46 protein-coding genes (1 of these 46 running past the window's edge) are annotated in these 57,671 nt (G+C 68.8%); 28 read left to right on the forward strand and 18 right to left on the reverse strand.

Features of this window, described 5'->3' with window-relative positions:
• Positions 1–200 precede the first annotated feature (200 nt).
• Together QHF84_RS41720 and QHF84_RS41725 are read left to right on the forward strand one after the other, a co-directional pair.
• Positions 201–770: a four helix bundle protein gene (locus QHF84_RS41720; RefSeq protein ID WP_281319143.1), complete on the forward strand. Its 570-nt coding sequence runs from the start codon at positions 201–203 to the stop codon at positions 768–770.
• Between the two features lie 311 nt (positions 771–1,081).
• Positions 1,082–1,708 (forward strand): RNA polymerase sigma factor, encoded by a 627-nt coding sequence (locus QHF84_RS41725; RefSeq protein WP_281319144.1) that lies wholly within the window; start codon positions 1,082–1,084, stop codon positions 1,706–1,708.
• Here the strand turns inward: QHF84_RS41725 and QHF84_RS41730 are convergent.
• Complete coding sequence (locus QHF84_RS41730) at positions 1,620–4,439, reverse strand: pentapeptide repeat-containing protein (protein WP_281319145.1); 2,820 nt, start codon at positions 4,437–4,439, stop codon at positions 1,620–1,622. The two genes, QHF84_RS41725 and QHF84_RS41730, sit on opposite strands and share 89 nt — an antisense overlap.
• A 472-nt stretch (positions 4,440–4,911) precedes the next feature.
• Here QHF84_RS41730 and QHF84_RS41735 point away from each other — a divergent pair, with 472 nt between their 5' ends.
• Positions 4,912–5,616, forward strand: coding sequence for a hypothetical protein (locus QHF84_RS41735; RefSeq protein ID WP_281319146.1), 705 nt, complete (start codon positions 4,912–4,914; stop codon positions 5,614–5,616).
• Positions 5,617–5,677: 61 nt separating this feature from the next.
• On the opposite strand, the gene QHF84_RS41740 is transcribed toward QHF84_RS41735, so the two are convergent.
• Both QHF84_RS41740 and QHF84_RS41745 read right to left on the reverse strand, forming a co-directional pair.
• A complete protein-coding gene (locus tag QHF84_RS41740; protein WP_281319147.1) occupies positions 5,678–6,571 on the reverse strand; it encodes an SDR family oxidoreductase in 894 nt (297 codons plus the stop codon).
• An 87-nt stretch (positions 6,572–6,658) separates the two neighbouring features.
• A complete protein-coding gene (locus tag QHF84_RS41745) occupies positions 6,659–7,582 on the reverse strand; it encodes a LysR family transcriptional regulator (RefSeq protein WP_281319148.1) in 924 nt (307 codons plus the stop codon).
• A gap of 231 nt (positions 7,583–7,813) precedes the next feature.
• Here QHF84_RS41745 and QHF84_RS41750 point away from each other — a divergent pair, with 231 nt between their 5' ends.
• From QHF84_RS41750 to QHF84_RS41775, 6 genes are all read left to right on the forward strand, one after another.
• The gene (locus QHF84_RS41750) at positions 7,814–8,662 is read left to right on the forward strand and encodes a hypothetical protein (RefSeq protein WP_281319149.1); all 849 of its coding nucleotides are present in this window, start codon (positions 7,814–7,816) and stop codon (positions 8,660–8,662) included.
• Between the two features lie 74 nt (positions 8,663–8,736).
• The gene (locus QHF84_RS41755; RefSeq protein WP_281319150.1) at positions 8,737–8,922 is read left to right on the forward strand and encodes a hypothetical protein; all 186 of its coding nucleotides are present in this window, start codon (positions 8,737–8,739) and stop codon (positions 8,920–8,922) included.
• A gap of 2 nt (positions 8,923–8,924) precedes the next feature.
• Positions 8,925–9,980 (forward strand): radical SAM protein, encoded by a 1,056-nt coding sequence (locus tag QHF84_RS41760; RefSeq protein WP_281319151.1) that lies wholly within the window; start codon positions 8,925–8,927, stop codon positions 9,978–9,980.
• Between the two features lie 20 nt (positions 9,981–10,000).
• The gene (locus tag QHF84_RS41765) at positions 10,001–10,465 is read left to right on the forward strand and encodes a lasso peptide biosynthesis B2 protein (protein WP_281319152.1); all 465 of its coding nucleotides are present in this window, start codon (positions 10,001–10,003) and stop codon (positions 10,463–10,465) included.
• Entirely contained in the window at positions 10,462–10,740 is a 279-nt protein-coding gene (locus QHF84_RS41770) for a PqqD family protein (RefSeq protein ID WP_281319153.1), read from the forward strand. The genes QHF84_RS41765 and QHF84_RS41770 overlap by 4 nt, the downstream gene beginning before the upstream one ends.
• 5 nt (positions 10,741–10,745) lie before the next feature.
• Positions 10,746–11,729, forward strand: a complete 984-nt coding sequence (locus QHF84_RS41775; protein WP_281319154.1) for a hypothetical protein — start codon at positions 10,746–10,748, stop codon at positions 11,727–11,729.
• Here the strand turns inward: QHF84_RS41775 and QHF84_RS41780 are convergent.
• Positions 11,726–12,364: a hypothetical protein gene (locus tag QHF84_RS41780; RefSeq protein WP_281319155.1), complete on the reverse strand. Its 639-nt coding sequence runs from the start codon at positions 12,362–12,364 to the stop codon at positions 11,726–11,728. The two genes, QHF84_RS41775 and QHF84_RS41780, sit on opposite strands and share 4 nt — an antisense overlap.
• 128 nt (positions 12,365–12,492) lie before the next feature.
• Between QHF84_RS41780 and QHF84_RS41785 the strand changes: the two genes are divergently transcribed.
• On the forward strand, positions 12,493–13,305 hold the full coding sequence (locus tag QHF84_RS41785; protein WP_281319156.1) for an SUMF1/EgtB/PvdO family nonheme iron enzyme: 813 nt from the start codon (positions 12,493–12,495) through the stop codon (positions 13,303–13,305).
• Here the strand turns inward: QHF84_RS41785 and QHF84_RS41790 are convergent.
• The 3 genes from QHF84_RS41790 to miaB form a co-directional block, all read right to left on the reverse strand.
• A complete protein-coding gene (locus QHF84_RS41790; RefSeq protein ID WP_281319157.1) occupies positions 13,244–14,692 on the reverse strand; it encodes a VanW family protein in 1,449 nt (482 codons plus the stop codon). The two genes, QHF84_RS41785 and QHF84_RS41790, sit on opposite strands and share 62 nt — an antisense overlap.
• 144 nt (positions 14,693–14,836) lie before the next feature.
• Positions 14,837–15,382: a gamma carbonic anhydrase family protein gene (locus QHF84_RS41795; RefSeq protein WP_281319212.1), complete on the reverse strand. Its 546-nt coding sequence runs from the start codon at positions 15,380–15,382 to the stop codon at positions 14,837–14,839.
• Positions 15,383–15,395: 13 nt separating this feature from the next.
• Complete coding sequence (gene miaB / locus QHF84_RS41800; protein ID WP_281319158.1) at positions 15,396–16,868, reverse strand: tRNA (N6-isopentenyl adenosine(37)-C2)-methylthiotransferase MiaB; 1,473 nt, start codon at positions 16,866–16,868, stop codon at positions 15,396–15,398.
• A gap of 217 nt (positions 16,869–17,085) precedes the next feature.
• Between miaB and QHF84_RS41805 the strand changes: the two genes are divergently transcribed.
• The 4 genes from QHF84_RS41805 (at position 17,086) to QHF84_RS41820 (ending at position 25,896) form a co-directional block, all read left to right on the forward strand.
• The gene (locus QHF84_RS41805; protein WP_281319159.1) at positions 17,086–18,903 is read left to right on the forward strand and encodes a long-chain fatty acid--CoA ligase; all 1,818 of its coding nucleotides are present in this window, start codon (positions 17,086–17,088) and stop codon (positions 18,901–18,903) included.
• A 57-nt stretch (positions 18,904–18,960) separates the two neighbouring features.
• Complete coding sequence (locus tag QHF84_RS41810; protein ID WP_281319160.1) at positions 18,961–19,710, forward strand: AgmX/PglI C-terminal domain-containing protein; 750 nt, start codon at positions 18,961–18,963, stop codon at positions 19,708–19,710.
• Between the two features lie 458 nt (positions 19,711–20,168).
• Positions 20,169–22,460 carry a sodium/proton-translocating pyrophosphatase gene (locus tag QHF84_RS41815; protein WP_281319161.1) on the forward strand — a complete coding sequence of 764 codons (2,292 nt, stop codon included), beginning with the start codon at positions 20,169–20,171 and terminating at the stop codon, positions 22,458–22,460.
• A 106-nt stretch (positions 22,461–22,566) separates the two neighbouring features.
• Complete coding sequence (locus QHF84_RS41820; RefSeq protein ID WP_281319162.1) at positions 22,567–25,896, forward strand: SNF2-related protein; 3,330 nt, start codon at positions 22,567–22,569, stop codon at positions 25,894–25,896.
• A gap of 62 nt (positions 25,897–25,958) precedes the next feature.
• On the opposite strand, the gene QHF84_RS41825 is transcribed toward QHF84_RS41820, so the two are convergent.
• Genes QHF84_RS41825 through QHF84_RS41835 form a run of 3 tightly spaced genes read right to left on the reverse strand, consistent with a single transcriptional unit; the run spans position 25,959 to position 27,857 of the window.
• The gene (locus QHF84_RS41825; protein ID WP_281319163.1) at positions 25,959–26,630 is read right to left on the reverse strand and encodes a biopolymer transporter ExbD; all 672 of its coding nucleotides are present in this window, start codon (positions 26,628–26,630) and stop codon (positions 25,959–25,961) included.
• Positions 26,627–27,190, reverse strand: coding sequence for a biopolymer transporter ExbD (locus QHF84_RS41830; RefSeq protein ID WP_281319164.1), 564 nt, complete (start codon positions 27,188–27,190; stop codon positions 26,627–26,629). Before QHF84_RS41830 ends, QHF84_RS41825 begins: the two co-directional genes overlap by 4 nt.
• Positions 27,191–27,200: 10 nt before the next feature.
• The gene (locus QHF84_RS41835; protein ID WP_281319165.1) at positions 27,201–27,857 is read right to left on the reverse strand and encodes a MotA/TolQ/ExbB proton channel family protein; all 657 of its coding nucleotides are present in this window, start codon (positions 27,855–27,857) and stop codon (positions 27,201–27,203) included.
• 781 nt (positions 27,858–28,638) lie between these two features.
• On the opposite strand from QHF84_RS41835, the gene QHF84_RS41840 reads away from it, so the two are divergent.
• From QHF84_RS41840 to QHF84_RS41855, 4 genes are all read left to right on the forward strand, one after another.
• Entirely contained in the window at positions 28,639–29,301 is a 663-nt protein-coding gene (locus QHF84_RS41840; protein WP_281319166.1) for a MotA/TolQ/ExbB proton channel family protein, read from the forward strand.
• A gap of 289 nt (positions 29,302–29,590) precedes the next feature.
• A complete protein-coding gene (locus tag QHF84_RS41845) occupies positions 29,591–30,148 on the forward strand; it encodes a biopolymer transporter ExbD (protein WP_281319167.1) in 558 nt (185 codons plus the stop codon).
• Positions 30,149–30,164: 16 nt separating this feature from the next.
• Positions 30,165–30,752 carry a biopolymer transporter ExbD gene (locus QHF84_RS41850; RefSeq protein ID WP_281319168.1) on the forward strand — a complete coding sequence of 196 codons (588 nt, stop codon included), beginning with the start codon at positions 30,165–30,167 and terminating at the stop codon, positions 30,750–30,752.
• An 89-nt stretch (positions 30,753–30,841) separates the two neighbouring features.
• Entirely contained in the window at positions 30,842–31,795 is a 954-nt protein-coding gene (locus QHF84_RS41855; RefSeq protein ID WP_281319169.1) for a hypothetical protein, read from the forward strand.
• Positions 31,796–31,806: 11 nt separating this feature from the next.
• Here the strand turns inward: QHF84_RS41855 and QHF84_RS41860 are convergent, their stop codons facing one another.
• The 3 genes from QHF84_RS41860 to QHF84_RS41870 are packed head-to-tail and all read right to left on the reverse strand — an operon-like array spanning position 31,807 to position 35,059.
• Positions 31,807–33,069 carry a DUF4147 domain-containing protein gene (locus tag QHF84_RS41860; protein ID WP_281319170.1) on the reverse strand — a complete coding sequence of 421 codons (1,263 nt, stop codon included), beginning with the start codon at positions 33,067–33,069 and terminating at the stop codon, positions 31,807–31,809.
• Complete coding sequence (locus QHF84_RS41865; protein ID WP_281319171.1) at positions 33,066–33,725, reverse strand: hypothetical protein; 660 nt, start codon at positions 33,723–33,725, stop codon at positions 33,066–33,068. Before QHF84_RS41865 ends, QHF84_RS41860 begins: the two co-directional genes overlap by 4 nt.
• Complete coding sequence (locus tag QHF84_RS41870) at positions 33,722–35,059, reverse strand: HD domain-containing protein (protein WP_281319172.1); 1,338 nt, start codon at positions 35,057–35,059, stop codon at positions 33,722–33,724. Before QHF84_RS41870 ends, QHF84_RS41865 begins: the two co-directional genes overlap by 4 nt.
• Positions 35,060–35,457: 398 nt before the next feature.
• Between QHF84_RS41870 and QHF84_RS41875 the strand changes: the two genes are divergently transcribed.
• From QHF84_RS41875 to QHF84_RS41900, 6 genes are all read left to right on the forward strand, one after another.
• Entirely contained in the window at positions 35,458–37,581 is a 2,124-nt protein-coding gene (locus QHF84_RS41875) for a hypothetical protein (RefSeq protein ID WP_281319173.1), read from the forward strand.
• Between the two features lie 132 nt (positions 37,582–37,713).
• Entirely contained in the window at positions 37,714–39,033 is a 1,320-nt protein-coding gene (locus QHF84_RS41880) for a hypothetical protein (protein ID WP_281319174.1), read from the forward strand.
• Positions 39,030–40,400, forward strand: a complete 1,371-nt coding sequence (locus QHF84_RS41885; RefSeq protein WP_281319175.1) for a cation:proton antiporter — start codon at positions 39,030–39,032, stop codon at positions 40,398–40,400. The genes QHF84_RS41880 and QHF84_RS41885 overlap by 4 nt, the downstream gene beginning before the upstream one ends.
• A 66-nt stretch (positions 40,401–40,466) precedes the next feature.
• Entirely contained in the window at positions 40,467–41,642 is a 1,176-nt protein-coding gene (locus tag QHF84_RS41890) for a hypothetical protein (protein ID WP_281319176.1), read from the forward strand.
• A 71-nt stretch (positions 41,643–41,713) separates the two neighbouring features.
• Positions 41,714–43,132: a pitrilysin family protein gene (locus tag QHF84_RS41895; protein WP_281319177.1), complete on the forward strand. Its 1,419-nt coding sequence runs from the start codon at positions 41,714–41,716 to the stop codon at positions 43,130–43,132.
• Positions 43,129–44,733, forward strand: coding sequence for a pitrilysin family protein (locus tag QHF84_RS41900; RefSeq protein WP_281319178.1), 1,605 nt, complete (start codon positions 43,129–43,131; stop codon positions 44,731–44,733). The genes QHF84_RS41895 and QHF84_RS41900 overlap by 4 nt, the downstream gene beginning before the upstream one ends.
• A gap of 61 nt (positions 44,734–44,794) precedes the next feature.
• Here the strand turns inward: QHF84_RS41900 and QHF84_RS41905 are convergent, their stop codons facing one another.
• Both QHF84_RS41905 and QHF84_RS41910 read right to left on the reverse strand, forming a co-directional pair.
• Positions 44,795–45,367: a hypothetical protein gene (locus QHF84_RS41905; RefSeq protein ID WP_281319179.1), complete on the reverse strand. Its 573-nt coding sequence runs from the start codon at positions 45,365–45,367 to the stop codon at positions 44,795–44,797.
• Positions 45,368–45,461: 94 nt separating this feature from the next.
• Positions 45,462–46,712, reverse strand: a complete 1,251-nt coding sequence (locus QHF84_RS41910) for a DUF6600 domain-containing protein (RefSeq protein ID WP_281319180.1) — start codon at positions 46,710–46,712, stop codon at positions 45,462–45,464.
• Positions 46,713–47,079: 367 nt separating this feature from the next.
• On the opposite strand from QHF84_RS41910, the gene QHF84_RS41915 reads away from it, so the two are divergent.
• The gene (locus QHF84_RS41915) at positions 47,080–48,651 is read left to right on the forward strand and encodes a thrombospondin type 3 repeat-containing protein (protein WP_281319181.1); all 1,572 of its coding nucleotides are present in this window, start codon (positions 47,080–47,082) and stop codon (positions 48,649–48,651) included.
• Between the two features lie 4 nt (positions 48,652–48,655).
• On the forward strand, positions 48,656–50,362 hold the full coding sequence (locus QHF84_RS41920) for a tetratricopeptide repeat protein (RefSeq protein WP_281319182.1): 1,707 nt from the start codon (positions 48,656–48,658) through the stop codon (positions 50,360–50,362).
• 4 nt (positions 50,363–50,366) lie between these two features.
• Here the strand turns inward: QHF84_RS41920 and QHF84_RS41925 are convergent, their stop codons facing one another.
• Entirely contained in the window at positions 50,367–53,840 is a 3,474-nt protein-coding gene (locus tag QHF84_RS41925) for an Npt1/Npt2 family nucleotide transporter (protein WP_281319183.1), read from the reverse strand.
• A gap of 218 nt (positions 53,841–54,058) precedes the next feature.
• A complete protein-coding gene (locus QHF84_RS41930; protein WP_281319184.1) occupies positions 54,059–54,958 on the reverse strand; it encodes a 1,4-dihydroxy-2-naphthoyl-CoA synthase in 900 nt (299 codons plus the stop codon).
• 196 nt (positions 54,959–55,154) lie between these two features.
• Between QHF84_RS41930 and QHF84_RS41935 the strand changes: the two genes are divergently transcribed.
• Together QHF84_RS41935 and QHF84_RS41940 are read left to right on the forward strand one after the other, a co-directional pair.
• Positions 55,155–56,354, forward strand: coding sequence for a hypothetical protein (locus QHF84_RS41935; protein WP_281319185.1), 1,200 nt, complete (start codon positions 55,155–55,157; stop codon positions 56,352–56,354).
• Entirely contained in the window at positions 56,354–57,163 is an 810-nt protein-coding gene (locus QHF84_RS41940) for an MXAN_2562 family outer membrane beta-barrel protein (RefSeq protein ID WP_281319213.1), read from the forward strand. The genes QHF84_RS41935 and QHF84_RS41940 overlap by 1 nt, the downstream gene beginning before the upstream one ends.
• Before the next feature lie 7 nt (positions 57,164–57,170).
• On the opposite strand, the gene QHF84_RS41945 is transcribed toward QHF84_RS41940, so the two are convergent.
• On the reverse strand, positions 57,171–57,671 hold the 3' portion of the coding sequence (locus QHF84_RS41945; RefSeq protein WP_281319186.1) for a hypothetical protein. It continues 312 nt past the right edge of the window; 501 of the gene's 813 nt are visible here — the last part of the coding sequence; its start codon lies off the right edge, out of view — the gene reads right to left on this strand; the stop codon is at positions 57,171–57,173.

Below are 57,671 nucleotides of genomic sequence, written 5' to 3' on the forward strand. Positions count from 1 at the left end.
AGGCAATCCGAGCCTCCGTGAACGGAGGAAGCGGGACGTGCAGGGCCTCGTGGATCAGCTCCGCCGCGAGGAGCGGCCGGTTGCGGAAGAGCTCGATAATCGCCTCGTGCAAGAGGGAAGGCACGAGCGCGCCTTACTGCGGGCGCGCGGCGAGCACAAGGGAAAGGTTCGTCGGGGAACGAATCGGTTTTACGGGAACGATGGTGCTGCTGCTGCTGCTGCTGCTGCTGCCGCTGCTGCCGCTGCTGCCGCTGCTGCTGCTGCTGCTGCTGCTGCTGCTGCTGCTGCTGCTGCTGCTGCTGCATTCTTTGTTCTCGTCCGGGGAGGGCGAGTGTGCCCGCGTGCTCGGAAGGCGAAAGGCCGAGCCGTGCTCGCCGTCCTCGCCGTGCTCGCTTCGCTGCGCGCGGCTCCGGGCGGCTGCGCGCGGTGCGAGGCTTCGCCTCGCAGCCTTTCGCCTTCCTCCGCGCGCGGGCCGGGGACGAGGGTCCCCGGTCGGGGATACGGAGGAAACGATGGTGCTCAGGATTTATGGCGTGGCGATCGAAATGCTCAGGCTGTTGCGGCCCGTGATCGATCGAATCGGGGCGAAGGATGCGAATCTGGGGGACCAATTGCGGCGGGCTGCAACGAGCGTTCCTTTGAATTTGAGCGAGGGTGCTTATTCGCAAGGAAGGAAGGAACGAACGGGCTCGGTGGCATACGGCCATGGGTTCGGCGGCAGAGGTCCGTGCTTGTCTGGATGTGGCCGAAGCGCTCGGGTACGTGGATAACGTGGACGAGGAACTACGCCTGAAGCTGGACCACATCATCGGCACCCTGTCCCGCCTGACCCGACGCTGAGACGCACGGCGGGCCGTCCTCCCCGGGCGGCCCGCCCGTTCGCCCTGGATCACAGCCCCCATTGCAAGGCCCCTCGCCCATTCCCTTTGGATCGTAGGCTCTCCCCGGACGAACCAATCTCCGCCTTTGGGGATTTCCTTCCGGCCCGACCTGTGAGATAAAACAAGCGACGCCAGCCGGCGCTTGCAACACCGACCGGCGTCTGACCCGCAAACCCCACGGTAACTGGAGTTCACGAGCTGTGATCAAGGTAGACGTCTGTCCTGAATCCGCCAAGAAACCTGCAACCCATCGCTCCCCGGAGGCCACCTTCGCGTGGTTTTACCGGGAATACCGGGGCTTCGTCCGTTCCGTCCTCTTGAAGCATGGCCGCGTGGAGGAGCGCGAGGTCGACGACCTCGTACAGGAGGTCTTCCTCATCGCCTGGCGCCGCCGGGACGGCCTCGTGTGGGGCGAGCAAGCGCGGCCCTGGCTCTACACGGTCGCGCTTTACATCGCGGCAAACCATCGCAAGCTTGCGCGAAATCGCGTCGAGGATCTCGCAGGCGAGGTACCGGAGCCAGTAGCGTTTCCACGGGTGACCGAGGCGATCGACGCGGCCCGCCTCCTCGCGAGAGCCCTGCGAAAGCTCGGCCGGAAGGTCGCGGCCGTGCTGATCGCCTACGAGATCGAGGGGCAATCCATGATGGAGATTGCCCGCAGACTGCGGATACGGTTGAAGACCGCCTACGCCCGCCTGCGGCTGGCGCGGGAGAGACTTGTCACGCTTGCGCCAGCCATCACTGAGTGTCGACCTCGCATGCACCTTGAGAGCTGGGGTCAAAGGCTATGGGCCATCGAGTACGTTGACTGTAAACGGCGCCTTTAAGGTTCACTCCGCTGAGGTCCGCGTTCGTAAAGTCCGCATCTATGAGCTTTGCGCCGCTGAGGTCCGCTCCGCTGAGGTCCGCTCCGCTGAGGTCCGCCTCGCTGAGGTCCGCCTCGCTGAGGTCCGCATCTCGGAGGTCCGCACCACTGAAAATTGTCCAACGGAGTTTCGCCCCGCGGAGGTCTGCCTCTATCAGGTTTGCATAACTGAGGTCAGCCTCGCTCAGGTCCGCCTCGCTAAGAATTGCGTCTCCCAGGTCCGCTTCATCGAGCTCCGCTCCGCTGAGGTCTGCTCTGCTGAGATCCGCCATGCTGAGATTTGCATGGGCCAGGATCGCGCCGCAGAGATTCGCCCCGCTGAGATTCGCTTCAAGCAAGTCTGTATGGCTGAGTCTCGCGTGCTTGAGGTTCGCGCTGCGGAGATCCGCTCCGGCGAGGTCAGCACGCGGTAGGGACATGCCTTCTGCACTTATTCCTGGAGCATACAATCGCACCCATGTGCCATGGCTCCAGAACCAACCCAGCATCGAACGCATCGGCGACGTCTTGGCCTTCAGTGGTTTCAGCCCATTTAGCGAACACCGAATCGCCAGCGCGGCATGCCGAAGCCGAACGCGTTGATCATCGCGCCAGAGCCGTGCTTCCTCATCTTTGTCGAATCCAGGCCGCTCATCAAGGAATGCGCGCTCCGCCCAACCCCCGATTTTCTTTCGCTCTTTCTCCTTCCACTGGACACCGTTCAGAATGGCCATCAAGAACTCGAAGCTACGATCGTCCTCTTGGAGCAATATCGCACCATAGAGATCGCGCTCCAGAGTCTTTTGCCTCGATTCTTCACGCTCCTGGATGATCGCTCCCAGTCGATCCGCCCACCAGCGAGCCGTCAAGAACTCTCTGAAGCTCTTGTGGCCGAACAAGATCGTGTGGTTCTGATCCCGTAGATCCGCCTGCAACACGAGCAGGGCGCCCATACGGATCATCTCTTGTGCCTGTGGATCTCCACGGAGGTCGAGCGCATCCCGGAGAAGATTGTTGACGTCCTGCAAATCGAGGTACTCGTCCCGCGCTTCACGCCTCCGGTGCTCCCACGCAATGCGCGACATGAGCAACAACATCGCCTCCTCCAGCGAGGCGTTTCTCCCGATATAGCCACGTTCGCGCAGCTTCTCCCGTAGTTTCTCTGACGCTTCCGCCACGCGAGGGTGCCGATCCCGATCGTGCTTGCACTTCCCAGCGGCAATCTGCTGGAAGAAGTGCTCGTAGATCGCCACCTGGCTCGTTTCGCCCAACTCGATCCGCGTGGAATTCCACGTTATGGCAATCATGAAGAGCAGGATGGGCGTCGTCGCCAGCTCCAGGAGCTTGGCCTTCTTCAGCTCTTCGACCGCGATGGGCTCGCGTCCACTGATCCGGTTCCAGCGATCGAGCCAAGCCCCGATCTGATCGTTCTCGCGGAAGGGCTGCACGTCGATGACAGGGATACCCTTGAGCTTTTCTTCCGCAGGCAAGGCGCCCTTTCGCGAGAACACCACCACCCGATGCCTCGTCGCCCCCTTCAGCTCCCGAAAGAGCTGCTCCACCTCCATATGCGACAAGGCAACCTCGTCCAGCCCATCCACGAGATATACGACCCGCATCGTGTCCGGCGGCATCGCCAGAGCCTCATCACTCCGACGCAGAGAGATCCCGATCCCCTCGGCCTGGTTGCGGAGCGCCTCCCGGACCGTCGCTTCGAAGGATTGGCGCTGGAAATCACGCGCGCATTTGATGAAGACCGGAAGCACGAGCTCGGTCGACGTCTTGTCCACGGCCCGCATGTACTGCTCAGCCCATCCCTTCGCGAGCATCCGCGCAGTGAGGGACTTCCCCATGCCGAAATCACCACGTACGAGAACGATGCGATGCGTCCCAAGCAAGTCGCCGATGAGCCCGCGGAGCGGCTTGCGCATCTGTCCCCAAAGGCCATCCGGCTCCACATACATGAACCCGAGCGGCATCATCGGCACGCCGGGCGTGGTCGTCCCGAAGACGTGCCGCCTGTCCGAGATCGACCAATCCTCCATCAATCGTCGCCGGAGCTGCCGCGGCCGATCCTCGTCGACCGCCAGCAAAAACCGCCCCAGCTCCTGCCCGGCCGTCGTCACCAGCAGCTCGGCATACGCCATCTGAAACGCGCCCTCGAACTGGAGCCGCGCCCCCTCCCGCCGCATGTCGAGCAGCGCCGTGCCCTCGCTCCCCTCGAATCGCTCATCCGCGAACGCCGTGTACAGCGCCTGATAGATCGGCGTGGCCATCGGATCGGGATGCAGCGCATGCATCGCCGAGAGCCGCTCCGCCGCGGCATGCTTCTCGAACTCCGGCAGAAGCCACCCCAGGGCGACCTTGAGCCGCGTCTGGATCTCCTTTTCCCGCGCGGCTTGGTCACCCGATCGGAGGACCCGATGCACCCAGGACTTCTCCTTGAGTCCCGGGGCCATCCGCTCGTCCCCTGCCCAGTGCTCGGCAAATGCCATGCCGAACGCCTGGAGCACGAGCGCCGTATGCACCGCCGTCATCCGCGTCGGCTTCTTCGCGGTCGTGAGCCCGTGCACGCTGCCGAGCGCCTCGAGCACGGCGCTGATCGCGCTGACGTCCGTCTCATCGAAGCCCTGCTTGGCTTCGCCGAGGTAGCTGAGCGCCCCAGCGGCGAAGACCTTCCCGAGCGTGGCGAGTACCGTTACCGTGGGTTCCATGGAAGTGTTGGGTGCACGACTCTATCGAAGCCGCCCACGCGTGGCCAGGCCCCACGACGCCCATCAACCCCCGCTCCCCATCCTCTTCCGCGCCCCCTGACGAGCGTCAACCCCCGCTCCTCATCGTGCGTAATGCCCCCTGACGAGCGTCAACCCCCGCTCCTCATCATGCGCAATACCCCCTGACGAGCGTCAACCCCCGCTCCCCATCTCAAGGAGCGCTCCCCGACGCCCATCAACCCCCGCGCCTCATCTTGCTCCGCGCCCCCCGACGCCCATCAACCCCCGCTCCCCACATTGATCCGCTCCACCTGACGCCCATCACCCCCCTCTGCCCACGCGGATCGTCGGACTCCTGCTCGCCTCGAATGGAATCTTCCGCTCTCCGTTCAACGGGCACCCCCGCGCGCCCCTCGCCGCGTGGGTCTGTCGAGAACCAACCACACCGGGCCATGGGCCCAGGGAAACGATCATGCGCAAGTATTCGCACAAGGCCGCCTCGACCGTTCGTTTCGAGTATGGCGTCGAGCTCGGCGCCGGCCTCTCGCAATTTCCGGAGACCGCTTCCGCCGCGAGTCACATCAAGGCGGTGAACGAAGCGCTCGGCGCCCAGTACGACAAGCGCTGCGCGCTCCGCATCCCCGTCCTCGAAACCCGCGCCGCGCTCCGATTCGCCGAGATGGGCGCCGAACGTGTCATCCGCTCCGCCCTCCGCGCCGCGGAGATCGAGGACGGCGGACGGCGCGGTCGGCTCTGCGCATGCCTGTTTCCCAAAGGCCTCCGGCCCGTGGTCATTCCCATGGGGAAACGCCAGGTCAAACCCCTGAAGGATCTCGTCGAGCGGCTCCAGAACGCCAAGCTCGCCGGAATCGACGCCTATCGGAATGCCTGGTCGCCAAAGCTCGAAGCAGCCCTCGCGACGCTGGAAGGCGCGGTCGCCGCCCACCTCGACGCGCTCGCCGCGCACGACGAGGCCTTCAAGGTCGAGCTCGCCTTGCGCGACGCGCATCACGACGCGGTGGACAAGGTCATCGGCATCGTCCGGGCCACCTTCCCCCGCGATCGCGAACTTCAGGACGTGATCTTCCCGGTCGTCGAAGGGAGCCGGAAAGGCGCGAACGAATCGGCCGAAGAGCTCGCAGCCGAACCGACGAGCCCCGCCCCCGCTGAAGCTTGACCATTCCCGCTCCCGCTCCCGCTCCGGACTCCGCCCCCCCTGGGCGTCGACCCCGAAAGCGTCAGGCCTTCGGAGGGCTCGCGAGCGCGGCTCGATTCGCCACGAGGAACTCACGAATCGACTGCGGGGCGCGGCCCGCGAGGCGCTGCACCGTATCCGTCACCGTTGCAAGCTCACCTCTCGCGATGCCCGCGTCGAACGACGCAAACGTCTTCGCCATGGGCTCGGGCATTCCGTGATCGACCATGCCCTGCACGAGCGCCTCGATCGAAACCGAGACGTGCTCGATCGGCCGGCCGAAGACATCACTCGTGATGGCCGCGAGCTCTTTGCTCGTCAGCGCCGCGGGACCGGTGACGTCGAGCGTGCGTCGCCCCTTCACGCCGTCCACGAGCGCCGCTGCCGCCGCGCGCGCGCAATCGTCGCGCGTGACCCATGCGGTCGCGCCGTCTCCACGCGCGTCGACCAGCTTGCCCGATGCAAGCGCCGGCGGAAGCCACACGAACAACATGTCGGCGTAGAGGTTGTTGCGCAGGATCGTGAAATCGAGGCGGCTCGCGGCGAGCGCGGCCTCCGTCCCGGCGTGGTCGTCCGCAATGAGGATGAGCGACCCGACCGGGTTGGGCAGCGACGTGTAGACGACGTGCTCGACGCCCGCGGCCTCGAACGCGCGCAACGCTGCCTGGTGCTGCGCGAGCCGCCGGCCTGGACGATCGAGGGCATCGGTGCTGATCAAAAGCGCGCGGCCGACGCCGCGGAATGCCTCCACGAGGCTTTTTTCGTCGTCGAAATCGGCGCGGCGAACCTCGACGCCTTTCGCGGCGAATTCTTTCAGCGAATCGGGCGTGCGCGTGGTCGCGATGATCGGTCCGACCTTTTGCTCCAGCAAGAGTTCGAGGACGCGGCGACCGAGGTGCCCCGAGGCACCCGTGACGAGAACGGCGGAGTTGGACATGCTGGCCTCCTGGGAATGGAGGTTGAGCTCGTCCGTCCCCTAGAACAATGATTCGTTCCTGGAATCTTTGGTGCTCGTCTGCAACAATCAGCGCTCCCCGTCGTCAGGGACCGAGAGCGGGCGCTGCCGGAGCATCTCGGCCACGAGCTCGCGGAACGCGGTGACCTTCGGGGGCAGGTGCTTGCGGCCCGAGTGCACGAGATAAACCGTGCCGCTGTAGGCGGTCCAGCGCGGCAGGACGCGCACCAAGGTGCCCGCAGCCACGTCCGCGTCCGCCATGAAAGACGGCAGCGAGCCGATCCCCGCGCCTGCTTTGATGACCTCCCGGAGAAACCACATGTCGTCGCCCGCGATGCGCGGGGTTGCCGAAACGGTCGCTTTCGAGGCAGGCCCCGAGAGCAAAAGCGGGGGAACGCCTCGAAACGCAATCCAGTCGAGCCCATCGAGGTCGCCTGGCACGCGCGGCGCCCCCCTTCGCGCGAGGTACGACGGCGAGGCGTACAGGTGGATCGCGAGCGTCCCGACCTTCCGAGCGACGAGCGTCGAATCGCGGAGCGGGCTGTGCCAGACGCGGAGCGCGAGATCCATGCCCTCTTTCACGAGATCCACCACGGTGTTCGTGAGGTGCGCCTCCACGCGTACGTTCGGATAACGGACCGAAAACCGCGCGATTGCCTCGGCGAGCACCATCGCGCCGAGGTCGACGGTGGAGGTGATCCGCAACGTGCCCGACGGGGCCGCCTCGCGCTCAGGCAGATCGGCGAGCGACGCTTGGAGCGCCTGAAGCAGCGGCGCGACGCGATCGAACAACGCAGCGCCCGCCGTGCTGATCGATACCCGCCGCGTCGTGCGATGGAAGAGCGTCACGCCGAGCGATTCTTCGAGCACGGCGACCGCGCGGCTGACGGTGGAGCGCGGAACCCCGAGCCGCGCAGCGGCCGCAGAGAAGCTGCCCTCGACGTGGACAGCGACGAATGCGCGGACGAGGTTCAGATCGATTGTCGCTTCCATGCACCGAAGAGGGCTACACGTGCCCATGACTCGCCGCAACGCCGACGACCGCAAGGCGCGGCCATTCCCTCGCCCGAGATGGTCGCCAGGTTGCCCCAGCCAAAGGCGCTGAAAATCTGCGCGGGAGGGTGGGGCGGCATCGACAAGCAAAAGGTTTACCGAAGAGGGAAAGGCAGATTCATCGTCGCGCGCCTCCCTGCACGCCCCGCGTAAACAGCTAGGATGCGCGCCGTGACGTACAGGATCCCTCCCTGGGTCCGCGCCCTCCTCGCGGCCGACCGCCTCGCGCATCGCATCGCCACCGCACGCGAAGGCCTGCGCGACGAGCTGCTCCTCGCCTGGATCCCCGAGGCCGATCGCGCCGCCCTCACCGCCGCGCTCTACGCGCGCCAGAAGACCTACCTCCCCGGCGGTCATCGCTTCGAAAGCGGCCTCTTCACCTGGGAAAAACGTGTCCTCGACGCGCCCGCCTTCCCCCGCCGCGGACGTGTCCTCGTCGGCGCCGCCGGCGCCGGACGCGAGGTCGTCGCGCTGCTCGATCGCGGCTTCACCGTGACCGCCTTCGACCCCTGCGCGGACTTCGTCGAGGGCGCCCGCGCGCTCGTGCAGGGCCGCCAGGCAGACATCCTCCTCGGCTCCTACGACGACCTCGTCGCCGCCTCCGAGGGCCGCGGTGGCCCGCTCGCCTCGCTCGGCGATCCGCTCTCCTTCGACGCCGTCATCCTCGGCTGGGGCAGCCTCTCGCATGTCCTGCCCGCCTCGGCGCGCCTCGGCCTTCTTCGCGCCGTCCGCACGCTCGCGCCGCGCGCCGTCGTGCTCACGAGCTTCCAGCTTCGCCACGACACCGATGCGAAGACCGAGACCAAAGGCCGCCTGCGCGACGCGCTCCGCCGCGCCTTCACTGCGATGGGCGCGCCGGGCCGCAGCGAGCCGGGGGACCAGTTCTTCCCGGATGGCGGATTCTTCTCGTACCTCTCGCCCGACGAGATCCCGCGCGCCGCCTTCGAGGCCGGCTACGAGGTCGTGATCTTCGAGGAGGGCCCCTACCCGCACGCCCTGCTCACGCCGCTTCGGACCTGAATGGCGCGAAGCGCGGGCGCAACGAAGTCTAGGCGCTCGCATTGTGGTACGCTGGCACGAGGAGAACGACGCGCATGGCCGACATCGAAGACAGAAGCGCCGAGGTCGAAGGCGACCCTGCCCGCGCGGAGGGAGAACCGGCCGAGGACCCCCGCAAGCCCTACGAGCCGCCGCGCCTCACGAAGAAGCGCTCCGTGGCCCGCGCGACGCTCTTCACGCCCATGGGCCCGGCCATGACGGGCACCACGTTCATGGGCTAGGCATGGCCGTCACGTGGATCGCCCTGCACCTCACGGATCGCTGCCAGCTCGACTGCCAGCACTGCCTGCGTGATCCCGGACGGAAACCGAAGGATCTCCCGCTCGACATCATCCGCAAGGTCCTCGCCGACGCGAAGCGGCTCTACCACACGCATCAGATCGCGCTCACCGGCGGCGAGCCCACGCTCCACCCCGAGCTCGAAGGCGTGCTCGACGCGATCGTGGAGCACGACTTCACCTGGCACGTCGTCACGAACGGCCGCCGCTTCGAGCAGTTCCTCTCGCTCGTGCGCGACGATCCGGCCCGGCGCGAGCGCCTCACGGCCGTGAACCTGAGCCTCGACGGCGCCGACGAGGACATGCACGACGCGATCCGCGGCAAAGGCAGCTTCCGCGACGTCATGAAGGCCGTGACCCTCTGCACCGCGCACGGCATTCCGTTCGTGCTCCAGATGGTGCTCCACGCGCGCAACGTGCACCAGATCGAGCCTTTTGGCCTCATGGCCGCGCAGCTCGGCGCGACGCGCGCCTCGTTCTCGATCCTCCAGGCGACGGGCACGCACCACGATGAGCAGCTCTACCTGCCGCCGCGCGCCTGGAACAACGCGCAGCACCGCATCGAGCGCCTCGCCGCCGCGCTCACCGTGCCCGTCACGATGCCCGAGGGGTTCTACCGGGAACAACCCTTCCACGTCTGCGAGCCGATGAAGAGCGAGCTGCTCCACATCGACGTGGAAGGCCGGCTGAACCTCTGCTGCCAGCACGCCGGTGTCCCGAGCGCGGGCCCTGCCCGCGACATCGCCGGCGACCTCGCGACGACGAGCCTTCTCGAAGCCCACGGCCGCCTGCTCGGCATCATCCACGAGACCCAGATGGCGAAGCTCGCCGCCATGGCCCAGGGCTCGCTCGGCACGTGGGACCACTTCCCCTGCAACTGGTGCATGAAGCACTTCGAAAAACCCCACTGGACGGACGAGGGCGCAGACGGCCCTCCGGCGCAGCGGGAGCGATGGCGCGGCGCGTGGGCGAAGAAGGTCACCTTGCCCGTCGTGCGCTAGGCGGCTCGGGGGAGCGCGAAATGCCTTCGCTCTGGCCTCAGCGTCTCCGCCTCTCCGCGACCGCGCTGGCCTTGCGCCTGTCGCTCCCCTTGCGGGTCGCGCGATCGAGCCTGCCCGCGCTGCTCGACGCGCTCTCGCGAGGCACGATCGATCCCGCGCCGCTCGACGTGCTCGACGAGGCGCTCGCGCGCGCGGACGCGATCACCGTTCGCCTGCCCTTCGTGCCCGACACCTGCCTCTACCGCTCACTCGCGCGTTTCTCGATGTTCCGCCGCGCCGGGCATGCCGCGCGTTTCGTCATGGGCCTGTCTCGACCTGGAGAGATCGAGGGGCATGCGTGGATAGAGCTCGACGGCGCGCCGTACGGCGAAGAACTGGATCCCGATCTCGTCGTGACGTACGCCTACCCTTGTCCACGCTCGGGGCTACGCTCGGGCGAGCCGAGCTACGCCCCGAACCCCTGTCCACAGGAGCCCGCCGCGTGACCGAGCCGCGCCTGCCCAAACCGAACCCCCAGGTGCTTTTCACCGAGCTCGACGACGGCACGGGCGTCCTGCTCCACCTCGACACGAAGTTCTATTTCACGCTGAACGCAGCCGCCGTGATCGTGTGGAAATCCCTCGCCGAGCCGCTCGCCGAGCCTGGCGCGATCGCCGAGCGGATCACCTCGCTCTTCCGCATCGATCACGAGACGGCCGCGCGCGACGTCGACAGCGTGCTGCGCGAGATGCTCGAAGACGGCCTCGTGCTTCCGGCCTGAGCAGGATGCAAACCGCGGCGCTGCACGGCGTGACGCTCGCGTGGACGACCGAGGACGGCGCGCCCGATCTCGTCCGCGAGCTCGGCCTCGACGAAGGCATCGGCCGAGCGGATGGCCGTGGCCGCATCGAGATCTTTCTGCGCCGCGGGGGTGCTTCGCTCGACGCGGATCCTTCCGCCGAGGGATACCGCCCCTCGTTTTTCCACGGCATCGTGCAGGCCTACCGCGAGCCCACGGGCGCGCCGCCGGCCTTCCTGCTCTGGGATCACAAGAGCCGCATCCTCGTCCCCGCAGGAGCCTCGCGCATCGAGGCCTTCCTCTCCGGCGAAGAGCTCGTCGCCGGCTCGGCGCGCGCTTCGCTCGAGATCGCGCTCTCGCTCGCCCTCCGCGCGTGCGGCCTCTTTCACCTGCACGCCGCGGCCCTCGTGCACCCGAGGCACGGCGAGGCCGTCCTCGTCGTCGGCGGCGCGGGCGCGGGCAAGACGACCACCACGATCACGCTCGCGTCCGCCGGCTACGAATTCCTCGGCGACGACGCGCTCCTCCTCGAAGACGACCCCCGAGGCCCGCGCCTCTGCGCCTTCCCGCGCCCCTTTCACGTCGGCCCGGCCGCGCTCTCGGCCTTCCCGCGCCTTATGCCCTTCGCAGGCCCCACGAAGCGCCAAGGCGACAAACGCGACGTCGACCCGAAGCGCGCCTTCCCGGGCCAAGACCGGCCCACCTGCCTCGCGCCGACCCTCGTCCTTCACCCGCGCATCGAGCCGGATCAACCGACCACGCTCGCGCCCCTCGCGAAGGCCGAGGCCCTCGGCAACCTGATCGCGTCGAGCGGCGGCCTCGTGATCGACGACGTGCCCGGAAAGACCGAGCACCTCGCCCTTCTCGCCCGCGTCACGAACCGCGCGCGCCACTACGATCTGCGGATGGGCCGTGATCTGCTCGACGACCCCTCGATCCTCCCGTTGGGGATCGATAGCCTCGACTTCTAGAAGAAAAACTGGGCGCAGCAGCCCTCGGTGACCCCGCAGGCGAAGGAGCCGAGCGTGGCGTCGCACTTGCCGACCTGCATCCCGTTGATGGAGCAGACGCAGACCTGCGTCGTGCCGGGCTGCGGGAAACACTCCGTGGACACCTGGCTGCCGTTGCACTGGCCTTCGCACTTGCACGATCCGTCGGAGCCTTCGGAGCAAACGTTCGCGCCGCAGAGGCTGCCCGGGTTCTTGCAGTCTTCGATCGCCTGGATGAGCGGGGCGCAGACCGAGCCGAAGCACTCGCCGTTCATGCCCGCGTTCTCGGCGATGCACTGGACCGCGGCGGTGACCTCGTTCAGGCAATCACCGGCGTTCTGGAACTCGGCCAGGCAACCGTCGAGGCAGTTCGGATCCGCGCACTCCGGGACCATGCCGAGGCTCGCGCACGCCTGCTCGCAAAGGCTCTGCTGGCTGCCGCCTCCCGTCCCCGTCCCGTTCGTCGTGGTGTTCGTCCCGGCACTGCCGCTGCCGCCCGCGCCTGCGCCGCCCTCGCCGGCGCCGCCCGCGTCGATCACCACCTTGCCGCCACAAGCCCCGAGCCCCGCGAACGCGAGCGCCGCGATCCCCAGGAAGCCAAGCATCGTCCGCTTCATGGCGCGCATCCTAGCCCGGACGTACGAGACCCGCGAGCGGACGGAGGACATGTGGGCCGGGGTTCGTCGCGCCGTAGCGTTGCTCCGCGCCCGAGAGGGCCGTTTCTGCGCTAGGATGCCCCGCCTCGGTGCTCCTTCCGACGCTCCTCACCCAGCTCTTCGCCGCGCCGCAAGCCGCGCCCGTCGCGCCTCCGGCCACGCCTCCTGCCGCGGTCTGTCCTTCGGGCACGCGGCTCGTTTCGGGCGTCCATTACGAGAACGTGCAGCGGCTCTGCACGACGCGGCGCCAGGGGCATTGTTATTCGTTCCTCCCGGGGATGCTGGCGCTCGAACCGGTCGCGACGCCCGTGCACGTGTGCATGGACGAGCACGAGTGGCCGAACCGCGAGGGCAAGCGGCCGGATGTGATGATGCGGTTCGTCGAGGCCGAAAAGAAATGCGCCTCGGTGGGCAAGCGCCTCTGCACCGAATTCGAATGGGAGCTCGCGTGCGAGGGCCCGGAGACCACGCCCTGGCCCTACGGCCACACCTTCGACCCGAACGCCTGCAACGCGTCGAAGGAGTTCATCCCGTACGACGAGGGGAAGCTGAACGCGGACGAGCGGCGCGTGCGCGAGATCGAGACGTGGCGCCTCTACCAGGGCGAGCCGAGCGGCTCGCGCCCGCGCTGCGCGTCGAGCTTCGGCGTGAAGGATCTCGTGGGCAACGTGGAAGAGTGGGTGCGGACGTCACGCAAAGAGTGGCAATATCGGTCGTCGCTCAAGGGGGGATTCTGGGCCAAACCCTGGGCCCATTGCCGCGGGACGAACGACTCGCACGGGCCGATGTTTCGTTATTACGAGATCGGCTTCCGTTGCTGCAAGGATCCCGAGGTGCCCGTCACGGAGCCGGAGCCTGCACCGGCGCCTGCACCGGAAATGACGCCGTCGCCGTCCCCGTAGCGTCCTCGGAGAGGCGCCCTTCGACGCCCTTCGCGTGATCGGGCAAGGGCGGCAGATTCGCCTCGTCGTACCCGGGCGCGACCCAGTACACCTCGGGCGAAGGGCGATAACCGCTGAACCAGCGCCGCTCCTCGACGCGGCCGTCGGCATACGAAATGCGGAGCGTCGAGGTGACGTCGTACCCACGCACGCCCTTCTGCCGATGAATGCGCTTTCCAGGCGGCAAATGCGATTTCACCGTGATGCGACGGACGAAATCGTACGACTGCCCGACGCCATAACCATACTCGACCTTCGCGACGGGCTCGCCGCCGAGGATCTCCACGCGCACCTTGTTCGGCTGCGGGAAATACGCGTGGATCATGACCGGGAACGGATAAGGATTCTTGAGCTTGAGGTCGACGATCGGAAAACTCACGGTCGCGTCGAGGCCGAGCTTCGTGTAGCTCGACGCGCGCGAGTGCCCCTGCCGATGCAGGACCTCGATCCCGCCGTAGACGGCCGCGCCGTGCAGCGTCGAGGAGAGCTGGCAGGTGCCGCCGCCGATGCCGTCCGTGAGCTCGTCGCCCTGGATCTCGGGCGCCAAGGTGAAGCCGTTTTCCCGCGTGCGGGGTCCGACGCGATCGTTGAAGGAAAAACCCGCGCCCGGCGGCAGGACGACGCCGTCGATCTTGCGCGCGGCGTTGCGGATGTTGACCGCGCGCCCCGCGCCCGATCCGAAGAGCGAGAACGAGGTCTCGAACGAGGCGACGACCTTCGTCACGTCGACCTGCGCCAGCTCGAGCGCGGTCACCTTGGCCGGCACGCGGCGCGTGACGAGGCGGATCACGACGCCGTCCTCGAAGCTCGCCGCGCGCATCTCCGCGAGCGAGGCGTCGATGTCGAGCTCGCGGCCGGGGATGTCCTCGATCTTGCGCTTGTTCTCGAGGTCGAGCACCGCGTCGACGGGCGCGACGGAGAAACGCGGCGCGATCGACTCCAGAAACCGACGCGCCTTCGCCTCGTCGATCCAGAAGGAGAGCGGCACGAAGACCTGGCTCCGCCGCGCGAGGCGCGCCTCCCGCATGCGCCTTACGAGCGAGCCCGTATGCCCCACCTCGCCCGCGCGATCGAGCGAGGCCTGCACGTCGATCTCGACGCCCACCGCGCCGAGCGTGGTCTCCACGATCTCGCCGTCGTGATGGAAGCGCACCTCCCAGCCGAGCGCGTCGAGCTGACGACGCGCGAGCCACGAGGCGGGCGAGCCTTCGTCGGGCACGCGTTGATCGCCGAGGAACAAGCCTTCGACGACCGGAGAACGTGGCCCGTACCGATAGGCGCCGAGCCCGAGCCCCGCAGCGACGGTGGTGCCGATGCCGAGGACGAGGAGGAGAGAGGACTTTCGCACGGAAGATCGCCGCAATCGTAGCGGAGACCTTCCCGTCTTTGGAAGTTTATCGGCAAGCGATGGAGGAAGATCACGCATGGCGTGACCAAGAACGCCCGCGGGGAGGGCGTACGTTCCGTGGGCAGATCGCCCCCGCGAGGGGCGTTATTCGCGCTCCTCGCCCCCGAGGCTCGGCGTCTCCGCGCAGATCCCGCGGTACCGCTGCGCATTCACCACGTAATGGGAGGCGCCGGCGATGCCGAGCTTCGCCTCCTCGTCGGTCACCTCGCGGACGACCTTCGCGGGGCTGCCCTTCACCATGGATCGCGGCGGAATCACCATGCGCGGCGGCACGAGCGCGCCGGCCGCGATGACCGAGCCCGCGCCGATCACGGCGTTGTCGAGGATGATGCTGCCCATGCCGATGAGGCAGCCGTCTTCGACCGTGCAGCCGTGCAGGATCGCCCCGTGGCCGATCGTGACGTCCGCGCCGATCGTCGTCTTCGAGACGCCGTCCGTGAGGTGCAAACAAGCGAGGTCCTGCACGTTCGTGCGAGGGCCGATGCGGATCGGGCCGATGTCGCCGCGCAGGACGGCGCCGAACCACACGCTCGCCTCGTCGGCGAGCTCGACGTCGCCCACGAGCGTCGCGTTCGGCGCGAGGAAGACGCCCCGTCCGAGCCGCGGCGAATGATCGCCGTAAGGAAGCACGAGCGCCAAGCGCCTACCCTCCCCCCATGGCCACGATCGGAAGGGAACGCCGCTCGCCAGCAGCACGGGGCTTCGGCGCCTCCACGGTCGCCGCGGGGAGCGGCTTCGCCGACGCGCGCGCCTCGTCCGAGAGCTCGGCCTGGAGCGAGTGCTTGTTCGCGCGCGTGATCACGACCTCGACGATCGTCCCACGCAGATCGAGCGCCTCGGCCCCGGTGACGTGCACGATCTCGTTGCGCTCGGTGCGGCCCGACCAGGCCTCCGTGCCCTCCTTGCCCGCGCCCTCGACGAGCACGCGCTGCCGGCTGCCGACGAGCCGTTGCAAATGCGCCCCGAGGAGCTCTTCGCTCACCTCGAACAGCCGCGCGAGCCGCTCGCTCTTCTCGGCCTCGGGCACGTCGTCCGCGAGCTTGCGGGCCGGCGTGTACGGCCGCTGTGAATATTTGAACCCAAACAGTCCACGGAAGCCCACCTCCCGCACGAGCGAGAGCGTGGCGGCGAAGTCGTCCTCGGTCTCGCCCGGGAAGCCGACGATGATGTCGGTCGAGAGCGAGAGATCGGGCAGCCGCGCGACGAGCGAGCCCACCCGCGCGACGTACTCGGCCCGCGTGTAGCGCCGGATCATGCGCTTCAAGATGCGATCGCTCCCGGACTGAACGGGTAGGTGCACGTGCCGGGCGAGGACCGAGAGCTCCACGTGCGCCTCGATGAGCGAGGGCGTGAGGTGTCGCGGGTGCGGGCTCGTGTACCGGAGCCGCGCGAGGCCGGGGACCTCGGCCGCGATGCGCCGCAAGAGCGCGGCGAACTCGCTCTCGTCCGGATCGTCGGGCGAGGCGCCGGGCGCGCGCGGGAGCTCGCTGCTCGGATCCCGGTAGCTGTTCACGGTCTGCCCGAGCAGCGTGACCTCGCGGACCCCTGCCGAAACGAGCCCCGCGATCTCCGCGACGATCTCCGCGCTCGGCCGGTACCGCTCGGGCCCCCGCGTATACGGCACGATGCAGAAGGAGCAGCGCTCGTTGCAGCCCTTCATGATGGTCACGTATGCCGTGGGCGCACTCGCCGCGACGGAATGCGCTGTCAAGAAGCGCGGGGCTTCGAGGTCGAACACCGTCCGCACGAGCGGCGGGGCGCCGAGGCCGATGTCGTCGAGCAGGCGCGGCAATTCCGGGATGTTGTCGGGGCCGAGGACGAGGTCGATGCCTTGGCTCCGCGTGAGCAGGCGCTCGCCCTCCTGCTGGGCCACGCACCCGGCCACCACGAGGACCATCTCGGGATGCGTCCGTTTCCACTTCGCGAGGCGGCCGACCTCGCTGAGCAGCTTCTGTTCGGCCTTCTCCCGGACGCTGCAGGTGTTCAGCACGACCACGTCGGCGTCCCGCGGATCGTCCGATTCCGTATAACCGGCGCGCCGAAGGACCTCGTGCATCCGTTCGGAGTCGTGGACGTTCATCTGGCATCCGAACGTCGTGATGGCGTAGCGAGGCATGGCGCCGCTCATGTAACAAAACGGCGGAGGGGCGGCCAGCACGCGGACGCGCTTCTTGCCGCCGTGGCTGTTGCATGGGGCGAGAGGAGCCGCGATGATGGCGGCCGGCGCGGGAAAAAGGCGCTCATCGGTCGTCGTCCAAGCCGCGCGAGGACGCTTGCGAGCACGGCGGACGTGCACGACAACACGGCCATCAGGGACCGACCAAGGAGAGGACATGTCGTCGGCGAAATTCGAGACACTCGTGGACCTGTTCGAGCGCTCCGTCAAACAGTTCAAGAACAAGGATCTGTTCGGCGTGAAGAAGGACGGCCGGTGGGTGTGGACCACCTACGGCGAGGTGGGCAAGCTCGTCGACGACTTCCGCGCGGGCCTCGCATCGCTCGGCGTCAAGCGCGGCGACAACGTCGCCATCATCTCGAACAACCGCATCGAGTGGGCCGTCGCGGCCTACGCGTGTTACGGGCTCGGCGCGGCGCTCGTGCCGATGTACGAGGCGCAGCTCCCGAAGGAGTGGGCCTTCATCGTGAACGACTGCTCGGCCGTCGCGCTCATCACGGCGACCGAGGAGATCTACCAGAAGGCCCAGGAGATCCCGGAGAAGGCGCCCTCGCTCAAGCACATCATCGGCCTCACGCGGCCGAAGAGCGAGCCGACGTCCTACGCCGCGCTGCTCGAAGCCGGCGCGAAGAGCCCGGTCCCGGCCATCAAGCCGACGCCCGCCGACACGGCGTGTCTCATCTACACCTCGGGCACGACGGGCAACCCCAAGGGCGTGATCCTGTCGCACGGCAACGTCGCCTCGAACATCAACGCCGTGCACGAGATCCTGCCGCTCGTCACCGACGACCGGAGCCTCTCGTTCCTCCCCTGGGCGCACTCGTTCGGCCACACGTGCGAGCTACACGCGCTGCTCTCGCTCGGCGGCGCGATGGCCCTCGCCGAGGGCGTCGACAAGATCATCGCGAACCTGGCGGAGGTCGAGCCGACGATGCTCTGCAGCGTCCCGCGCATCTTCAACCGCATCTACGACGGCGTGAACAAGCAGATGGCCGGCAAGCCGAAGCCCATCCAGGCCCTCTTCAAGGCCGGCATCCGCGCGGCCACGAAGAAACGCAAGGAGGGCGCAGGCTCGCTCTCGATCGGCGAGAAGATCCAGCTCGCCCTCGCCGACAAGCTCGTCTTCTCGAAGATCCGCGCGAAGTTCGGCGGCCGCATGAAGTACGCCTTCAGCGGCGGCGCGGCGCTGTCTCGCGAGGTCGCCGAGTTCATCGACGCGCTCGGCATCACGGTCTACGAGGGCTACGGCCTGACGGAGACGAGCCCGATCGCCACGGCGAACCGCCCCGGCGCGCACCGCATCGGCAGCGTCGGCAAGGCGATCCCGCACGTGAAGATCGTCATCGACAAGGAAGCCTCGGGCGACCCGAAGCACGGCGAGATCGTGATCCACGGGCCGAACATCATGCAGGGCTACCACAACCGCGACGAGGAGAACAAAGCGGTCTTCACCGAGGATCGAGGCTTCCGCACAGGCGACCTCGGCTACCTCGACGACGAGGGCTACCTCTACATCACGGGCCGCATCAAGGAGCAGTACAAGCTCGAGAACGGCAAGTACGTCTCGCCCGCGCCGCTGGAAGAGCAGCTCAAGCTCTCGCCCTACATCCTCAACGCGATGGTCTACGGCGACAACCGCCTCTACAACGTCGCACTCGTGGCCATCGACGTCGAAGCCGTGAAGACGTGGGCGCAAGGCCAGGGCCTGTCGTTCGAGAGCGACGCCGCGATGTGCGAAAACGCGCGCGTGAAGGAGCTCGTGATGGACGAGATCCACAAGTACTCGGCCGAGTGGAAGGGCTTCGAGAAGATCCAGAAGGTCACGCTCACGAGCGAGGACTTCACCACGCAAAACGGCCTGCTCACGCCCTCGCTCAAGGTGAAGCGGCGCGTGGTGTGGCAGCGCTACGGCCAGCAGATCGAGGCCCTCTACGCCGAGGGCAAGTCCAAGGGGCAAGACGCGACGGCCGCGTGAAGCCTCCCTCGGGCGTCGCTCGTTGACGCCCAGCATCCCCCCTTCTACCCTCGCCTCATGCTCAACCAGGCTCGCGTGGCGGCACTCGCAACAGCGGCGTGGCTCGTGGGCGGCTGCGCGAGCAGCGCCGCGCGCTCCGCAGGCCCCGAGCCCGTCGTGGTGGTCGGCGACGGGGTCAAGGCCAAGGCCACGGACAAACCCATCACGAACGATCGGACCGCGACCCTCGTGAAGGATCCCGAGGACGCCGCCGAATTCGGAATGATCGGCGCGCTCCAAGGCCCGGGGGACAATCTCCCCCCAGCCTTCGGCTCGGAAGGCGGCATCGTCGGAGGCGTCATCGGAAGTGCCAGCGGGTTCGGTGGCCTCGGCCTGAGCGGGGTCGGAATCGGCGGCGGCGGGACGGGCGAGAGCATCGGCATCGGCACGCTCGGCGCCATCGGGCACGGCAGCGGCTACGGCTACGGCTCGAGCCGCCCCCACGAGCGCGTAAAAGCCCGCATCGAGGCCGCCACGATCACAGGTCCACTCACCGACGACGTCGTGCAGCGCATCCTCGCCGATCACCGCGACGACGTGCAGGACTGCTACCTGCTCGAGTCGAAGCGCGGCAGCCACGTCCGAGGCCGCATGACGCTCTCCTTCACGATCGACGCCACGGGCCGCGTAGACGAAGTGTGGGTCCCCGAGTCGACATTCTGGTCGCGCGAGCTCACGAGCTGCGTCGCGCAGGTCGCAGGCACCTTCCGCTTCCCCGCCCCGCCCGGGGGCGCGCAGGTGAAGGTACTCGTGCCCGTCGCGTTCTGAGGCGGGGCGTTGCCCCGCACCCCAGCAGGGGGCTGTCCGCCCCCTGCACCCCGGACCAGGCACGGCCTGGACCGAACGCGGAGAAACTGCGCGATGCGCAGTTTCTCCGACGGGCCCGTGGCAAGACCACGAGGGTTCGTCTCACACGGCGACGGGGGGTTGCCCATCGAGCCGTCAGCGCTGCTGTCTTGGCTGGCTAGCCCGTCGCTGGTCTTGCCACTGGCTGTTCGATGAACTGCGCATCGCGCAGTTCATCGACCTCGAGTCCAGCGCTTGCGCTGGTCCGGGTCCAGGGGTGGACAACCCCTGGTCGGGGTCCGGGGTGAAACCCCGGCGCTGCGCTGCGGGCTTGCTCTGACGCGCGCATCGCGGTAGTGGACCTCCCCGCGGCCCGCCTTCCCAGCGGGATGGGGTTCGTGTCGACGAACCCACGGGCGAATGGCTGCGATCACCTTCTCATGACTGAGCTCGCGCTCATCCTTGGCATCAGCCTGCTCGGCATCGGGTTCGCGGGGTATCTCGCGCGCTGGGTGCTTGGTTGCCCTACGGGTGAGGGGGACATGCCGCGTGTTGCTGCTCGGGTTCGGGCTGCTGCGGTGTTCTTCACGAAGCGCTTGCGCGGCACCATCCTTGCGGTCTCGGCTGTGCCTGGCGGCGGTATCTTCCTCGCTTATGGGCTTGCTCGGCAGAAGCCTGAGGCGCAGGCGTTTCCGCCGCTCGAGCTTGGGGCTTGGCTCACGCTCTCCTTCTCGCTTGGCGTTGGCTCGGCTGTTGCGGCGGCGCAGGTTGCTTCCTGGATCGCCTCGCGTGCGAACGTGCGTGCTGCGAGTGGTGCTCGGCGCTCGCTCGATCATGCGCTCCAGATTGCCATCCGGGGTGGGGCTGTCTCGGGGCTGTTTTCTGTCTCGCTCGGGCTTGTTGGGCTCGTTGGGCTCTTTGCTGCGGTCTTTGCGCAGAAGGGTGGGTTCTCGGCGGAGCCTGGCATGGCGCTGAAGCTTGCTCCTTCGATCCCGCTCGTCATTGCTGGTTATGCGCTTGGGGGCGCGTTTGCTGCGCTCATCGCCGAGCTTGGCGGTGGTGCGTTTGCGAAGAGCGCGGACATGGGCGCTGATCTTGCGGGCAAGGAGCTTGGCTTGCCCGAGGATGATGCTCGGAATCCGGCCACCATCGCGGATCTTGCGGGGGATTGCGCGGGGGAGGGGGCGGGCAAGGCTGCGGCTTCGTTTGCGTCCACCGTGGCGGAGAACCTTGGCGCGATGTTGCTCGCGGCTGCTGTCTTCCGCCAGAACGAGGGCATCCCGAGTGTCCTCTCGATCATGCTGTTCCCCGTCGTCACGCGCGCCTTTGGTGTGCTCGCTGCGATGTTCGGGGTGATGGTCGTGCGCACGGATGACCGCGAGGATCCGATGAATGCGCTCGCCCGGGGCCTCTTCGTGACGGCGCTCCTCGGGGCGGTGGGCACGGCGGGCGCGGCGAAGTGGCTGCTCGGCAAGCACTGGCTTCCGCTCTTCGGCGCGGCTGCCGTCGGCATGGCTGCCGGGATTCTCTTGCTCTTCGTGGCGCAGTACTACACGGAGAGCCGGTATCGTCCCGTTCGTGAGATCGCCGAGGCTGCGCGTGTCGGCCCGCCGCTCGCGCTCCTCCGCGGGGCTTCGGTGGGCCTCGAGGGCGCGCTTGCTCCGCTCGTGATCCTTGGCGCGGCTGTGGCGTCGGCGCATGTGCTCGGCGCGCGCACGGGCCTCGAAGGCGGCGGCGCGCTTGGCATCGCCGTGGCCACGATGGGGCTGCTCGGCACGGCTGCCTACACGCTCGCGATGGCTGGCTTCGCGCCGATCATCGACAGCGCCGGCGGGATCGTCGAGATGACGATCGGGCGCGAGCGCCCGGATGTTCGGGGGCGGACCTTGGTCCTCGATGCTGTCGGCAACACGGCGAAGGCCTTCACGCAGGCGCAGGCGGGCGCGGCGGCGCTGCTCGCGACTTCGATGCTCGTGTCGGTTTGGCTGGATGAGGCCAAGCGGCGGCTGCCCGCGGGCAAACCGGCTGCGGCGGCTGCGAATGCGCTCGCGGTGGGCCGGCCGGAGGTGTACCTCGGCGCGGCTGTCGGCATCGTCCTGGTCGTATGGTTCGCCTCGCGGTGCATCGGCGGCGTGTCGCGTGCGGCCAGGCGCATGCTCGAGGAGGCGCGCCGGCAGATCAACGCGCCCTCGTCGCTCGGGACGAGCACGGCGTGGACGCCGCCGCATCCGCGCGCTTCGCGGTCGAGCCAGTCTTCGGCTCCTGCGACGCGGGGCGGGCTTGGGGCGCCCGACCTGGACGCCTGCGTGGAGCTCGGCAGCCGCGCTGCGCTCGGCCATGCGATCACGCCGGCCCTGGTCGCCGCCTCGGTGCCGATCGCGGTGGGACTGGGCTTGCGCTTCGCCGGAACGGAAGATAATCCTCTAGCCGTTGCCGACGCGGTCGCCGCCTTGATCCTGGCCGCGACGATCGCAGGCGTCCTTGGCGCGCTCCTGCTCGGCAATGCGGGGGGCGCTTGGGACAACGCGAAGAAGTACATCGTGACCGGGGCGCACGGCGGGCGGTACCTCGTCGACGAGACCGGCGCGCGGGTCGACAACCCGACGTACATCGCGGCGGCCTTCGGTGACACGGTCGGCGATCCGCTGAAGGACGCCGCCGGGCCCGCGATCCACGTGCTCGTGAAAATGCTTCCCGTGGTCACGATCGTCTTTTTGCCGTTCTTCGTCTAGGCCGCGCCAGAAGGCGCGAACCACCACCCGATCGACGCGCCCGCTCGCCGCGGGACAAACCCCCCCATCCAACGTGCCGCCTCCGATCACCGACGCACTCTCCACCTTGAGCGACCGCGGGCTGCGCCGTTTGCTCGGCGCACGTACCTTCCTACGCGGACTCGAATACTTCCGAAGGCGCGTCGTCGAGGACATCGACGTCCAGGAGATGAGCGCGAGCGGCGTCGTCCGCGCGAGCGACTCCGAGCCGTACCCGGTGAAGGTCGAGCTCACGCCGGACGGCATCAAGTCGTACTGCTCGTGCCCGACGTTCTCGAAGGGGGGCCAGCACTGCAAGCACGTCGCCGCGCTGCTCATCACGCTGCGGGATCAGGCCCGCGGCTCGCAGCCGAGGCCGGGCCCGGTGCCCGCCCCGATGATGCCGCAGACCGCGCACGCAGGCGGTGATGCGCTCAAGCGCGTACGAAGGCGCGATCGCCAGCGCGGCTCGCAGCCGCCGCTCGGTAGCCCCGGCCCGGGCGCCCCGATGGGGCACATGGGCGCAAGCGAGAGGACCTCGATGGCCGCGATGGGACCGCCCGGCTCGTCCGTGATCACAGCGCCGCAGCAAGACGCGACGGCGAAACAAACCGGCATCGGCGCGTGGCTGCCGCCCGAGGGGCTCGGCGGCTCGCGGCGCGTGGAGTTCCGCCTGCACGTCCGTCAGGGCGCGCTCACGGTCACGGTGCTCGACGCCGACGCGCGCGTGCCGATCCTGCCCTCGACGGCGCTCGCCTGGCAGGCGCTCTATCCGACGCCGGATCGTGATGCTCTGCGCCTCCTCGCCCGCTTCGAGAGCGGCAATCCGCGGCACCCCGCGGTCGACGTGCGCGGCGAGGACGTCTCCGAGCTTTTGCCCTTGCTCGAAGGCCAGCGCGTGCTGCTCGAGCCCGCGCTCATGCAGCTCCGTTTCGCCGAGGAGCCGCTGCGCCCGCGCTTCGACCTCGAGACGGTCGGCGGCGACACGATCATCGTGAAGGCGAGCTTCGAGCGGCCGACGGACAAGCGCCGCTTCTCGCTGCTCCAGGGCGGCTGGTTCGAGGGCTGGCCCGGCTGGCACGTCGACACGCAGGAGGGCATCGCGCGGCGCCTCGACAAACGCGTCTCGCCGGCTGCGATGCGCAGGCTCTTGCGCTCGCCCACGATCGGCGAGCCGATGCGTGACCTCGTGCGCCTGATCATGCAGGGCTTGCCGAAGGTCGCGCTGGAGGTCGGCGCGGAGCTGCCGGATCTCGCGCAGATCGCGGATGTCGTGGATCTGCCGCCGACGTTCCGCATGCGCGCGGGCGGCTCGCTCGTCGAGGCGCACGTGCAGCTCTACGCCGCGTACGGCGAGGAGGAAGTGCAGGTCCGCGCCGACGGCATCTCGCCGCCCGTGCTCGTGCAGCCGCCCGAGGAGGGCATGAAGCGGGCGCGGTGCGTGCGCGTCGACATCGCGGCGCAGCAGGAGGCGGCGGCGCGGCTGCTCGGCCTCGGCCTCAAGCCCGACGAGACGGGCCAGGAGTTCGTGGCGAACGGCGATGCGGCCATCCGCTTCTGGAGCGACGGCCTCGCGGAGCTGCCGGAGGACTGGGATCTCTTCGTCCCCGAGGATCTCGTCGACACGCAGGTCCGGCACAAGCCGCTCGGCGTCTTCGCCAAGGTCACGAGCGGGATGGATTGGCTCAACGTCAGGCTCACGTTCGAGAGCGAGGGCATCTCCGTCGATCGCGACGAATTGCGCCGCTGTCTCGCCGAGGGCAAGCGCTACGTGCGCCTGGAAGACGGCTCGTTCGCGCCGCTCGATCCGGACACGATCCGCGCCATGCTCGACCGCGAGATCGAGCTCATGACCGCGGCCGGCCGCACCGGAAAGCTGCCGCTCGCGCACGCGGGCCGCATCCAGGAGCTGCTCTCGCAGGTGAGCGGATCGAGCGTGGCGCAGGGCGCGCGCGAGCTCTTCCACAAGCTCTCCAGCATCGAGGAGATCGAGAGCGCGAAGAAGCCGCGTGCGCTCAAGGCGACGCTGCGCCCCTACCAGGAGGCCGGCCTCTCGTGGCTCAAGTTCATCCACGACATCGGCTCCGGCGGCGTGCTCGCGGACGACATGGGCCTCGGCAAGACGGTGCAGACGATCGCGCTGCTCCTCAGCGTCAAGCAGGAGGAGAAGCACGTCAAAGCGCTGATCGTGGCCCCGACGAGCGTCGTGACGAACTGGGAGCGTGAGCTCGTCCGGTTCGCGCCGACGCTGCGGGTGGCGCTCTGGCACGGCGCGGATCGCAAGGACCAGATCGAGGAGGTCCAGGAGGCCGAGGTCATCATCACGAGCTACGCGCTGCTCCGCCGCGACGAGGAGTTCCTCGCGAAGCTCGACCTCACCTACGCGATCCTCGACGAGGCGCAGCACATCAAGAACCCGCTCTCCGCGACCGCGGCGGCCGCGAAGCGCCTCAAGGCGCGCCGGAGGCTCGCGCTCACGGGTACGCCGATCGAGAACCGGCTCTCCGAGATCTGGTCGATCTTCGACTTCGTCTCACCGGGCCTGCTCGGCACGCTCGACAAGTTCGAGGCGCGCCTGGCACGCCCGATCGAGGCCGGCGACTACAAGACCGCGCAGCGCCTGCGCTCGATCATCCACCCCTTCATCCTGCGTCGCACGAAGCAGGAGGTCGCCAAGGATCTGCCCGAGAAGATCGAGACCGATCAGATCTGCGATCTCACGGGCGATCAGCGGTCGATCTACATGCAGGTGGCGCGCGAGGTGCGGGCCCAGGTGCTCGGCGAGGTGGAGCGCGTCGGCATCGCCAAGAGCCAGCTCCAGATCCTCGCGGGCCTCACGCGGCTGCGCCAGGCGGCCTGCGATCCGCGGCTCCTCGGCCTCCCGCGCGAGTTCTCGGACGAGGACTCGGGCAAGCTCGTGGCCTTGCGCGAGCTCATCGCGAACGCGGTCGAGGGCGGCCACAAGGTGCTCGTCTTCAGCCAGTTCGTGATGATGCTGAAGATCATCGAGCGGGCGATGAAGGAGGACGGCGTGGCCTACGAGTACCTCGACGGCTCGACGAAGGATCGCGCGGAGCGCGTGGAGCGCTTCCAGAGCGATCCGACCGTGCCGGTCTTCCTGATCAGCCTGAAGGCTGGCGGAACGGGCCTCAACCTGACGGCGGCGGACACGGTCATCCACTTCGATCCGTGGTGGAACCCGGCCGTGGAGCAGCAGGCGACGGATCGCGCGCACCGCATCGGACAAACCCGCGTCGTGACGGCTTACCGCCTCGTCGCGGAGGGCACGATCGAGGAGAAGATCCTGCAGCTCAAGGCGAAGAAGCGCGAGCTCGTGGCCTCGGTCCTCAGCGAGGACCAGGGCGGCGCGAAGAAGCTCACGAAGGCCGACGTCGAAGAGCTGTTCGCGGTGGATTGAGCCCGGCCCTCGGGGGGGGGCAGGGAAGAGGGCCCGTGCGCCGCATCTTGCGGCTGCGGGCCCTACTTCTTTCCGCTCAGCGCGATCAGGTGGTACTTGCCGAATTCGCTCTGGCCGAGGGTGTAGAGCACCTCGATGAGCAGCCGGTAGGGCGTGGTCTTGTCGGCGGCGACACGCGCCTCGGATGTGGACGGGTCGAGGCCCTTGGCTGCGCGGACGGCTTTGTCGACCTCGCGCGCGTGCTGGAGCGCGTTTGCGAGGGGCACGATGTAGAGATCGTTCGGGCCGCTGCGCTTGTGTTTGGCTTCGATGCCCGACTGCGCGAGCTGCTCTCGGCTTGGCAAGGTCACGACGGGCATGGCCTCGTCGCCGACCAGGATTTGCGTCTTCGAGACGACGACGAGCACGCCCTCGTCGCTCGGCTCGCCGACCATCACGGTTTGGGGCAGGCGTAGATCGTCCGACTGCGGGATTGCGCCGGCCGACGAGGCGAGGCTCTTCAGCAAGAAGACCAGGATGATGGTCATCAGGTCGAGCATCGCCGTGATGTTGAGGAAGTCGATCTCGGGCTCGCGCGCGTTCTTGCGCTTCGCCTTTCGAAGGGCTGCCTTGTACTTGACGATGCTGCCCTTCTGGGCCTGCGGAGGCCGTGGGCGCTGGTTCGGGGCGGGGCGGGGCGCGTTCGGTCCGCTGTCTTGCCCGGCGTCCTGATCGAAGGTCTCTTCGTTGCTCATCGCGCCACCCCGAAGTGCACTTGCGGGAAGAGCTGCTCTTCGCCGTCTTTCCGGAGCGCATCCATCGTGTCGTAGATCGTCCCGTACTCGACGCCCGGGTTCGCGGTGATCGTCACCTGCGTCTCCTCCTTGAACTCGGGGGCTGCGTTCTTGAGCCTCTTGGCGCACGAGGTGACGGCTGCGAAGTCGTGCACCCCGCTCTCGCGCATCGGGATCGTGATGCCGGCGCCGATGCCCTGACAGCCTGGGGCGATGTTGCCGCTCGAGGTCTTGAGCGAGATGCCCTGCGTCGTGATGAACGCCGAGAGGTTCAGCGCCTTGCTCGCCACGTCGCTCCGACCCTTGCCGCCGATCGCGGGCGGGTTCGACTCGACCGAGACGAGGAAGGTGACCGAGACGCTGGCGAGCACGAACATCATCACGTTCGTGATGATGTCGAGGAAGGGCACGATGTTGAGCTCACCTGCCTCCTCGCCCGGCTCCGGGTCTTTCGGCTGGGAAAGCCGCCGGATGCGCGATTTCTGCGAGGCGCTGAGCGGAGCGTCGTGGGTCTCGGCCATGGGCGACGCTCTAGAAGTTCGGCTTGGCGATCGTCAGCAGGTTGAAGACGCGCTCCGTGGTCGACTCCAGATCGTGCTGGATGTTCTTCGACCGCGTGTGGAGCAGGACGTGCGCGATCATGCAGAGCACGGCGATGCCGAGGCCGAAGGCCGTGTTGTACATGGCCTCCGCGATGCCGTTCGAGAGCATCTGCTGCTTGACCGCGGCGGAGAGGCCGGGGGCCGAGATCGAGGCGAAGGTCTTGATGAGACCGCTGACGGTGCCGATGAGGCCGATCAGCGTGGCGATGTTCGCGAGGGACCAGAGGAGCGCGACGCGCTTCTCGACGGCGGGCTTGAGCTCGGAGAGCTTCTCGCTGAGGGCGGCGTCGATCTCGTCGGCGCCTTTGCTGGCCTGGGTGAGGCCGGCCTTGACGAGCTGCAGGATCGGGTAATCGCCGGCGTCGCAGAGCTTGATGGCGCGGTCGATGTTGCCTGCGACCACGAGCTTCTTGATCTGGGCGAAGAACTCCTTGGAGTTCACGCGGTAGCGATCGAGCTGGAAGTAGGCGCGCTCGATGATGACCGTCACCACGATCGCCGAGACGACGAGGTTCATCACGAGGAACGTGGGGTTCTCCTTGATGGCCCCCCACATCCCGACCTCTCCTCCTTCGGACGCCAACATGAACAGGTGACGCATCCTCGCAGTCCCTTTCTCCCTACCAAGTCACCAAGAGCGCCCCGCGCCGTGGTTATGCCCCACGCGCAAAAGTCGCGTTGGGGCGCGACTATAGCCGTCGCTTGATCTCCCAGGCAAGCGACAGACGGGGCGTGTGAGCGGAGCCGCGGCCGAACCGTGACGTGGGCTGCTTGGGCTTCGTCCGATGAGGCTGGATCCTTCCAAGTTCGTGGCGAACGTGCGGTGTTTACCGTGTAGCTCGCGCGATCTCGACCAAATGTTGCTTGACGAGAGAGGGTCTGAATCGCGAAGATGCCGGTCGCCTGGGCGATGAAGCTTCAACGTGGGCCGATTCGCGCTGGGTCGACGGAGACGACGATCCTCGGATACCGGCCATTTGCCCCGTTCGGATGCGGGCGGGTAGACTGGCCCCGGAACACGAGCTCGTGCGAGATCACGGGGTCTCGTGCTCCATCCGGGATCACCGCTTACGAAGAGACCCGAGACGGAACGAAGCCAAACACCCTACTTGCGTTGGGGCGCGCGGCTCGGCTAGCGTCCTGGTTCGTTTGGATGGCTTGGCCGAAGTCGTACCCTCCCCAGCGATGCAACGAAGCGGAAATCACGCGGAGAGCAACGAGCGGGGCGCGGGGCGCGAGGCCGCGACGGCCAGCGCGATCGCACGAAGACCGTCGCAGTAACTGCCGCATTCGATCCGGAATGGCTTTCATGTAGAGTGCGACACCTCGGCCCGAGCGGACGCGAGGCAAGCTGGAGGACCTGACAAATGCACGCAGCGTACGAGCACTTCAAAGAAGGTGGATGGGGCATGTGGCCCATCTTGTTCTGGTCGATCCTGACGATCGGCATCATCGTGGAGCGCTCCATCTATCTGTTCGGCGCGTCGATCAACAAGGACGTCTTCCTGGCCACGATGCAGAAGTGCATCCTCGCGGGTGACGTGGCCAAGGCCGTCAAGATGTGCTCCGCCGCCAACGCGCCGCTCGCCCGCATCGTGCAGGCTGGCCTCGTGAAGGTGAACCGCCCCGACGAAGAGGTTCAGGCTGCGATGGACGAGGCCGCGCTCCGCGAGCTTCCGCGCCTCAGCAAGAACACGCCGTACCTCGGCCTCCTCGCGAACCTCGCGATGCTCTCGGGCCTCCTCGGCACCGTGACGGGTCTCATCATGGCGTTCGGCTCCGTCTCCGGTGAGTCGATCGATCCGAGCCAGAAGGCGCGCGTTCTCGCGGCCGGCATCTCGGAGGCCATGAACTGCACGGCGTTCGGTCTCGCCGTCGCGATCATCGGCCTCATCGGCTTCGCCATTCTGAACGGCAAGACGCAGCAGCTCGAGGACGACATCAACGAGGCGAGCGTGATGGTGCTCAACCTCGTCGTGTCGAACCGCCAGAAGGTGAACGTCGCGGCCGTGGGCCAGGCGGCTGCCTGATTCCACGGGGTTCGGGGCTCAGGACGCCGAGGGCGATCCGGGCCCCGAGCTTCGGGGGTTCGGGGCTCAGGACGCCAAAGGCGATCCGGGCCCCGAGTGTCGTCAGAGGGCGGCGCTCGCGCCCGCGCCGCCCCCTCCGTGATCTCGGGAGGAACTTTCACCCAGATCCGTTGTCGTACGAAGGGCAAGGCCCTGCCCACGAGGGCGGGCACCAATAGCGTGTACGGGGACGCGTCATGTGTCCCCATCGCAGGAAGCTCGCGAGGGCGAGCATCGCAGGAGGCAGCCCATGGGTGGCGTAGACGTAGGCGGCGAGGGCGGCAAAAAGAGACCGACCAACACCGAAATCAACATGGTCCCCTTCATCGACCTGTTGATGTGCACGATCGCGTTCCTCTTGATCACCGCTGTGTGGGTCACGAACTCGCGCATGAATGCGGATGCGCAGGTGCCCGGGCCGCCGAACCCCGACAAGGAGCTCACGCCGCAGACGCCCGAGAAGGTGCTGAATCTGCACATCGGCGAGAGCGATTTCGCGCTCGTGTGGAAGCAGGGCGCGACCGTCGTGAGCGAGGTGCGTGTCCCCAAGCCGCCGCCGAGCGACAGCGCCGTGATCCGGTATTCGGACCTCGCGAAGAAGATCGAGGCCGAGTGGAATAGCAACGGCAGCCATCGCGATCCGAGCGACAAGAAGCTCGATCAGGCGATCATGCACACCGACAACCGCACTCCCTTCAAGGAGATCGTCGCGGTGCTCGACGCGCTTTACGCGACGAAGCGCAAGGTGAAGCTCCCCGATGGGGACAAGGACCTGCCGGTCTTCAACATGACGTTCTCCGTCCGCTGAGCAAGGGAGACCTGAGATGGGTGGCCACGCCAAACCTCCGTCCAAACATCACAACCCGCACGCCCACGTCATCCACCAGCCTGGCCGGCGGTTGATGCACCACGTCCCGCTGAAGTTCGTGTGGAACAAGGTGGCGGGGCACGGCAGGCGGAGCGGCAACGCTGCGCTGAACCTGGTCAGCTTCATCGACTTCTTGATCACCACCGTCATCTTCCTCCTGATGTCCTTCTCGGCGTCCGGTGAGATCACGGTCGACAAGAACGTCAAGCTGCCGAAGGCCGAAAACGTCGAGGACATCATCGATGCGCCGATGGTCGCCGTGAACGGCAACCAGATCCTCGTCGACGGCACGCTCGCCGGCTCGACGCGCGCGATCGAGGAGCTCGGCCGTATGCAGAAGATCGACGAGCTCTTCAACCTGTTGAAGAACAAGCGCGAGCTCTGGAAGCAGGTGCAGCCGAACAAGCCGTTCCCCGGCGTCTGCATCCTCCAGGTCGATCAGAACGTGCCCGCGATCGTCGTGAAGAGCGTCTTCCAGACCGCTGCGTTCGCCGGTTATCCGAACGTCAGCTTCATGGTCGCCAAGCTCCCCAAGAGCGGCTGAAAGCTACACCGATGCCGCCCAGCGCGGATGAACGACCCCGCGGCCTGCCCTCGCTGATCCAGTCCAAGCAGGACCGCGGGGCGGGCCGTATGCGGTGGCCCGCCCCCAAAGTTTGGGCCTGGATCGGCCTCGTGATGGCCGTCACGGTCATCATCCAGTGGAAGTGGTCCCAAGGCCGCCTCGAGAGCGAACGAAGCGGCATCCTCGCCAAACAACGCGCCGTCGTCGCCGAGCTCGGCCCGCGCTGGTTCCCCCTGCGTGACCGGATCGAGCGCTGGACGGTCGACCTCGCGAAGGAACCGGCCCCGGACGTCGTCGAGACGGAGATCCTCAAGGCCTGGAACTTCCGCGACAAACCCGGCATCTACCTCCGCCTCGACGCCGACCAGGCCACGAGCGCCGACGCCATCCGCAAAGCCGCGAACGATTCGTTGCGGGATGGTTTCACCGCCTGCCTGTTCACGGCGGAGAACAAGAACCAGCTCTCCGGCAAGGAATGCAAGCTCACCCGAGATTGCGCCTTCGGCGAGATCTGCAACGAGCTCGATCGCTGCGCGCCGCCCGCGCAACCCTACAACCTGCGCGTCGCGTACCGAGCGATGCGCATCCTCTCCGAGGACTGGGTGCGGGAGGCGCAGGAGACGTCGGGCGAGCTGCGCCTGCGCGCACTGACGAGCTTCTTCGAGGACGCGGTCCGCGACGACATTCCGATCGCGGTCGATCTGCTCACCCGCGCGCAGTACTTCGCCGTCGTCCTCGACGAAACGCCGCCGAACTTCCAGGTGCCCGCGGGCATGTCGAAGTCCGAGGCCTTGCGCGGCGTGCCCCACGCGTCGCGCGTCGGCATCTGGCGGCTCTCGGACAACAAGCTCGTCCTCCGCGTCCGCCGCACGCCCGATGTCGAGCTCAAGATGGCCGGCGCGCAGCTCGACGAGCGCGTCGTGAACGCTCAGCAGCGTCAGGCCTTGAGCTGCGCCCTCGCGAACGCCGTCCGTGACGCGATGGGCGATACCCAGGCGGGTGTCGTCCCTCCCGCGCCGTAAAACGCGCCGCCTCAGTTTTCCGGAAAAACCCGCGCCAGGATGTGCAGATCCGTGAGGTTCTGCCCCGTCGGTCCCGTGTCGATCGCCGTGCCGAGGGCGCGGTGGATCGCGGCGTCGTCGTAGCCAGCGAGCGCCGCGTCGATCCGCTCTGCATCGAAGTCACCCGCGGCGCCGAGGCTCACGACCGCGCCCGCGGCGGAGGAGCTTCCGTCGGTGCCGTCCGAGGCGCCGCAGAGGAGCGCGACACCCGGCGGGAGTTTTTTCATGGCGGCCAGCGCGACCCAGCCGGCGCGTCCGCCGCGTCCACGCACGGGTGGTAAGGCGAGCGTCGGCTCGCAGGCGACGACGAGGGCGCTTCCAGGGGCGAGCGCCGCGGCCTGCACGAGCCGTTTTTCCACGACGTCACGCGCGTCGCCGCCTTCGGGGGGCTCGATCCGGACGGAGAAACCCCGAGCGGAAAGGTTCGCGGCGGCGGCGCGGGCGAAGTCCTCGGGGCCGGCGAGCAGGCGGGCCTCGGTGCGCGTCGAAAAAGGTTGCTCCGTCGTGTCGTCGAGGGAAGGCGCGAGGCGCGCGGCGAGCTCCGCCGGGGCATATCGGGCGAGCGCTGCGCGGGCTTCGGCCGCGGTCGTGGGATCGGGGACCGTGGGGCCGGAGCCGATGTCGTGCAGCGCGCCGCCGACGACGTCGGAGAGGGCGAGCGTCTCGACGAGCGCGGGCGCGGCCGCGACGGCGAGGCGTCCGCCCTTGATGCGCGAGAGGTGGCGGCGGACGAGGTTCACGTCGTGGATGGGCGCGCCGGCTTCGAGGAGCGCGCGGACGACGCGGCGCTCGTCCTCGAGATCGAGCCCGGGCGGAGGCAACACGAGGAGCGCGGAGCTGCCGCCCGAGATCAACGCGAGGACGCGATCGTCGGGGCCGAGGCCGCGTACGTGCGCGAGGGCCGCGTGGGCGGCTGCAAGGCTGCGTTCGTCCGGGACCGGGTGTGCGGCGTGGAGGACGACGGGCGTGCTGCGGAGATCGAGCCCGGTCCAGTCGATGGGGGCGCCGTCGACGGTCACGACGAGCGTGGCTTCGATGGAATCGCCCCAGCGGGAGAGGGCGCCGCGTGCCATCGCGGCGGCCGCTTTGCCGGCGGCGAAGAGCCGCACGCGCGCGCCCTCGGGCGGCCGCGGGGGCAAGGCCTCTGCGACGAGGCGCGCTGGGTCGAGCGCGACCAGGCTTTCGAAAAAGACCTCGGCGAGGAGGCGCCGGAGAGCCGCTTCGGCGGCGCTCATCGCACGAGCCGATCGGCCGGGTCCACGAGGTGCACGGGCACGATGTGCCGCCAGGCGAGCGTGACCGAGAGCAGCGCGCCCTGATCGATCAGGCGGAACGGCGCCGAGTCGGCGAACGCGCCCGGCCGGACGCGGAGCGCGCCGCGCACGCCGAGGACCGGCCCCGTCGCGGTGGCGAAAAACGGAAAGCCGATCCCGACGGAGAACTCGAATCCCGGCTCGGCGCTGAACGCGCCTCCACGCGGGGCCTCCCAGAAGGCGCCCATGCCCAGAGCGAACGAGTCGAGGACGAGGTCGAGGCGCGCAGGACCACGCTCCAGGTTCGTCGCGAAGCGGCCGAGGAAGAGCGGCTCGAGCACCACGCCGGTCGCGATCGATCGCGTGACCGCCGGGCCGTCCGTGCCGAGGGCGTCCGTGTAGTGCACGTAAAAGCCCGCGGACGAGAGGTACAGGAGGGACGCGTGGGCGGCGAGCGCGGGGCCTCCGCGGGCGAAGGCGGCGCCGGCGCCGATGCGCACGTCGAGGTCGCCGTCGAGGCGCCCGTACACGCCGTCGGCCCCATCGTCCTCGGCGCGCGCGGCCGCGGCCGAGCTTGCGAGCGCGAGCAGCACGGCGAGGCCCGCGCCGCGCGCCAAGGAGACGCGCGCGCGGCTCAACGGACGAACGCCTCCCGCATCGCGTCGCGCAGCTCCGGGGCGAAGATCAGCCGGCAGCGGGTGAGCGTCTCGTTGCGCAGACGATCGAGCAAGAATGAAACCTCCGACGGGGGACGAGGCCTGCCCTTGGGGAAGACCACGTGCAGCGAGTCGTCCTCGGCATACGGCGTGTCCGTCGCGACGTCGAGGCCCACGTAGAGGTCCGGATCGAGCCCCCGCTCCGAGGCGATCGCGCGCGCGGCGGCGAGCACCTTCTCTCGCGCCCCGTCGTCGATCGCGCCGAACGCGTGGCTCGTGGATCCCTCGTCCTCTCCGTGCGCCTCGGGCGAGAGCTCGATCGTCTTGAAGAGCGAGCGCGCGCGGAGCCTCCGGCAGAGATCACTCAGCGTCGGGTCCTTCGCCTCCTCCCAGGCGTGGATGGCGCCGAGCAGGACCTGGTCGTCGAGCTCGAGGTACTGATCGAGCGTGGGCACGTCTCCCGCGGCGACGGCGGCGATCGCGGGTGGCAGGACGGGCAGGCGCGTGCCATCCACGACGAGCGCGAGGGCGCGGCGGAGGATCGCTCCGATCATCCACTCGGCCGCGCGCGTCGCTTTGTGGAAATAGACCTGCTGAAACATGAAGTAGCGAGCGAGGAGGAACGACTCGATCGCGACGATGCCCTTTTGCCCGTCGATGGCGAGCGAGGGCGCGTGGTGGCCGGGCGGTCCGCTCGGCTCGCTGAAGCGCAGGCTGCGCAGGAGCCACGGCAGGTCGTAGTCGCCGTAGCGCACGCCGGTCGCGTGTGCGTCGCGCAGGAGGTAGTCGCAGCGGTCGACGTCGAAGGTGCCGCTCACCGCGCGCGCGAGGTACGGCAGCTCGTGCTTGCCTGCGACGAGATCGGCCACGCGGCGCGGCAGGCTCGGATCGTCCTCGGCGAGGATCTGGTGCAGCTCGCATGCCGGGTCGAGCAGGATCCGGGCGGTCCAGGTCTCGTGCTCCACGGCGCCCGGCATCGCAGCTTCGAAGAGGTGCGAGAGTGGTCCGTGCCCGACGTCGTGGAGCAGCGCTGCTGCGATGGCGTCGCGCGCGCGCTCGCTCGTCACGCGTTGCCAGAACGGCAGCTCCCGATCGATCTGCCTGAGCCGCACGAGCAAGAGCTTCATCACGTGCGCGGCGCCGATCGCGTGCGAGAAGCGCGTGTGCTCGGCGCCCGGGTACGCGAGCGAGGTGAGCCCGAGCTGGCGGATGCGCCGGAGCCGTTGCATCTCTCGTGCGCCGAGAAGCCGCGGCACGATCGAGTCTTCTTCACTTTCGAACGCGACGAGCCCATGCACCGGGTCACGCAGAATCACGCATGTCCTCCAGGAATCCATCGTAGTCCCGCGTCACTTGTCCGGCATCTCCTGTGCGCGTCGGGAGTTCCCTGACGCCTTCGATCACGCTCGAAAAATTCCCGGAAAAACCCATGTCGAAATCCAGTCGTGGTAGCAGCGGAGCCCATGCAGGTGCGACCCGAGGCGCGCGAGATGCGCACGAAACTGGCGCGAAGACACGCAGAAATGAGCCGATTGGGGGGTGTCGGTGTTCACTTCGTCGTGTAGTGTCGTTCGTTGGACGTGAAGCGAGTCGATGCATCTGAAAACCCTCCTCCCATGTCGGTGATGTCATGACCTCCATCGGCGGACGACACGGCGAAGCCGCTCTGGAACCTGCACACGGTGCCTCGAAGGGACAACGCGCCTCGCGCGCCTTGGACCCCGAGCCCGCGTCCGACGAGACCGGAAGCGGATCGCTCCGCCGGCTCGATCACATCCTCCGCGCGCTCCCCGACTCCGAGCTCGCGGCGCTCATACGCCGCCTCGGCATACGCATCGACACGCAGAAGCGCATCGATGCTCCCTCGCAGGTCGCCCGCGCGCTCGTCGGCATCCCCGACGTGCGGGATCCGTCGCGCCTGCAGGCGTCGAGCCGGGAGCTCTTGCATCGGATCGCCGAGGCCGGCGGCGCGCTCGTCGTGCCGACGCTGCCCGCGGGGCTCGAGCCGCTCGTCGCGCGTGGCGTGGTGTACGCGTGCAAGATCGACGAAGGCATCGAGCTCGTCCTTCCAACCGCGTTCCTCGTGCAGCTCAAGTCCTGGGAGAGCGAGGACCCGCGCGCCCTCCGCGCGCTCCTCTCGCAGGCGTCGTTCGAGACGGTCAGCGCCGTGGCCGCGCACTACCTCGGCCGCCCGGCGACGCCGCCGATCGCGCTCTCGCTCGAAGCCGCATGGGAGACGCTCTGCGACACGGCGCGCTTGCAGTCCGAGGTCGAGCGGCTCGCGCCGGTCGAGCGTCGCCTGCTCGAAGCGATCGAGGCCGTCGGCGGCGAGGTCGACACGCAGGAGCTGCTCGACCTCGAGCGTGAGCCCATGCGCCTGCGCGGCGCGACGGGCATCACGGCCAGCCGGCGCGGCGCGGGTTTCGCGCTCGAACGCCGGGCCTTCCTGATCCCGATCCACCCGAACCGCCACGTCATCCCGACCGAGATCGCGACCATCGTCGGCGCCGAGCGCCGCAAGGCCCGCGAGGCGCGCCGCGCGCAGATCCGCTCGTTCGTCCTCGAAGAAGATCACGCCCCGCGCCGCGCCCGCTTCGCGCCCGATCCGGGCATGATCGCGCTCGGGCTGGCGTACGCCGTGCGCGAGCCGGGCAGCGACGTTCGTCCCGGCGTGGGCACGCCTCGCTCGCTCCTCGTTCGTCTCGCCCAGCGGTTCGGCCGCGACGTGGAGATGATCGCGCTCTCGGCCGCGCTCTCGCGCGCCATCGGTTTGTGGGAGCCGTCCGCTGCCTCCGCGGCCACGCCGCCGGGATCCCTCGCCGTGCACGAGCTCGGCCGCGTCCTCTTCGACACGTGGCGCCGCGGCGGCGCGTGGGACGAAGCGCGCCCCGAGCGCGAGGTTTTACGCGCCGCCTCCGAGGGCCGCGAGTCGAGCCCGATCAGCGCGCTGCGCGAGATGGTCATCGACGCGTTGCAAGAGCTCGGCGAAGGCCGCTGGGTGCCGTGGGCCTCGCTCCGCGGCTACCTCGCCGCGGACGATCGGATCGGCGGCGTCGAGCGCTTGTTGCGCCGCTGGGCCGATCGCACCTCGAACGAGGCCCCCGAGGTCCTCGAGATCACCCGCCGCATCGCGCTCGAGTCCTTGCCGGCGCTCGGCATCCTCGACCTCGGCGGCGACGATCTCGACGACGGCCCCGCCTTGCGTCTCACGCCGCGCGGCCGCGCCCTGCTCGCGGGCACTTCGCCGAGCTTCGATCCGTCCCCGAGCCACTTCGTCGAGACGCAGATCCTCCAGATCGCCCCCTCGGCGCGCATCGCGCACGTGCTCGCGCTCGTCCCGTTCGCCGAGATCACGCGTGTCGGCGAGAAGGTCGACCTCCTCCTCGCGCCCTCGTCGATCGCGCGCGCCCTCTCCGCGGGGCTCGAGAGCGACGCGCTGCGCGCGCGGATCGAGGCCGTCGCGAAGCTCCCCGAGGGCATCTCGCAGATGCTCATCCAGGCGAGCGTGGTGATCGGCCGCGCGAGCTTCGTCCCCGCCGCGGGCTTCTTGTGGGTCGAGGACGCGGAGATCCGCGAGCTTTTGCGCACGCGGCGCCCGGCCTCCGAGCTCTTCATCGATCCGTCTCCGCCGTCCGGCTTGCTCCTCGCGCCCGACGTCGATCTCGAGCGCCTCGTTCGTCGCTGTCGCGCGCTCGGCGTCGAGGTCGAGTGCGACGGCAACCTCCTGCGTGCGCGCTCCGTCACGCCGATGCCTTCGAGCCAGGAGGCGCCCCAACGCGCGCCTTCGACGAGCCGCGGTCGTTCACGAACGCCGGCGCCGCGCACGACGCGCTCCTGACGGAGGATCACGCACGCCCGGAAATGCGTGCGTGGCCGTGAGGCGCGGCGCTCGGCTACGCGCGACGCGGGCTTGCTCGAGCGCGCTTTCCGCAGGCATGGCGGCCGATCTTGGCTGATACTCGACGTTGCCATGCACCCCGATCGGCTGCGAATCGTCATCGGCCTCGCGAGCGCGCTCGGGCTGGCCGTGCTCCTCGCGCAGCCGAAGGTGAAGGCGCTCGAGCAGCGCTTCGGCGTCACCGTCCTCATCTCCGCGGGCGTGCCGTTCCTCGTGATGGGCGCGGTCTTCTCGCTCGACAGCGTCGGCATCTTGACGCCGCAGGTCCTCGTCGACCTCAAGCCTGCGTTCGAGTTCGGCCTCGGCTGGGTCGGGTTCGTCGTGGGCCTGCACTTCGACGTGCGCAAGCTCGACGCGCTGCCTGCGTCGCTCGGGCCCGTCATCGTGCTCGAGTCCGTCGTCCCGATGCTCACGACCGCGGGCCTCTGCGCCATGGCGCTGCTCGGCATGGGCGTGCCGTGGGAGCGAAACGCCTTCGCGCGTGACGCCCTCGTGCTCGCGGCCTGCGCGGCGCCGAGCGCGCCGATCAGCATGGAGCTCTGGGAGCGCCGCGTCGGTCGCAAGGCCGCGCGCATGATCGACGAGGTCACGAGCATCGACGAGGTCGCGGGCCTCGCGCTCCTCGGCGTCGTCGCGATCCTCTTCCGTCCGGAGAACGTCGCGACGCGCTGGTCGTTGCCGCCGTCGGCGTGGCTCCTCGTGACGCTCGGCCTCGGCGGCGTGCTCGGCATCCTCACGTACGTCCTCTTGCGCGGCGCGCGCAACGCGGCCGAGGAGCTCACGCTCTTGCTCGGCGCGGTCGCGCTCTCGGCGGGCGTCGCGGGCTACCTCGCGCTCAGCGTCCCAGTCGTCTGCGCGATCGCGGGCGCCTTGCTCGCGAACCTCCCGATCCGCGACCTCGAAGGCTTGAAGAAGACGCTGCTCGACGTCGAGCGCCCGATTTACCTGATCTTCCTGCTCGTCGTCGGCGCGACGTGGCGGCCGCTCGAGTGGCAGGGTTGGCTCCTCGCGACGGCGTTCGTCCTCGCGCGCGTCGCGGGCAAGCGCCTCGGCGCGATCTGGTCGAAGCGCGTGGGCCCGAAGGAGCTGCCGAGCGCGCGCATGCTGGCGATCGCGCTCGCGCCGCAGAGCCCGAGCTCGATCGTCCTCATGGTCAGCGCGGCGACGCTGTATCACGGCTATGGCCCCGAGCGCGTGCGCTGGGCGATCAACGCGGTCCTCATCGGCGGCGTGCTCACGGAGGTCGTGGTGCGGATCCTCGAGTGGCGGCGCCGTCGCACCGGCGTGGATCTCACGCCGATCCCGCCGACGCGCGTGCACGCCCCGGAGCCGCCGAAGCCCGTGGCCAACGAGGCGCCAATCATCACGACGACCCCGGAGGGCAGCGCGTGATCCGCGCGGCGCTCGTCCTCGCGCTCGTCGCCGGCATCTCCTTTGCCGCGCGCTCCTTCTTGCCTGCGGACGCCACGATCACGGGCTCGGGCGCGGCGCTCGCGTTTGGCTTTTTGCTGATCGCGGCGATGCAGACGGGGCACATCTTCCACGATCTCCGCCTCCCGCACCTCACGGGCTTCATCCTCTGCGGCGCGCTCTTCGGCCCCGAGGTCCTCCGCCTCATCACGCCGTCGATGCTCGGCGACCTCACGCTCGTGAAGAAGGTCGCGGTCGGGCTCATCGCGCTGAACGCTGGATGCGAGCTCAACTTCGCGCGCCTCCGCCCGAAGATCCGCAGCATCGGCCTCGTCTCGATCTTCGCCCTCCTCACCGAGTTCGTCCTGCTCTTCGGCTTGTTCTCGTTCGTCCTCGGTCGCATCGAGTTCACCGCGGAGATGACCTCGGCGCAGCGCCTCGCGGTCGCGCTCATCTGCGCCACCGTCCTCTGCGCGCTCTCGCCGGCCGTCGTGATGGGCATCCTCAAGGAGACCCGCGCGGCCGGCCCGCTCAGCGAGATGTGCCTCTCGATCGTGGTGCTCGCGGATCTCGCGGTCGTCGTTGCCTTCTCCTTCACCGAGTCCGTCGCGCGCGCCGTGTTCCCGCCCGACGCTGCGGCGGGCGGCGCGGGCGGGCACTCGATCTTCGGCGCGCTCGCGGTGCACATCTTCGGCTCCATCGCGACCGGCATCGCCGTCGGCCTCGTCTCCGCGCTCTACATTCGCCGCGTGGGCCAGCGCATCGGCCTCTTCGTCTTCGCTGTCCTCTTCGTCGTCGCCGAGATCGGCGGCGCGCTCCACCTCGACCCGTTGCTCGTCGGCCTCTCGGCGGGCCTCTTCCTCGAGAACATCAGCCCCGTCAGCGGCCACGAGGTCATCCACGAGACCGAGGTCGCGGCGATGCCCACCTTCGCCGTCTTCTTCGCGGTCGTCGGCGCCGAGGTGCACCTGCACGCCTTCTTCTCGGTCGCGCCCTACGCGGCCATGGCCGCGCTCGCCCGCGCGGCGGGCATCTACGCCGGCGCTCGCTTCGGTGCTCGTGTCGCGAAGGTCGATCCCGAGGTCGCGGCCCGCGTCCCGTTCGGCATGTTCCCGCAGGCCGGCGTCGCGATCGGCCTCGCGAACCTCGTCGCGAGCTCGTTCAAGCCGTGGGGCGCGGGCGCAGCCACGCTCATCCTCGGCACGATCGTCATCAACGAGATGCTCGGCCCTGTCCTCTTCCGCATGGCCCTCTCGCGCGCCGGCGAGATCGGCAAGAAGCGCGAAGGCAGCCTCCTCGATCTCCCTTCGCACGCCCCCACGCCCGAGGCCGACGTCGAGGCCACGTGATGCGCGGTTCGCGCGCGTGGCCTTTGCGCCGCGCTTGCTTGTAACATCGCGGATCGGAGGACATAGGTGACGAGCGCATTCGATCCGGGCCCTTCGGGCGACACGTTCCCGTGCGGCCAGTGTGGCGCCAAGCTCGGCTACGACGCGGGCGCGCAGGCCATGAAGTGCCCTTATTGCGGCTTTCAGCAGGCCATCCCCCAGGCGCCCGGGGGCCTCGTCCGCGAGATCCCGATCGAAGAGGGCATGCGCCTCGCCGCGCGTGGCTACGGCACGCCTGTCTCGCAGGTGAGCTGCCGCGAGTGCGGCGCGACCGTCAACGTCCCGCCTGGCGAACAGACGGCGACGTGTACGTTCTGTCGATCGCACCAGGTCCTCACGCAGGAGTCCGCGGGCACGGCGATCCGCCCCGAGTCCGTCGTCCCCTTCAAGATCGACAAGAACAACGCGAACCATCGCTTCGAGGAGTGGATCGGCTCGCTCTGGTTCCGCCCGAACGACCTCAAGAAGATGGCCAAGGTCGAGGGGTTTGCCGGCGTGTACGTCCCTTACTGGACGTTCGACGCGCGCGTCGACTCGTCGTGGACCGCCGAGGCCGGCTATCATTATTACGAAACCGAAACGTACACGGACGAGCAGGGCAACCGGCAAACGCGGCAGGTGCAGAAGACGCGCTGGGAGTCCGCGCGTGGCCGTCGCACCGACGCCTTCGACGACGTCATCGTGTGCGCCTCGAAGGGCCTTCCCGAGAACCTCGGGGACAGCTTCCGCACCTTCAACACGGGCGAGCTCACGCCTTACCGCCCCGAGTTCCTCGCCGGCTGGCGCGCCGAGTCCTACGCGATCGATCTCATGCCCGCGTGGGACACGGGGCAAACCATCATGGCCTCCACCCAGTGGAGCCGCTGCAGGAGCGACGTCCCGGGGGACGAGCAGCGCAACCTGCACGTCGACAACCACTTCTCGCACGTGACCTTCAAGCACGTGCTCTTGCCCGTGTGGATCGCGGCCTATCGGTACCAGGACAAGCCCTACCAGTTCCTCGTGAACGGACAGACCGGCGAGGTGATCGGCAAGGCGCCGTATTCGTTCTGGAAGATCTTCTTCTTCGTCCTCTTCCTGATCGCCGTCGTCGTGGGCATCGCCGTCGTCGCCAACCGCCACGAGGCGAAGAGCTCCTCGTCGTCGGACGAGCGCACGCCGACGACCTCGCCTGCGAAGGCCCCCTCGCGAAGCCGTCGCTAGGTTCTTCTCTCCGCACCGAAGGTCGCGCTCGACGCTTGCAATCGTGGGCCGACGGGGCACGCTCTCCGGCCATGCGATCGATCCGTCCTCCCCTTCGAAGGCGCCGCGCGCGAGCCGCGGTGCTCCTCGCCTCTGCGCTCGCGTTCGCCGCCCCGCTCGCCGCGCCCTCGTTCGTCGCGACCGCTCACGCCGAGCAGAAGGCCGAGATCAAGGTCCCGTTCGAGAAGTACACGCTGCCGAACGGCCTCACCGTGATCCTGCACGAGGATCACGCGCTGCCGCTCGTCACGGTGAACACGATGGTGAAGGTGGGCTCGCGCTTCGAGGAGCCGAAGCGCACGGGCTTCGCGCACCTCTTCGAGCACCTCATGTTCATGGGCACGCGCCGCGCGCCGCCCAAGATGTTCGACACCTGGATGGAGTCCGAGGGCGGCTGGAACAACGCGTGGACCAGCGAGGACCGCACGGATTATTTCGACGTCGGCCCCGCGCACACGCTCAAGCTCTTGCTCTGGCTCGAGGCCGATCGCTTCTCCTCGCTCGCCGACGAGATGACGAAGGAAAAACTCGACGCCCAGCGCGAGGTCGTGCGCAACGAGCGACGCCAGCGCACGGAGAACGAGCCGTACGGCAAGGTCGATCTGCGCCTGCCCGAGCTGCTCTTCCCCGCGGATCATCCCTATCACCACCCGGTGATCGGCTCGCACGAGGACCTGCAGGCCGCGACCGTGGCCGACGTGAAGGGCTTCTTCAAGCGCTGGTACGTCCCGAACAACGCCGCGCTCGTGGTCGCGGGCGACTTCTCGCCGGCCGAGATCAAGCCGCTCATCGAGAAGTGGTTCGGCTCGATCCCGTCCTCGCCCGTGCCCGCGGCGCCGCCTGCGACGCCCGTGAAGCTCGACAAGGTCGTGCGCGACACGCTCACGGACAAGGTGGAGCTCGGCAAGGTCGTGATGGCCTGGCACAGCCCCGCGCGGTACGCGCCCGGCGACGCGGAGCTCGACCTGCTCAGCGTGATCCTCACCGACGGCAAGGCGAGCCGCCTCTACAAGGCGCTCGTCTACGACAAGGCGATCGCGCAAGAGGTCTCGGCCTACCAGGCGTCCGGAGATCTCGGCTCGTATTTCCTCGTCGAGGCCATCGCGCGCCCCGGCGTGACCCTCGCCCAGCTCGAAGCCGCGATCGACGAGGAGATGAAGAAGATCTCGAACGAGGCCGTGAGCGCGGCGGAGATCACGCGCGCGAAAAACCAGTTCGAGACGAGCTTCGTCTCGCGGCTGCAATCGGTCACCGCGCGCGCTTCCATGCTGGCCCAGTACGAGACGTACGTCGGGGATCCGGGCTTCGCCGAGAAGGATCTCGCTCGCTACCGCGGCGTCACGCCGGAGTCGCTCCAGCGGATCGCGAAGACCCACCTCGACCCGAACGCCCGCGTGATCATCCACGTGGAGCCCGAAAAGAAGACGAACGGCGCCGGAGGTGCCCCGTGAGGTTTGCCAAGAAGTCGGCCTTCCTTTCGCTCGCCGCGGTGGCGGCGCTCGCCGCGTGCGGCGCCGAGCCGCAGGTGCAGCCGGCCGATCCGACGAAGAAGGAAACGACCCCGCCCGTCGCCGAGGTCAAGCCCGCGGCGCCCGCGGCGGACCTGCTCGGCCCGAAGCCGGAGCTGCCGTCGAGCCGTCCGTTCACACCTCCCGCCGTCGAGACGTTCACGACCAAGAACGGCCTCTCGGTGTGGCTCGTGGAGAAGCACGGCTTGCCGCTCGTGTCGGCGGTGCTCGTCGTGCGCGGCGGGTCCTCGGCCGATCCGGCGAACCTGCCCGGCCTGACGCACATCACGACCGACATGCTCGACGAGGGCGCCGGCAAGCGCAGCGCCGTCGAGGTGTCGAGCGGCATCAACGACCTCGGCGCGACGCTCACGCTCGGCACGAGCGCCGACGCGAGCGTCCTCTCGCTCACCGTGCTGAAGAACAACTTCAACGCGGCGTTCGGCATCTTCTCCGACGTCGTCGCGCGACCGCACTTCGACGCGAAGGAGTGGAAGCGCGTCTCGGAGCTCTGGCAAAACAACCTGAAGAAGCGGTCCGACGAGCCGATGAGTGTCTCGCGCTTGATCAACGCCGCGGTGCTCTTCGGACCGGACACGCCCTACGGACACCCCGCCGACGGCTCGCTCGACGCGGCGGCGAAGCTCGATCTGCCCACCGTGAAGCGCTTCTACACGGAGAGCTTCCGCCCCGATCGCGCGGTGCTCGTCGTGGCCGGCGACATCTCCCGCAAGGAGGTGACCGACATCGTCGACGCACAACTCGGCACCTGGAAAGCGCCGCCCGCGAAGGCCGCGCCGAAGAAGGCGGACTTCCCGGGCCCGCGCGCGGCCTCGGCGCGTCCGAAGCTCGTGCTCGTCGATCGGCCCGGCGCGCCACAGTCCGTCATCGCGGTGGTGCGTGACGGCGTGGCCGCGAACGACCCCGTGCTCCCGCGGCTCGAGCTCATCAACACGGCGCTCGGCGGCTCGTTCACGTCGCGGCTCAACATGAACCTGCGCGAGGAGCATCACTGGGCGTACGGCGCGGGCTCGACGTTCCAGGAGAGCCGCAACAAGGGCGGGTTCTGGGCCATCGCCTCGGTCGAGACGCCCGCGACGGGCGTCGCGCTGAAGGAGATGCTGAGCGAGCTTTCGAAGATGTCGGCTTCAGGCCCGACCGCGGAGGAGCTGGAGAAGGCGAAGGCGCAGGATCGCGCCGACCTCATGCAGACCTACGAGACCGTGAGCGGCACGGCGCGCAGGCTCGCGGCGCTGGCGCGGCTCGGGCTCTCGCCGTCGCACGACAGCGAGGCGACGCGCGCGCGGCAGAGCGCGACGCTCGCGGAGGTCACCACGCTCGCGAAGACGCACGTCGATCCGGCGTCGGCGACGGTGATCGTGGTGGGCCCGCGTGATGCGGTCGGCCCGCAACTCGCGACGCTCGGCCTCGGCGAGCCCGAGCTCTGGGATCCGGAGGGCAAGCCGGCGAACGCGGCGGCGAAGCCCGCAGACAAACCGGCCGCGAAGGCTGCGGACAAGCCGGCGGCGAAAAAGGGCAAGTAGAAGAGGCGGGGGCGGGAAAGCAAAGGCCCGGTCGACGTGGTGTCGGCCGGGCCTTGTTCGTTCACGGCACGGTCGGGACGAAGTCGACCGGGCTCGTCGGGGCGCCGTTGTGCAGGACGCCGTTGCCGAACCAGTACACGAAGCGCGGCTGCGCCACGCCGTCGATGAGGACCTCGAGGCGGAGGATCGCGCCGGGCGTCGTGCTGATCTCGATCGCGTCGAAGTCCACGCCCGTATCGACGTGCATGTCGACCGTCCCCGCGGCCTCGTTGACGTTCACGTGGTCGGCGCCTTCGAGGTCATCCGTCGTGATCGCGTCGATCGTCGAGCTCGTGTCGACGGACATGAAGACGTCGATCGGGCAAACCACGCCGGAGAAGTTCGTGTCGCAGGTCGTCCAGACCCGGTACACGCCGTTCGAGTAGTACTCGACGAACACTCCCACGCCGTCGCCCGGGACTGCGTCGAGCTGGACATCGGTCTCGATGCTCATCTCCATCGGCTGCTCCGGGGGCCGCGGGCCGCCGTTGTCGATGATCACCGTATCGTCATCGTCGTCGTCGACGATGATGCATCCCGTCGTGGTGCTCCCCAGGCCGACGCAGGCGACGAGCCCGAGAACGGCCGGCCACACCGTAAGTGAACCAAGCTTCACGTTGCGTAGAAAAGAAGGCATCGGGCGTGCTCCTGTTCGGCGGTTTCGCAAGAGACGGGCCAAGATCCGCGGGCTACCGCCCTCGTCGCGGCGACGGCGAGAACGAGCGCGACGGCGACGACGAACGCGACGGCGACGACGACGAACGCGACGGCGAGATCGAGGGTCGCGACGGCGAGACCGAGGGGCGCGACGGCGAGACCGAAGGCCGCGAGGTCGAGGGGCGCGACTCCGTCGACGGGCGCGACTCGGTGGCGGGCCGCGAGGGCTTCGGCGAGGAGACGGCCGGCCTCGAGGGCGAGACCGCGGGGCGCGACGGCGACGCGCTCGGCGTGGAGACCTCGCCGCGACCACCACGCACCTCACGCGGGCTGACCTCGCCGCGCGGGCTGCGATCGACCTGCACGCCGCGGCCTTCCGCGTGCGCGCCCTGGGCCCTGGAAACGGACGGCGCGGCGACGAGCCCGCGCGACGGCGCCGGCATCGTCTTCGCTTGCGCCGTCGTGCTGCGGCGCGAATAAGCGACCGCGCGCGCGTCGGGCGCCGAGCGTTTTTCCGGGGCCGCACCGGAGGGGATCTTCGCCTCGGCGAGCGTGGGCGAAGCCGGGCGATACGACGAACGCGCATGCGCGCCGCCGCCGCCGCCCGCCGACGGTTGGGCCGGGCGATACGGACGCGAATGCGCGCCGATGCGGCGAACGACGTCGCGATCCCGCACGACGTACGTGTGCACGTGGCGGTGGAAGACGTAGCTCGACGGGCAGAACACGAACGCCGACGACGGCGTCACCCACACGTTCACTGCGGAGCCGCCGAACCAGTACCAGCTTGGCGCCATCGGAGCCCAGCCGATGTAGCCATAATCCGTCATGCGCCACGTGACCCACGCGGGCGCATACACGCGGCCCGGGATCCAGCCCCAGCCGCGGCCGCCGATCCAGGTCCAGCGACCGTAATGGAACGGGATGTAGCCCCAGTCGTAATCGCTGACCCACATCCAGTTGCCGTCGACGTCGAGCTCCCAGTGGCCCGCCGTCTGATACGGCGCAAAGTCTGCGCCGACGACGCTCGCGCTCGGCACCCAGACCGTGCCGTACGTCGAATCGTCGACCCACGTGCCGTAGGACGCCAGCGGCTCGCGGAAATCGTTGAGCGCCGCGGGATCCGTGTCGACGTATTCATCGGCCGACACCGACACGCTGACTTGCGCGTCCACGGCTTGCGTGGGCTGGAAGCCGTCGGCGTTCGGGGCGGCGGCCTCCTCGGGCGCGTCGCTCGTCCAGCCCTGGGGCAGGCCCGCGGGTGTATCCGCGTGGACTGCCATGGGTGTGAACGAAAGTGCAGCCGCGAGGAGCGACAGCGCGACGGAAGTGAAGCGACGCCCTGGCAAGGCGGGCCGGGGCGCGGGGCGATCGTTGCGGGGCGACGTCTCGGCAAAGCGCATGGCGTTCATGATGATGGGACCTCGTCGAAGCAGTTGCCAGAGCGGAAGCGCTCGTCGCTACGGTCTTGCAAGCGTCGTTCCGCGTCGTGATCCCTTGGACGGGCGAGGGGCGGGATCGTTTCTGCGCCTCGTGATCTCGGCCCGCGGTGCGCTCCCGAGGTCGGGGCGCGAACCTGCCTGCGCAGGATCTTCGTTCCGATGCAGGTCCCAGTTCCAACACGCCCGGCAGTGCATGTAAGGTGGCCCCGTGCGTGCACGGCAAGGATGGGCAGGGCTCTTCGCGTTCGCGATGGGCTTTTCCCTCGCGGGCGCTTCATCGGCCCAGGAAAACAAGGCCCGTCTCGACGAGGGCATCCGCATCGACCAGCTCCAGCCGGCCTCGCCGGAGAGCCCCTTCCTTCGTGCGCTCGGGCCTCACGAGAAGGGCGCGAACACCATCGAGTTCGCGTTCGGCCTGTCGTTCGACTACGGCATGGGGCTGCTCAAGGCCGTCACCATCGACGGACAAGGTGGCGAGACCGTCGCGGCGACGCCCGTCCAGAATGCGCTGCTCGCGCACGTCGGCGGCTCGATCACGCCGCTGCCCTGGCTCACGGTCGACCTCGCGCTCCCCGTCGGGCTCTTCATCAACGGCGACCTCGAGCAGCCGTTCGACCGGTACGGAGTGACAATCCGTCAGCCCGAGACGTTCGGCGTCGGAGACCTGCGCGCCGGTCTGCATTTCCGTCCGGTCGATACGAAGGCGTTCACGTTCGTTGCTGGCGCAAGGTTCTGGGCGCCGGTCGGATCGACGGCGTCGTTCCTGTCGGACAAGAGGCTTCGCGCGGAGGTGGATCTCGGCGTCGCGAGCGAGAAGGACCGGCTGCGGTGGGGTTGCACGGCGTTCGTGTCGCCGCTGTTCTTCATCGACGTGGCCGGCTCCGACGGTGAGCGGATCGCGCTCGCATGCGCCGCGCAGTTCCGGGCGGCGTCGTTCCTGTGGGTCGGGCTCGAGCCGAGCTTCGCGATGTTCAACCAGACCCACGCGTCCGTGGATGCGGGCAAGGAACCTCCGAGCTCGATCGATCTGCAGATCGAGCCGCTCGCGTCGGTGCGCATGGCGTTCGGCGGGATGCAGATCGGCTTGAGCGGCGGTCCCGGGTTCGGCGGCGCCGCGGGCGCGCCGGGCTTCCGCGGCGTCCTGAGCCTCGCGTACGTCGGCGGGGGACGACCCAAGCCCGTCGCGCCCAAGGGCCCGCCCGATCAAGACCTCGACAAGATCCCCGACGCCGAGGATGCCTGCCCGGCCGAGGCGGGGCCCGAGAACGCGGATCCGAAGAAGCGTGGCTGCCCGTCGAGCGACAAGGACGGCGACGGCATCAACGACGAAGAGGACGCTTGCCCGCAGAGCCCGGGCGTCAAGCACGCGAGCGCGGAGGCGAACGGTTGCCCGGACGTCGACAACGATCAGCTCCCGGAGCCCGTGGACAAGTGCCCCGTGGAGCCGGGTCCGGCGCCCGAGGGCTGCCCGAAGTACGCGCGGCTCAAGGGTGAATCGTTCGAGATCAAACCGCCGATCAAGTTCAGCACGGGCGATCAGCTCACGCCCGAGGGGCAGGCGGCGCTCGAGGAGATCGCGGCGACGATGCGCGCGAACCCGAAGATCGAGCAGGTCAGCGTCTCGCTCGGCACGAAGGGCGTGAGCGCGGATCTGAGCGATCGGCGGGCGCAGGCGATCATCTTCGTGTTGCGATCGGGCAGCCTCGACTCGAACCGCTACGAGCTCGTCCTGCGCGACGACCTCCGCGCGGGCACGGTCCAGGCGCGCATCATCAAGTAGGATCATGGCTCGAGCGAAGGCTGCTCTGTCCCGCGGCGCGCTCGCGCTCGTCGCGGCGGCAGCCCTCTTGGGGCATGCACGAGCGCTCTCGGCGGGGTTCGTCTTCGATGATCGCGGGGCGATCCTGGAGAACCGGGTCGTGCAGGGCGACCTCGATGTCGGTGCGCTCCTCGGCTCGGATTTCTGGGGGCGTCCGCCTGGCGAGGGGCCGGGGACGTGGCGGCCGCTCGTGGTGCTGTCGTTCTGGCTGAACAAGCACATCACGGGCGGGTTTCACGAGACGAACCTCGTGCTTCACGCGGCGACCTCGGTGGTGCTCGCGCTCGCGCTCGCTCGGCACACGGGGCGGACCCTGTTCGCCGTCGTCGCGGCCATGGTGTTCGGCGTGCTCGGCGTGAGCACGGAGGCCGTGGTGGGGCTCGTGGGGCGCGCGGACGTGATGGCGGCAGGGTTCGCGTGGCTCGCGTGGTTCGTCGCGGGGCCCGCGGACGAACCCGCGAAGCCTCGGAGCACCTTGTGGGCGGCGCTCGCATTCGCGGGGGCGCTCGCTTCCAAGGAGTCCGCGATCGTCTATCCGCTGTTCCTTTTCCTCGCCGATCGGCTGCTCTCGCCGCCGGGGCGCGCGCCGCGGATCCTTTCGACGCGGTACGGCTCCCTCGTCGCCGCGGCGGTTCTCGTGATCGCGTTGCGTACGGTGGCCTTCGCGCCGCCGCTCGACGCGGTTTCGCGCGATCTCCAGGCAAACCCGCTGCTCGCCGAGGGATGGGGGCCGCGGATCTGGACCTCGATGCGGCTGTTCGCCCTGGCGCTCGGCAAGATCGTCCTGCCCGTGGGTTTGTCAGCGGACTATTCGTACGCTGCGATCCTGCCCGAGCACAGCCCGTTCGCGTTGCCCGTGCTCCTCGGGGCGCTCGCGCTCGTGGGCCTCGTCGTTCTTTCGATCCGCCTGCGCCGGCGAGAGCCGTTGCTCGCGCTCGCGGCCGTGATGGTGCTCGTGCCGTGGATCGTCGCGAGCCAGCTCCCGTTCGTGCTCCCGACGATCTTCGCCGAGCGTTTGCTTTATCTGCCAGCCGCGGGGTTCGCGCTCGGGATCGCGCGGCTCGGCGAGTGGATGCTGGAGCGAACGCCGGGCACGCTCGCTTCGCCGGCAGCGTCCGCGGGGAAGGGGAAGAAGCGCGCGGCGCAGAAGCGGCCGAAGGCGGATCCGGCGCACGTGCGCTCGTTCGTGCTCGTTCTCGCGCCCGTGATGCTCGGCAATCTGGCGCTCGCGTGGAGCCGCGCCGCGGACTGGGCGAACGACAAGACGCTGTTCGCGTCGGCGATCGAGGTCGTGCCGAGGTCGGCGCGGGCGCATCACAATTACGGTTCGGCGCTGCTCAACGAGGGCAAGTCGGCCGCGTCGATCGCGTCGTTCGAGCGCGCCGCCGAGATCCTTCCGACATGGTCCGAGCCACACGCGCAGCTCGGGGTGGCGATGCTCGACACGGGGCGCGCACGCGAGGCCGAAGAGCACTTCCGCAAGGCCGTGGAGCTCGATCCGGACTCGACGAAGGCCGTCTTCAACCTCTCGGTTTTTCTCGCCCGGCAAGGCCGGCTCGAAGAGGCGCGGGCGAACCTCGCGCCCTTCGTCGAGCGTCATCCGAACCGCGCCCGCGAGGCCGCGTTGCTCCGTCAAATCGAGGGGGATCTGCGTTCTCCGCAGCGCCCCTGACGCCTCACTCGTCGTCGTCCCAGCTTCGACGCGCCGCCGCGTCGCCCTCGGGCGGCGGGTTGTCCCCCGTCGGGCTCGAGCTCCTGCGCAGTCGCGCGAGCTCGGCTTCCGCCATCGAGAGGCGCCGATCCGCCTCGCGCAGCCGGCCGCTCACCACACGCAAGACGCCCATCGCGATCTCGGCCGTGTCGTGCACCGCGGCGCTGAAGTCCTCGCCCGACACGCGCAGGAGCTCCACGGGTTCGAGGCTCACGGCCGTCGCCGCGCGGGGCTCGCGATCGATGATCGACGTCTCGCCGAAGACCTCGTTCGCCCCGAGCCGCACGACCTCCTTGCCCTCGACGCGTAGGCTCACCGAGCCCGAGATGATGAAGTAGAGCGCGGCGCCAGCGTCGCCTTGCCGGAAGATCACCTCGCCGCGCGGCAGGCCGAGCACCTCCGAGGTCCGCGCGAGGCCCACGAGCTCCTCGCCCGAGATCTTCGACAGGATCGGGACACGCTGCAAAAAGAGGACTTTTTCGATCGTCGTGTACATGCCGTCTCCCGCGTCGATCCCGCTCCGACCCGTCCTCGCCCAGTACGCAGCCCACCGCGCGACGACCCGATCCGGATCCGTCGCGAGGGCCCGGAGTTTTTCCTCCACACCCTCGGCCCGCGTCTCGACCACCGCGATCGCCGCGGCCTCGCGCACGAGCGGATCGGGCGCGTCGAGCGCGAGGATCGCGTCGTTCGCGCACGCCTCGATCCGGTGTATCGCGACCGCTTCGAGCACGAGCGCGGCGCGATACGGGTCGTTCGACTGGAGCTCGGAGCGCACGAAGGTCACGACGTCGTCCGTGCTCGGAGCCGCGCCGCCACGCGGCAAACCCTCGGCGAGCTCGAGGTAGCGCTCGAACAGCGCGACGAGCCGCGCCCCGCGCCTTCGATCGAGCAGCGATTCGAGTACCTCGAAGGCGTTTGCCCGGAGCGAGCGATCCTTGCCGAAGACGTGCGTCCGCACGCCGGCCACGACGTCGCGCGGATACACGAGCTCGCAGAGGCGCAAGATCCGGATGAGGCCCTTGCGCAGGCGGCGCTCCACGTGCGCGTCGAGCAGCGGGCACGCGAGGCGCGGGCGCACGAGGAGGTAGGCGTCCCGCTCGCGCTCGTGCGCTCGAGCTTCCCGCTCGATGCGCTCGCGGATGGGTTCGAGCGGCGCAGGCGGCGCGCCGAGCGCGAGGCGGAGACGCGAGGCCGACGCGAGCACCTTCTGCCGTACCCGATCGTCCGGCTCGTCCACCCGATCGAGCAGCGCGGCGAGCGCGGCGCTCGTGCCGATCCGCGACAGGAGGCGGGGGATCGCGAGCCGCACGGTCGCGTCCGCGCTCGGATCCGACAGCGTCGCCACGAGCCGCGGGATCGCGCGGTCCCCGAGCGCCACGATCGCGTTCGACGCGGCCTTTCCGAGCGTGGGATCGGCGAGCGCTTCGCAGAGGAGCGGCAGGAGCTTCGGCGCGGCCACCGTCACGGAGGCCGAGAGCGCGGCCTTTCGGACGTCCTGATCCGCGTCGGCGAGCAGCCGCGCGACCGCACGTTCGAGCTGCGGTTGTCCCACCAAACCGAGCACCCGCGCGGCCGTCACGCGTTCGGCCGGATCCTCGCTGTCGAGCAAATCTCGCAGCCGCGGCGCGCCTTCCAGCATGCCGCCGAGCCCGCCGTGCCGGAGCAGCGCCGCGATCGACGCGGCCCGCACGGCCTCGTCGTCTCCACGCGCCGCGAGCGCGCAGAGCTCTTCGTGCGCGTCCTCGCCGAGCGCGTTCGCGAGGAGCTCGACCGCGATGCCTCGGACCTCGGGATCGGGATCTTCGAGCCGCTCGCGGGCCAGCGTCGCGGCGTCGGGGTGGCCCACGACGCGGGAGGTGCGGAGCGCCGCGGCCCGCACGCGCGAAGAGGCGTGGCGCGTGAGCGCGGGCAGCGCCTCGCGGACGCGCACCGGATCGAGCTGCCGCAGCCGATCGAGGGCGAAGAGCACCTGCGGCGCGTCCAGGCTCGACAGCGCCCCGGCGAGCGCGGCCACGGCCCTGCCGCCGCGCTGGGGCATCTCCGGCGTGAGCTTGCCGCGGAGGAGCGTCCCCTGCATCGCCTCCACGTAGCCGCGACGCACGACGAGCAGGAGCGGCAGGATCGTGAGGCCCAGCGGCAGCGTCACGTAGCCGAGCTTCGCCGCGGCCGCGATGAGCGAAGCGCCCGGCTGCGCCTCGCTCGCCGAGGGGCTGAACGCGAGGAGCAGCGCCGCGCCGACGCCGCAGCCGAGGGGCTTCATGATCGCCGACGCGAGCGTCCGCACCCGATCCCGCAGCGCCGCGGGGAACGGGAAGAAAAGGATCTGCAGCGTCACGTCGAAGATCGAGAACTGCAGCGCGTTGTCGCTCGCCTTGAGCACCGCCGCGAGCGGCATCGAGGGGAAGGCGAGCAGCAGCACCGTGCTCGTGAGGAACGCGACCGGCATCGTCGCCGCGCCGCCGAGCACGCCCGCGCGATCGAGCATGCGCGGCGTGACCACGAGCTGGACGAAGAGCCCGACCATCCCGATCACGCCGTAAAACGTGCCCATGAACCGCGCGAGCGAGTCACGGTCCGGGTACGACGTGCGGGCGATCGCCTTGAACTGGTAATCGCCGACCGTGAGGATCGTGTAGACGACGAGGATCGTCACGGCGAGGGCGCCGACGTACCGCGAGTTGAGGAGCGGCGTCTGCTCCTGCTGCTGCGCGCTCGCGCGCTCGTCGGCGCGGGTGCGCGAGGTGGCGCCGTGCCTTTGCGCGACGATGCGGCAGAGCAGGGCCACGCCGAGCAGGGCCGCGACGAGCACGAAGATGAGGTTCTCCGCGCCGATGATGGGCGCGATCGCGCCCGCGCCGAGGCCCGAGACGACCGTGCCCGCGATGTGCCCCGCGCCGATCAGACCGAAGATGCGCCGGGCGCTGCGCGCGTCGTAGAGGTCCTGCGCGATGCTCCAGGCGAGCATGCCGGTCAGGTTCGCGATGACGTCGGCCCAGATCGCGAAGATCAGGTACGCGGGCCCGATGTCCTCGCCGATGAGCACGCGGAGCAGGACGTAACTCGCGGCCGCGCCGAGCGCGAACACCGCGCCGAAGCGCGCGCGCGGCAGCTTCCGGAGCCCGCGCTCGTAGCCGAACGCCACGACGGCCGAGACCACGCCGTACGCCATCCACATCGGCGCGATCCACGTGACGGGAAAACGCGTCAAAAAGAGCGCGTCGCGCGCGGTGCGGCCGACGACGAGCAGGAGGGCCGACAGGAAGAGCAACGTCGAGAGCAGCACGACGCGCTCGACCTCGGCCCGGCTGAGGGCGATGCCGAGCAGCGACGAGGCGGCGGCGTGGCGCGCTCCATCCCGGTTCGTCGCAGGAGACCCGAGGCTTGGGCCTTCGTGCGGCAAGGAGGGGGATGCGGTCGGGGCGGGGGGTTCGGCCACGTGGCGTGAAAGGGTAGTATACCGTAACGAGACGGTCGCCTTGGTGGGCCATGGTGGGCGCCCGGCTCCCGATGTCGGGAGACGCCCGAGCCGGCAGGGTACTGATAAACTTGCGGAGCGTCTCGAATCGTCGGTCGGGCTCCCCGGAATACTGGAGGTATTCCTGCGTCGCCCTTCCTAGCTTCGAGGCGCTCGCTGCGTTTCTCAGCACCCTGCCATCAGTAATGCCAGGGGAATTTCTTGTAGTCGGGTTTGCGCTTTTCCAGGAATGCGTCGCGGCCTTCCTCAGCCTCTTCGGTTCCGTAGGCGAGCCGCGTCGCCTCGCCGGCGAAGAGCTGCTGGCCCACGAGGCCCTCGTCCGGGAGGTTGAAGCCGTATTTCAGCATTCGCATCGCGGTCGGGCTCTTGCCGTTGATGAGCGCGCCCCATTCGAGGGCCACCTTTTCCAGGTCCTCGTGCGGCACGACGGCGTTCACCATCCCCATCGCCGCGGCCTGTTCCGCCGTGTAATCGAGGCCGAGGAAGAAGATCTCCCGCGCCTTCTTCTGCCCGACCTGCCGCGCGAGCAGCGCCGATCCGTACCCGCTGTCGAAGCTCGCCACGTCGGGATCCGTCTGCTTGAACCGCGCATGCTCCCGGCTCGCGAGCGTCATGTCACAAACGACGTGCAGGCTGTGCCCGCCGCCCACGGCCCAGCCCGGCACGACGGCGATCACGACCTTCGGCATGAAACGAATGAGCCGCTGCACCTCGAGGATGTGCAGCCGTCCGAGGCGCGCCGCGTCCACCTCGCCGGCTTCGCTGCCCTCGTATTTGTACCCGTCCTTGCCGCGAATTCGTTGATCGCCGCCCGAGCAGAAGGCCCAGCCGCCGTCCTTCGGCGAGGGGCCGTTGCCCGTGATGAGCACGCAGCCCACGTCGGACGTCGTCCGCGCGTGCTCGAGCGCCGTGTAGAGCTCGTCCACCGTCTTCGGTCGAAACGCGTTGCGCACCTCGGGCCGGTGGAAAGCGATACGCACGGTGCCCTGGTCCACGGCGCGGTGGTAGGTGATGTCCGTGAACGAAAAACCCGGCACCTCGCGCCAGCGCGCGGGATCGAAGATCGCTGAGACGGTCATGGATTCGAGCCTCCTCGCGGCCGCGACCCTACACGTCCCGAGCGGCATCCGCCACATGCGCTCGTGCGCGTTGCCAACTTGTCACGCGCGGCGTGGCCGTCCGGCCAACTCGTCACGCAGAGGGCTCCGTCCGGCTGGAATCGCCTTCGCGCGCCAGGGTTTGCTCCGTGGCACGAGCTGTGCTCAAACACGCAGGATGGATACAGGTTCGTCGGGTCTTTCGTACGGGAGGCGGCGCGCGTTTCGCTCGACGTGGGCGGCGCTTTTGGTCGCGGCGGGGTGGCTCACGAGCGGCGCGGCGGAGGCGCAGACGGTGGCGCTCCAGTCGCAGCAGCCCGCCATCCGGAGCCCTTCGTCGACGCGCACCGCGACGCCGTGGGACATCAACCGGGAGGAGTGCCTGAATCCCGAGGAGACGTTCACCTTCCGGCTCCAGTTCACGGGATTCACGAACTCGTATTCGTTCGAGGTCTGGGGCTCGACGGTGGCGGGGATCGATTGCACGGACCCGATGCAACGAACGGGCCCGACGGCGCAATGTTTTCAGCTCAATCCGCCGAAGCTCCCAGGGGCGAACCCGCAAAATGGATACGGTGAGGTCGTGCTGACGGCGCAGGAGATGGTGGCCGTCGATCAGGACCCCGACGTGCAGGCCTGCGCAGAGACGAGCGCCTCGGGCGCGGAGAAGGCGCTGACCTTGTTTTTCATGCTCTTCGGCAGCGGCTCCGTGGTCAGCAACGCGAAATGGACGAGCACGAAGATCGACCTCTGGGGGCCCGGCGCGCCGAAGGACGTCAAGGTCACGCAAGGGGACGCGGGCTTCGAGGTCAGCTACACGCGCCCCTCGGACACCGATTACGCGGGCATCGCGGTGTATTGCGCCAAGGGAAACACCCTCTATCCCGGCGGTGAGACCGTGAATGGCACGGGCGGGAGCGGTGGCGCGGGCGGCAGCGGCGGCGCGGGCGGGAGCGGTGGCGCGGGCGGGAGCGGCGGCGCGGGCGGCAGCGGCGGCTCGACGTGCGCGAGTCCTTTCGTGGCGGGTCAGCGCCCCGATCCCACGTGGGAGCCGTGTGGCATCACGAATACCGTCTCGGATCTGGAGAACGGCGTCGAATACGCGGTCGCCGTGGCGGCCACGGATACCCGCGGCAATGTCGGACCGCTGTCCGAGGTGAAATGCGTCGCGCCCGTCCCGGTCGACGATTTCTTCGAGGTTTATCGCGATCTCGGCGGCAAGGGCGGCGGCCTCTGCTCCGTCTCGGTGTTGCCCGCTTCCCGGGCCGCGGGGGTCTTCGGGGGCGCGATTGCGCTTTCCGCGGTCGCCTTCGGGTTGCGACGGCGCAGGCGAACACCGCGAGGCGGGCGCGGCGCCGGCAGCGAGGGGGCGTCGTGATGCGGACGAACATCATCGCGTCGGCGCTCGTCGCCGTCGCCGCGCTGCTCGTCGCCGAGGGGGCGGAGGCGCAAACGAGGCGGATCCGCAATTCGAACTGGCGGCAAAGCGAGCGCGGGAGCGTGCAGCAGGGCAGCCCCCAGCGGTTCGCGCTCGAGCTGCGCTTCGGCCCTTATTATCCGGCCGTCGATGACGAGTTCGGCGGGAGTGGCCCGTACAGCAAGTTCTTCGGCGACAAGGGCCGGTTCCATTTCGGCGCCGAGTTCGACTGGCAAGCGCTGCGCATTCCCTGGGTCGGATCACTCGGACCCGGCATCGGCCTGGGATACACGTCGGCCTCGGGCAAGGCCTTCCGCGAGGGGACCTACGACGACGCCACGAACACGCTTCCCTACAGTGAACGGCGTGTTGGCGAGACCTCGCTCACCATTCTCCCGATGCACGTCTCGGCCGTGCTCCGTTTCGACGAGATTTTCCGCCGCACGGGGATCCCGGTCATTCCTTATGGCAAGATCGGGTTCGGCGCGGGCCTCTGGTGGGTCAACGTCGGCGATAAAACGGCCAAGGTCGGGACCGGCGACGACGAGATCTCGGGCAACGGATTGAGCTACGGCGTGCACTGGGCGGTCGGCGGCATGCTCGCGCTCGACTGGCTCGGCCGCCGATCGATGGCCGCGCTCGATCAGGAGTCGGGCATCAACCACGTGCACCTGTTCGGCGAGTGGACGAACCAGAACCTCGGCCTCGGCGGGAATCAAATGAAGGTCGGCACCTCGACCTGGACCGTGGGCCTCACGTTCGAGATGTAAACACGCGTCAGGGGCCGTCGAAGACCCCGGGCGAATAGACGAACGGCTTTCCGTTCGCGGGATCGACGAGCCCCTCGGTGAACGCCTTCATTTTGGCGTCGCCGAGGAGCTCGGACCAGTGGCGGAACCTCGCCCGGGCGCGGACGAGCTCGGCGGTCTCGAGGCCCCACGCCCTCGCCCGGAGCAAGGCGTCGGCGTAATGGCGAACGAGGGCGGATTCGGCCGCCTGGAGCCAGGTTTCCCGCGCGGACTGGTACATCTCCTCGCGCCTGCGGCGGATCTCCTCCGATGTGGCGACGAGGTTCGGATTGCCGCTCGTCGCGGCCTTTTCGAGCAATGCGGCCTCCTTGTCGGTGTAGAGGATTACGCGGGGCGGCTCGGCGCCCGCGAGGCGCTGGCGCAGGACGTCGTGGAGGGCGGCTTGCTGGAGGCGCGCGCGGATCGAAAGGATGTGATGCTCGGGTCGAGCGGCGAGGGGCTCGAATTCGTTGCTGAGCGCGTGAATCAC

The organism is Polyangium sp. y55x31 (assembly GCF_029946505.1).
GTDB lineage: Bacteria > Myxococcota_A > Polyangia > Polyangiales > Polyangiaceae > Polyangium.

Excerpts from the sequence above, each read along its gene's own strand:
- QHF84_RS41755 (WP_281319150.1), top strand. The coding sequence starts at position 8,737 with ATGGCCGACATCGAAGACAGAAGCGCCGAGGTCGAAGGCGACCCTGCC.
- QHF84_RS41730 (WP_281319145.1), bottom strand. The coding sequence starts at position 4,439 with ATGGAACCCACGGTAACGGTACTCGCCACGCTCGGGAAGGTCTTCGCC.
- QHF84_RS41745 (WP_281319148.1), bottom strand. The coding sequence starts at position 7,582 with ATGGAAGCGACAATCGATCTGAACCTCGTCCGCGCATTCGTCGCTGTC.
- QHF84_RS41830 (WP_281319164.1), bottom strand. The coding sequence starts at position 27,190 with ATGGCCGAGACCCACGACGCTCCGCTCAGCGCCTCGCAGAAATCGCGC.
- QHF84_RS41930 (WP_281319184.1), bottom strand. The coding sequence starts at position 54,958 with ATGACCGTCTCAGCGATCTTCGATCCCGCGCGCTGGCGCGAGGTGCCG.
- QHF84_RS41720 (WP_281319143.1), top strand. The coding sequence starts at position 201 with ATGGTGCTGCTGCTGCTGCTGCTGCTGCTGCCGCTGCTGCCGCTGCTG.
- QHF84_RS41765 (WP_281319152.1), top strand. The coding sequence starts at position 10,001 with ATGCCTTCGCTCTGGCCTCAGCGTCTCCGCCTCTCCGCGACCGCGCTG.
- QHF84_RS41935 (WP_281319185.1), top strand. The coding sequence starts at position 55,155 with ATGGATACAGGTTCGTCGGGTCTTTCGTACGGGAGGCGGCGCGCGTTT.
- QHF84_RS41805 (WP_281319159.1), top strand. The coding sequence starts at position 17,086 with ATGTCGTCGGCGAAATTCGAGACACTCGTGGACCTGTTCGAGCGCTCC.
- QHF84_RS41740 (WP_281319147.1), bottom strand. The coding sequence starts at position 6,571 with ATGTCCAACTCCGCCGTTCTCGTCACGGGTGCCTCGGGGCACCTCGGT.
- miaB (WP_281319158.1), bottom strand. The coding sequence starts at position 16,868 with ATGCCTCGCTACGCCATCACGACGTTCGGATGCCAGATGAACGTCCAC.
- QHF84_RS41810 (WP_281319160.1), top strand. The coding sequence starts at position 18,961 with ATGCTCAACCAGGCTCGCGTGGCGGCACTCGCAACAGCGGCGTGGCTC.
- QHF84_RS41815 (WP_281319161.1), top strand. The coding sequence starts at position 20,169 with ATGACTGAGCTCGCGCTCATCCTTGGCATCAGCCTGCTCGGCATCGGG.
- QHF84_RS41775 (WP_281319154.1), top strand. The coding sequence starts at position 10,746 with ATGCAAACCGCGGCGCTGCACGGCGTGACGCTCGCGTGGACGACCGAG.
- QHF84_RS41780 (WP_281319155.1), bottom strand. The coding sequence starts at position 12,364 with ATGAAGCGGACGATGCTTGGCTTCCTGGGGATCGCGGCGCTCGCGTTC.
- QHF84_RS41760 (WP_281319151.1), top strand. The coding sequence starts at position 8,925 with ATGGCCGTCACGTGGATCGCCCTGCACCTCACGGATCGCTGCCAGCTC.
- QHF84_RS41880 (WP_281319174.1), top strand. The coding sequence starts at position 37,714 with ATGCACCCCGATCGGCTGCGAATCGTCATCGGCCTCGCGAGCGCGCTC.
- QHF84_RS41845 (WP_281319167.1), top strand. The coding sequence starts at position 29,591 with ATGGGTGGCGTAGACGTAGGCGGCGAGGGCGGCAAAAAGAGACCGACC.
- QHF84_RS41855 (WP_281319169.1), top strand. The coding sequence starts at position 30,842 with ATGCGGTGGCCCGCCCCCAAAGTTTGGGCCTGGATCGGCCTCGTGATG.
- QHF84_RS41835 (WP_281319165.1), bottom strand. The coding sequence starts at position 27,857 with ATGTTGGCGTCCGAAGGAGGAGAGGTCGGGATGTGGGGGGCCATCAAG.
- QHF84_RS41940 (WP_281319213.1), top strand. The coding sequence starts at position 56,354 with ATGCGGACGAACATCATCGCGTCGGCGCTCGTCGCCGTCGCCGCGCTG.
- QHF84_RS41860 (WP_281319170.1), bottom strand. The coding sequence starts at position 33,069 with ATGAGCGCCGCCGAAGCGGCTCTCCGGCGCCTCCTCGCCGAGGTCTTT.
- QHF84_RS41840 (WP_281319166.1), top strand. The coding sequence starts at position 28,639 with ATGCACGCAGCGTACGAGCACTTCAAAGAAGGTGGATGGGGCATGTGG.
- QHF84_RS41735 (WP_281319146.1), top strand. The coding sequence starts at position 4,912 with ATGCGCAAGTATTCGCACAAGGCCGCCTCGACCGTTCGTTTCGAGTAT.
- QHF84_RS41910 (WP_281319180.1), bottom strand. The coding sequence starts at position 46,712 with ATGGCAGTCCACGCGGATACACCCGCGGGCCTGCCCCAGGGCTGGACG.
- QHF84_RS41920 (WP_281319182.1), top strand. The coding sequence starts at position 48,656 with ATGGCTCGAGCGAAGGCTGCTCTGTCCCGCGGCGCGCTCGCGCTCGTC.
- QHF84_RS41850 (WP_281319168.1), top strand. The coding sequence starts at position 30,165 with ATGGGTGGCCACGCCAAACCTCCGTCCAAACATCACAACCCGCACGCC.
- QHF84_RS41825 (WP_281319163.1), bottom strand. The coding sequence starts at position 26,630 with ATGAGCAACGAAGAGACCTTCGATCAGGACGCCGGGCAAGACAGCGGA.
- QHF84_RS41895 (WP_281319177.1), top strand. The coding sequence starts at position 41,714 with ATGCGATCGATCCGTCCTCCCCTTCGAAGGCGCCGCGCGCGAGCCGCG.